This window comes from Streptomyces sp. bgisy159, from assembly GCF_965341775.1.
In the GTDB taxonomy this organism is placed as follows: Bacteria; Actinomycetota; Actinomycetes; order Streptomycetales; family Streptomycetaceae; genus Streptomyces.
In genome coordinates this window covers 1-57,671 of the sequence record NZ_CBDQZH010000020.1, presented here as the reverse complement: position 1 = coordinate 57,671, position 57,671 = coordinate 1, and the positions used below count along the sequence as shown (strand labels likewise).

At 71.8% G+C, this 57,671-nt stretch carries 48 protein-coding genes and 2 pseudogenes (1 of these 50 running past the window's edge); 26 read left to right on the top strand and 24 right to left on the bottom strand.

Annotated features, from left to right (window positions below; all coding sequences use genetic code 11):
* On the top strand, positions 1-46 hold the 3' end of the coding sequence (gene whiG, locus ACSLTV_RS20290) for an RNA polymerase sigma factor WhiG (protein ID WP_432137922.1). The gene continues 797 nt to the left of window position 1, outside the view; the window shows 46 of its 843 coding nt (coding positions 798-843); its start codon lies off the left edge, out of view; its stop codon occupies positions 44-46.
* An 80-nt stretch (positions 47-126) separates the two neighbouring features.
* Positions 127-684, top strand: coding sequence for a TetR/AcrR family transcriptional regulator (locus ACSLTV_RS20285; RefSeq protein WP_432137994.1), 558 nt, complete (start codon positions 127-129; stop codon positions 682-684).
* A 329-nt stretch (positions 685-1,013) separates the two neighbouring features.
* Here ACSLTV_RS20285 and ACSLTV_RS20280 read toward each other — a convergent pair whose 3' ends face one another.
* Positions 1,014-1,712 carry a murein hydrolase activator EnvC family protein gene (locus ACSLTV_RS20280; RefSeq protein WP_435612608.1) on the bottom strand — a complete coding sequence of 233 codons (699 nt, stop codon included), beginning with the start codon at positions 1,710-1,712 and terminating at the stop codon, positions 1,014-1,016.
* Positions 1,713-1,986: 274 nt separating this feature from the next.
* Between ACSLTV_RS20280 and rpsB the strand changes: the two genes are divergently transcribed.
* From rpsB to ACSLTV_RS20215, 13 genes are all read left to right on the top strand, one after another.
* Positions 1,987-2,895: a 30S ribosomal protein S2 gene (gene rpsB / locus ACSLTV_RS20275; protein ID WP_435612607.1), complete on the top strand. Its 909-nt coding sequence runs from the start codon at positions 1,987-1,989 to the stop codon at positions 2,893-2,895.
* Between the two features lie 158 nt (positions 2,896-3,053).
* Positions 3,054-3,890 carry a translation elongation factor Ts gene (gene tsf / locus ACSLTV_RS20270; protein ID WP_432137925.1) on the top strand — a complete coding sequence of 279 codons (837 nt, stop codon included), beginning with the start codon at positions 3,054-3,056 and terminating at the stop codon, positions 3,888-3,890.
* Between the two features lie 189 nt (positions 3,891-4,079).
* A complete protein-coding gene (pyrH, locus tag ACSLTV_RS20265; RefSeq protein WP_432137926.1) occupies positions 4,080-4,838 on the top strand; it encodes a UMP kinase in 759 nt (252 codons plus the stop codon).
* A 130-nt stretch (positions 4,839-4,968) separates the two neighbouring features.
* Positions 4,969-5,526: a ribosome recycling factor gene (frr, locus tag ACSLTV_RS20260; RefSeq protein ID WP_432137927.1), complete on the top strand. Its 558-nt coding sequence runs from the start codon at positions 4,969-4,971 to the stop codon at positions 5,524-5,526.
* Complete coding sequence (locus ACSLTV_RS20255) at positions 5,526-6,716, top strand: phosphatidate cytidylyltransferase (protein ID WP_432137928.1); 1,191 nt, start codon at positions 5,526-5,528, stop codon at positions 6,714-6,716. Before frr ends, ACSLTV_RS20255 begins: the two co-directional genes overlap by 1 nt.
* Positions 6,717-6,926: 210 nt before the next feature.
* Positions 6,927-7,376 (top strand): SRPBCC family protein, encoded by a 450-nt coding sequence (locus ACSLTV_RS20250; RefSeq protein ID WP_432137995.1) that lies wholly within the window; start codon positions 6,927-6,929, stop codon positions 7,374-7,376.
* 206 nt (positions 7,377-7,582) lie between these two features.
* Positions 7,583-7,918 (top strand): effector-associated constant component EACC1, encoded by a 336-nt coding sequence (locus ACSLTV_RS20245; protein ID WP_432137929.1) that lies wholly within the window; start codon positions 7,583-7,585, stop codon positions 7,916-7,918.
* Positions 7,919-7,982: 64 nt separating this feature from the next.
* On the top strand, positions 7,983-9,434 hold the full coding sequence (locus ACSLTV_RS20240) for a hypothetical protein (RefSeq protein WP_435612606.1): 1,452 nt from the start codon (positions 7,983-7,985) through the stop codon (positions 9,432-9,434).
* A gap of 179 nt (positions 9,435-9,613) precedes the next feature.
* Positions 9,614-10,720, top strand: coding sequence for a 23S rRNA (adenine(2503)-C(2))-methyltransferase RlmN (gene rlmN, locus ACSLTV_RS20235; RefSeq protein ID WP_432137931.1), 1,107 nt, complete (start codon positions 9,614-9,616; stop codon positions 10,718-10,720).
* A 213-nt stretch (positions 10,721-10,933) separates the two neighbouring features.
* Positions 10,934-12,049, top strand: a complete 1,116-nt coding sequence (locus ACSLTV_RS20230) for a thiamine ABC transporter substrate-binding protein (protein ID WP_432155581.1) — start codon at positions 10,934-10,936, stop codon at positions 12,047-12,049.
* Complete coding sequence (locus ACSLTV_RS20225; protein ID WP_432137933.1) at positions 12,025-13,713, top strand: ABC transporter permease; 1,689 nt, start codon at positions 12,025-12,027, stop codon at positions 13,711-13,713. The genes ACSLTV_RS20230 and ACSLTV_RS20225 overlap by 25 nt, the downstream gene beginning before the upstream one ends.
* Positions 13,713-14,732: an ABC transporter ATP-binding protein gene (locus ACSLTV_RS20220; protein WP_432137934.1), complete on the top strand. Its 1,020-nt coding sequence runs from the start codon at positions 13,713-13,715 to the stop codon at positions 14,730-14,732. The genes ACSLTV_RS20225 and ACSLTV_RS20220 overlap by 1 nt, the downstream gene beginning before the upstream one ends.
* A gap of 25 nt (positions 14,733-14,757) precedes the next feature.
* Complete coding sequence (locus ACSLTV_RS20215; protein WP_432137935.1) at positions 14,758-15,531, top strand: maleylpyruvate isomerase family mycothiol-dependent enzyme; 774 nt, start codon at positions 14,758-14,760, stop codon at positions 15,529-15,531.
* Positions 15,532-15,728: 197 nt separating this feature from the next.
* On the opposite strand, the gene ACSLTV_RS20210 is transcribed toward ACSLTV_RS20215, so the two are convergent.
* From ACSLTV_RS20210 to ACSLTV_RS20175, 8 genes and pseudogenes are all read right to left on the bottom strand, one after another.
* Positions 15,729-16,400, bottom strand: coding sequence for an LAETG motif-containing sortase-dependent surface protein (locus ACSLTV_RS20210; protein WP_435612625.1), 672 nt, complete (start codon positions 16,398-16,400; stop codon positions 15,729-15,731).
* 199 nt (positions 16,401-16,599) lie between these two features.
* Entirely contained in the window at positions 16,600-17,754 is a 1,155-nt protein-coding gene (locus ACSLTV_RS20205) for an LOG family protein (protein ID WP_432137996.1), read from the bottom strand.
* Between the two features lie 42 nt (positions 17,755-17,796).
* Complete coding sequence (locus ACSLTV_RS20200; protein ID WP_432137937.1) at positions 17,797-18,204, bottom strand: VOC family protein; 408 nt, start codon at positions 18,202-18,204, stop codon at positions 17,797-17,799.
* 156 nt (positions 18,205-18,360) lie between these two features.
* Positions 18,361-18,975: pseudogene (locus tag ACSLTV_RS20195) on the bottom strand (hypothetical protein); the annotation flags it as partial.
* A 253-nt stretch (positions 18,976-19,228) separates the two neighbouring features.
* Positions 19,229-20,014 (bottom strand): pentapeptide repeat-containing protein, encoded by a 786-nt coding sequence (locus ACSLTV_RS20190; protein ID WP_435612624.1) that lies wholly within the window; start codon positions 20,012-20,014, stop codon positions 19,229-19,231.
* Between the two features lie 145 nt (positions 20,015-20,159).
* A complete protein-coding gene (locus tag ACSLTV_RS20185; RefSeq protein WP_435612605.1) occupies positions 20,160-20,993 on the bottom strand; it encodes an ABC transporter ATP-binding protein in 834 nt (277 codons plus the stop codon).
* Positions 20,994-21,185: 192 nt separating this feature from the next.
* Positions 21,186-22,550, bottom strand: a complete 1,365-nt coding sequence (locus ACSLTV_RS20180) for an aspartate aminotransferase family protein (RefSeq protein WP_432137940.1) — start codon at positions 22,548-22,550, stop codon at positions 21,186-21,188.
* 20 nt (positions 22,551-22,570) lie between these two features.
* Positions 22,571-23,098, bottom strand: coding sequence for an Lrp/AsnC family transcriptional regulator (locus tag ACSLTV_RS20175; protein ID WP_432137941.1), 528 nt, complete (start codon positions 23,096-23,098; stop codon positions 22,571-22,573).
* A gap of 164 nt (positions 23,099-23,262) precedes the next feature.
* Between ACSLTV_RS20175 and ACSLTV_RS20170 the strand changes: the two genes are divergently transcribed.
* Both ACSLTV_RS20170 and ACSLTV_RS20165 read left to right on the top strand, forming a co-directional pair.
* Positions 23,263-24,702 carry a gamma-aminobutyraldehyde dehydrogenase gene (locus ACSLTV_RS20170; RefSeq protein WP_432137942.1) on the top strand — a complete coding sequence of 480 codons (1,440 nt, stop codon included), beginning with the start codon at positions 23,263-23,265 and terminating at the stop codon, positions 24,700-24,702.
* Between the two features lie 118 nt (positions 24,703-24,820).
* Entirely contained in the window at positions 24,821-25,351 is a 531-nt protein-coding gene (locus ACSLTV_RS20165) for a hypothetical protein (RefSeq protein ID WP_432137943.1), read from the top strand.
* Between the two features lie 20 nt (positions 25,352-25,371).
* On the opposite strand, the gene ACSLTV_RS20160 is transcribed toward ACSLTV_RS20165, so the two are convergent.
* From ACSLTV_RS20160 to ACSLTV_RS20140, 5 genes are all read right to left on the bottom strand, one after another.
* A complete protein-coding gene (locus tag ACSLTV_RS20160) occupies positions 25,372-26,040 on the bottom strand; it encodes a class I SAM-dependent methyltransferase (protein WP_435612604.1) in 669 nt (222 codons plus the stop codon).
* A 350-nt stretch (positions 26,041-26,390) separates the two neighbouring features.
* Complete coding sequence (locus tag ACSLTV_RS20155) at positions 26,391-27,344, bottom strand: alpha/beta fold hydrolase (protein ID WP_432155585.1); 954 nt, start codon at positions 27,342-27,344, stop codon at positions 26,391-26,393.
* Between the two features lie 292 nt (positions 27,345-27,636).
* Positions 27,637-29,289 (bottom strand): LuxR C-terminal-related transcriptional regulator, encoded by a 1,653-nt coding sequence (locus tag ACSLTV_RS20150; RefSeq protein WP_435612603.1) that lies wholly within the window; start codon positions 29,287-29,289, stop codon positions 27,637-27,639.
* A gap of 80 nt (positions 29,290-29,369) precedes the next feature.
* Positions 29,370-30,074, bottom strand: a complete 705-nt coding sequence (locus tag ACSLTV_RS20145) for a glycerophosphodiester phosphodiesterase (RefSeq protein WP_432137947.1) — start codon at positions 30,072-30,074, stop codon at positions 29,370-29,372.
* A gap of 37 nt (positions 30,075-30,111) precedes the next feature.
* Complete coding sequence (locus ACSLTV_RS20140; RefSeq protein WP_432137997.1) at positions 30,112-31,287, bottom strand: adenosine deaminase; 1,176 nt, start codon at positions 31,285-31,287, stop codon at positions 30,112-30,114.
* A 100-nt stretch (positions 31,288-31,387) separates the two neighbouring features.
* Between ACSLTV_RS20140 and ACSLTV_RS20135 the strand changes: the two genes are divergently transcribed.
* Positions 31,388-32,665: a DUF4190 domain-containing protein gene (locus tag ACSLTV_RS20135; RefSeq protein WP_435612602.1), complete on the top strand. Its 1,278-nt coding sequence runs from the start codon at positions 31,388-31,390 to the stop codon at positions 32,663-32,665.
* Here the strand turns inward: ACSLTV_RS20135 and ACSLTV_RS20130 are convergent.
* Positions 32,655-33,266, bottom strand: coding sequence for an NADAR family protein (locus ACSLTV_RS20130; protein ID WP_432137949.1), 612 nt, complete (start codon positions 33,264-33,266; stop codon positions 32,655-32,657). The genes ACSLTV_RS20135 and ACSLTV_RS20130 overlap by 11 nt on opposite strands.
* 177 nt (positions 33,267-33,443) lie before the next feature.
* On the opposite strand from ACSLTV_RS20130, the gene ACSLTV_RS20125 reads away from it, so the two are divergent.
* The 7 genes from ACSLTV_RS20125 (at position 33,444) to ACSLTV_RS20095 (ending at position 41,237) form a co-directional block, all read left to right on the top strand.
* Positions 33,444-34,958 carry a gamma-aminobutyraldehyde dehydrogenase gene (locus ACSLTV_RS20125; protein ID WP_435612601.1) on the top strand — a complete coding sequence of 505 codons (1,515 nt, stop codon included), beginning with the start codon at positions 33,444-33,446 and terminating at the stop codon, positions 34,956-34,958.
* Positions 34,959-35,012: 54 nt separating this feature from the next.
* Complete coding sequence (locus tag ACSLTV_RS20120; RefSeq protein WP_432137951.1) at positions 35,013-36,263, top strand: polyamine ABC transporter substrate-binding protein; 1,251 nt, start codon at positions 35,013-35,015, stop codon at positions 36,261-36,263.
* 5 nt (positions 36,264-36,268) lie between these two features.
* On the top strand, positions 36,269-37,417 hold the full coding sequence (locus tag ACSLTV_RS20115; protein WP_432137952.1) for an ABC transporter ATP-binding protein: 1,149 nt from the start codon (positions 36,269-36,271) through the stop codon (positions 37,415-37,417).
* Positions 37,417-38,346 carry an ABC transporter permease gene (locus ACSLTV_RS20110; protein WP_432137953.1) on the top strand — a complete coding sequence of 310 codons (930 nt, stop codon included), beginning with the start codon at positions 37,417-37,419 and terminating at the stop codon, positions 38,344-38,346. Before ACSLTV_RS20115 ends, ACSLTV_RS20110 begins: the two co-directional genes overlap by 1 nt.
* Positions 38,346-39,146, top strand: coding sequence for an ABC transporter permease (locus ACSLTV_RS20105; RefSeq protein ID WP_432137954.1), 801 nt, complete (start codon positions 38,346-38,348; stop codon positions 39,144-39,146). Before ACSLTV_RS20110 ends, ACSLTV_RS20105 begins: the two co-directional genes overlap by 1 nt.
* 22 nt (positions 39,147-39,168) lie before the next feature.
* A complete protein-coding gene (locus tag ACSLTV_RS20100) occupies positions 39,169-40,620 on the top strand; it encodes an NAD(P)/FAD-dependent oxidoreductase (protein WP_435612600.1) in 1,452 nt (483 codons plus the stop codon).
* A 170-nt stretch (positions 40,621-40,790) separates the two neighbouring features.
* A complete protein-coding gene (locus ACSLTV_RS20095) occupies positions 40,791-41,237 on the top strand; it encodes a hypothetical protein (RefSeq protein WP_432137956.1) in 447 nt (148 codons plus the stop codon).
* Here the strand turns inward: ACSLTV_RS20095 and ACSLTV_RS20090 are convergent, their stop codons facing one another.
* The 5 genes from ACSLTV_RS20090 to ACSLTV_RS20070 all read right to left on the bottom strand — a co-directional run bounded on the left by ACSLTV_RS20090 (position 41,238) and on the right by ACSLTV_RS20070 (position 48,910).
* Positions 41,238-41,774: a hypothetical protein gene (locus tag ACSLTV_RS20090; RefSeq protein ID WP_435612599.1), complete on the bottom strand. Its 537-nt coding sequence runs from the start codon at positions 41,772-41,774 to the stop codon at positions 41,238-41,240.
* A 241-nt stretch (positions 41,775-42,015) separates the two neighbouring features.
* Positions 42,016-42,873, bottom strand: coding sequence for an MFS transporter (locus ACSLTV_RS20085; RefSeq protein ID WP_435612598.1), 858 nt, complete (start codon positions 42,871-42,873; stop codon positions 42,016-42,018).
* A 523-nt stretch (positions 42,874-43,396) separates the two neighbouring features.
* Entirely contained in the window at positions 43,397-44,956 is a 1,560-nt protein-coding gene (locus tag ACSLTV_RS20080) for a diguanylate cyclase domain-containing protein (protein ID WP_435612597.1), read from the bottom strand.
* Positions 44,957-45,011: 55 nt separating this feature from the next.
* Positions 45,012-47,795, bottom strand: a complete 2,784-nt coding sequence (locus ACSLTV_RS20075; protein ID WP_435612596.1) for a response regulator — start codon at positions 47,793-47,795, stop codon at positions 45,012-45,014.
* A 281-nt stretch (positions 47,796-48,076) separates the two neighbouring features.
* A complete protein-coding gene (locus ACSLTV_RS20070) occupies positions 48,077-48,910 on the bottom strand; it encodes a hypothetical protein (RefSeq protein ID WP_432155593.1) in 834 nt (277 codons plus the stop codon).
* Positions 48,911-49,045: 135 nt separating this feature from the next.
* Here ACSLTV_RS20070 and ACSLTV_RS20065 point away from each other — a divergent pair.
* Positions 49,046-49,204 (top strand): annotated as a pseudogene (locus ACSLTV_RS20065) (LuxR C-terminal-related transcriptional regulator); the annotation flags it as partial.
* Positions 49,205-49,215: 11 nt separating this feature from the next.
* Here the strand turns inward: ACSLTV_RS20065 and ACSLTV_RS20060 are convergent.
* The 4 genes from ACSLTV_RS20060 to ACSLTV_RS20045 form a co-directional block, all read right to left on the bottom strand.
* Positions 49,216-50,004, bottom strand: a complete 789-nt coding sequence (locus ACSLTV_RS20060; protein WP_432137962.1) for a leucyl/phenylalanyl-tRNA--protein transferase — start codon at positions 50,002-50,004, stop codon at positions 49,216-49,218.
* Positions 50,001-53,282, bottom strand: a complete 3,282-nt coding sequence (locus ACSLTV_RS20055) for an amino acid adenylation domain-containing protein (protein WP_432137963.1) — start codon at positions 53,280-53,282, stop codon at positions 50,001-50,003. Before ACSLTV_RS20055 ends, ACSLTV_RS20060 begins: the two co-directional genes overlap by 4 nt.
* A 69-nt stretch (positions 53,283-53,351) precedes the next feature.
* Positions 53,352-56,522, bottom strand: coding sequence for an EAL domain-containing protein (locus ACSLTV_RS20050; RefSeq protein ID WP_432137964.1), 3,171 nt, complete (start codon positions 56,520-56,522; stop codon positions 53,352-53,354).
* A gap of 308 nt (positions 56,523-56,830) precedes the next feature.
* Positions 56,831-57,568, bottom strand: coding sequence for a TetR/AcrR family transcriptional regulator (locus ACSLTV_RS20045; protein ID WP_432137965.1), 738 nt, complete (start codon positions 57,566-57,568; stop codon positions 56,831-56,833).
* Positions 57,569-57,671: the final 103 nt, after the last annotated feature.

Sequence of the window (57,671 nt, the reverse complement as noted above, 5' to 3'; positions counted from 1 at the left end):
GTCCGTGCTGCAGCTGCGCGCGAAGCTGGCGAGTTTCGGCCGCTGACGCCCGGCCGACCGGGCGACTCCCGCAGCCGGGGACGGATCCGTAGAGTGGTCGACGTGCCAAGGATTCGAGCGGCCTCCGTGGCCGAGCACCGGTCGATGCAGCGAGCCGCCCTGCTGGACGCGGCTCGGTCCCTGTTGTCCGAGGGCGGTACGGAGGCGCTGACCTTCCCCGCCCTCGCCGAGCGGACGGGACTCGCGCGGTCTTCCGTCTACGAGTACTTCCGGTCACGGGCCGCCGTGGTGGAGGAGCTGTGCGCGGTCGACTTCCCCGTGTGGGCGGCGGACGTCGAGGCGGCGATGGCCGGAGCGGACGGCGCCGAGGCCAAGATCGAGGCCTATGTCCGCAAGCAGCTGGAGCTGGTGGGAGACCGGCGCCACCGTGCCGTGGTGGCCATCTCGGCCGGCGAGCTCGACGACGGGGCGCGGGAGAAGATCCGGGCCGCGCACGGCGGACTGGTGTCCATGGTCGTCGAGGCGCTCGCGGACTTGGGGCACCGGGAGCCCCGGCTGGCGGCGATGCTGGTACAGGGGGTTGTCGACGCGGCGGTGCGGCGGATCGAGCTGGGCGTCGCGGAACGCTCCGAGGTGGTCGCGGACGCGGCCGTCTCGATGGCGCTGCGAGGGGTCCGGGGCTGATCGTCCGGGGTGCGGTCGAGCCGACGTGAGCAGGGTGGCGCGCCCGAGCTGAACCGACCGACCCTGGCCCCGCCGGGCCGGGCCGGGCCGGTCGAGTCGAGCTGGACCGCACGAGCCGCCTGAGCCGGACCTGCCGGGCCGGACCTGCCGGGCCGGGCCGGGCGGGCCCCGCCGAGCGGGCGTGGCGGGGCCGCTCACCGCGCGTGCCGCCGCGCTTGCCCCTGCCGGTCCGGCCAGGTGCCGCTCCGGCCGGGCGCTCTCCCCTGCCGCCCCGGCCAGGCGCTCGCCCTGCCGTCCCGGTGACGCGCCCGCCCTCTCCGCCCCGGCGTCTACCGGACCCATCCGCTTCGGCGAGTGCTCCTGCCCCTCGCCGTCCCGGCGCCGCGCTCCCGCCCCCGCCGCCCCATCGACACCCGCCCCCACCTGCGCCGACCGACCGCAGCCGGGGACGCAGCCGACGACGCAGCCGTGTCCACGACCGGTAGGAGGACCGGCGGCCCCCTGCGCAACAGGTGCCGGGGAAGCAGCAGGAGGGGATCGAGGTAGGTGTCCGCTCTGCGGAGGCCCCAGTGGAGACAGGTCGGCGGGCAGTGCGAGCCCGTGGGCTGCACCGTGCCGAGTGGCTCGCCCGGGGCCACCTCGTCGCCCTCGCGCACCGTCGGGCGTACCGGCTCGTAGGTGGTTCGCAATGGTGGTGTGCCCGTGCCGGCCAGCTCCACGGAGATCACTCCTCGACCCGCGACCGGGCCCGCGTACGACACCCGGCCCGCCGCGACCGCCCGGACCGGAGCACCGGCCGGGGCGGTGAGATCCACGCCGCGGTGGCCCCGGCCGTACGGTGTCGGTGGTGGGGCCCAGGAGCGGATCACGGTGGGGCGCGGGCGCAGCGGCCAGGACCGGGCGACCTTCGGCACCGGTGACGGGGGTGGCGTTCCCGGCCGGGGCGGCGGATCCGCCCGCGCCGACACCGAGGCGGCCAGCAGGAACGCCAGGATCAGCAGGACCCCCACGTATCGCTTCTCTCGCATGACCACACCGTGCAGCAGTCTCCCGGAGCCGTACGGAACCTGTGGACAACCGGTCGGTTGTGGACAGCGGCGTCACCCGCTGCCCTGCCGGTCCCGTACACTTCTTCTGGCGATCCGGGTCACCGGGTCGACTTCGCACGCCCCGATACGGCACCCGGTCAAGGGTTCGTATCAGCGCCCCTCGGTCCTTCGTGGCAACGGCGCGCAGTGGGCGTCAGGCGCGGGAGCTGTCCGGCTCCCGCGGCACAACCGAGAAACTCAAGGAGAAACGGCCATGGCCGTCGTCACGATGCGGGAGCTGCTGGAGAGCGGCGTCCACTTCGGTCACCAGACCCGTCGCTGGAACCCGAAGATGAAGCGCTTCATCTTCACCGAGCGCAACGGCATCTACATCATCGACCTGCTCCAGTCGCTGTCGTACATCGACCGCGCCTACGAGTTCGTCAAGGAGACCGTCGCCCACGGCGGCACGGTCATGTTCGTCGGTACCAAGAAGCAGGCGCAGGAGGCCATCGCCGAGCAGGCCACCCGCGTCGGCATGCCCTACGTCAACCAGCGCTGGCTGGGCGGCATGCTCACCAACTTCTCGACCGTCTACAAGCGCCTGCAGCGCCTGAAGGAGCTCGAGCAGATCGACTTCGAGGACGTCGCGGCCTCCGGTCTGACCAAGAAGGAGCTTCTGGTCCTCTCCCGTGAGAAGGCCAAGCTGGAGAAGACCCTCGGCGGTATCCGCGAGATGCAGAAGGTGCCCAGCGCCGTCTGGATCGTGGACACCAAGAAGGAGCACATCGCGGTCGGTGAGGCCCGGAAGCTCAACATTCCGGTCGTCGCGATCCTCGACACCAACTGCGACCCCGACGAGGTCGACTACAAGATCCCGGGCAACGACGACGCGATCCGCTCCGTCACCCTGCTCACCCGCGTGATCGCCGACGCCGTCGCCGAGGGCCTCATCGCCCGCTCCGGCGTCGCCACCGGCGACAAGGGCGAGAAGGCGGCGGGCGAGCCGCTCGCCGAGTGGGAGCGCGACCTGCTCGAGGGCGAGAAGAAGGCTGAGGCCCCGGAGGCCGCTCCGGCCGCCGCCGAGGCTCCGGCCGCCGCGGAGGCTCCGGCTGCCGAGGCTCCGGCCGCCGCCGAGGCGCCCGCCGCCGAGGCCCCGGCCGCCGAGGGCGAGCAGGCCTGACACCGTCAGCGTCAGCGTTGACGGCGGGGGCGGTGACATGAAGTCCGCCCCCGCCGTTCACCCGTAGGTCGGCGGGACGACAGCGGCCTCCGTCCACATGGAGGCCGCACCCCCGCAGATCTCCGATCCTCCAGACTTCGAGAAAGACTCACAGACTCATGGCGAACTACACCGCCGCCGACGTCAAGAAGCTCCGCGAGCTCACCGGCGCCGGCATGATGGACTGCAAGAAGGCGCTGGACGAGGCCGAGGGCAACGTCGAGAAGGCCGTCGAGGCGCTCCGCATCAAGGGCCAGAAGGGCGTCGCCAAGCGCGAGGGCCGCTCCGCCGAGAACGGCGCCGTGGTCTCGATCCTCGCCGACGACAACTCCTCCGGTGTCCTCGTCGAGCTGAAGTGCGAGACGGACTTCGTCGCCAAGGGTGACAAGTTCCAGGCCGTCGCCACCGCGATCGCCGAGCACGTCGCCAAGACCGCGCCGGCCGACATCGAGGCGCTGCTCGCCTCCGAGATCGAGCCCGGCAAGACCGTCCAGGCGTTCGTGGACGAGGCCAACGCCAACCTCGGTGAGAAGATCGTCCTGGACCGCTTCGCGCAGTTCGCCGACGGCTTCGTGACCGCGTACATGCACCGCACGATGCCCGACCTGCCCCCGCAGATCGGTGTCCTGGTCGAGTTCGACAAGCCCAACGCCGAGGTCGCCAAGGGCATCGCCCAGCACATCGCCGCGTTCGCGCCGAAGTACCTCTCCAAGGACGAGATCCCGGCCGACGTCGTCGAGTCCGAGCGTCGCATCGCCGAGGAGACCACCCGCGCCGAGGGCAAGCCCGAGGCCGCGATCGCCAAGATCGTCGAGGGTCGCCTCAACGGCTTCTTCAAGGACGCCACGCTGCTCGGTCAGCCGTACGCCCTGGACAACAAGAAGTCGGTCCAGAAGGTCCTGGACGAGGCCGGCGTCACCCTGAAGCGCTTCGCGCGCATCAAGGTCGGCATCTGAGTCCGTACCGCGACTCACGCCCCGCCCCGATAGGGTCGGAGCAGTCGTCCGGACGCGTCGTCACCCCGGCGTGTGACGGACGACAGCAGATCTGACGAGGAGGCCATTGCCGAGCATGGGAGCGACCAGCGAACCCGGCGGCAGTGGCCTTCTTCGTATGTGCAACACGTGAAAGAGGCGGGATCTCCCATGACGACCAAGGCCCAGAAGAGCGACGACGGCAAAGTACGCGGCCGGTTCCTGCTGAAGCTGTCCGGAGAGGCCTTCTCCGGCGGCGGGGGCCTCGGCGTGGACCCCGACGTGGTGCACAAGATCGCCCGTGAGATCGCGGCCGTCGTACGGGACGGCGCGCAGATCGCGGTCGTCATCGGCGGCGGCAACTTCTTCCGCGGCGCCGAGCTCCAGGTGCGCGGCATGGACCGCGCCCGTTCGGACTACATGGGCATGCTCGGCACCGTCATGAACTGCCTCGCCCTCCAGGACTTCCTGGAGAAGGAGGGCATCGACAGCCGGGTGCAGACCGCCATCACCATGGGGCAGGTCGCCGAGCCGTACATCCCGCTGCGCGCCGTGCGCCACCTGGAGAAGGGCCGTGTGGTCATCTTCGGCGCCGGAATGGGCATGCCGTACTTCTCCACCGACACCACCGCCGCCCAGCGCGCCCTGGAGATCGACGCCGAGGCGCTGCTCATGGGGAAGAACGGCGTGGACGGGGTCTACGACTCCGACCCGAAGACCAACCCCGACGCCGTCAAGTTCGACGCCCTCGGCTACGGCGAGGTCATCACCCGCGACCTGAAGGTCGCCGACGCCACGGCCGTCACCCTGTGCCGCGACAACAAGCTCCCGATCCTCGTCTTCGAGCTTCTGGCCGAGGGCAATATCGCCCGCGCCGTCAAGGGTGAGAAGATCGGCACGCTGGTGGGCGAGCACGCCAGTCACGGCTGATGGCCCCCGTCGGGGGATGGACAATGTCCTGCCGGTCGGGAACCGTGCAGGAAGAAGACGCGACGCAGCCGGCCGCCGCCCCCCGCAAGGAACCGCAGCCGGGCCTACTCAAGACACGCAGGAGCAAGTGGTGATCGAAGAGACCCTCCTCGAAGCCGAGGAGAAGATGGAGAAGGCCGTCGTGGTCGCCAAGGAGGACTTCGCCGCGATCCGCACCGGTCGTGCGCACCCCGCGATGTTCAACAAGATCGTGGCCGACTACTACGGTGCGCCGACACCGATCAACCAGATGGCCTCGTTCTCCGTGCCGGAGCCGCGCATGGCGGTCGTGACGCCGTTCGACAAGACCGCGCTGCGCAACATCGAGCAGGCGATCCGCGACTCCGACCTGGGCGTCAACCCGAGCAACGACGGCAACATCATCCGGGTGGTGTTCCCCGAGCTCACCGAGGAGCGCCGCCGCGAGTACATCAAGGTCGCCAAGGGCAAGGGCGAGGACGCCAAGGTGTCCATCCGCTCCGTGCGCCGCAAGGCCAAGGACGCCATCGACAAGCTGATCAAGGACGGCGAGGTCGGCGAGGACGAGGGCCGCCGTGCGGAGAAGGAGCTCGACGACCTGACGGCGAAGTACGTCGCCCAGGTGGACGAGCTGCTCAAGCACAAGGAATCGGAGCTGCTCGAGGTCTGATGAACGACTCTTCCTGGGGGGCGCCGCCGCAGACCGGGCAGGCCGGGTACTGGGGGTCCACCGAGCGTGGGCCTGTCCAGGGGGCTGCCCCGGCGGGTCCCGCGTACGATGCGCCTGAGGCGCAGCAGACTCGCCCCATGCCCATCGTGCCCGACGGACCCGCCGCACCTCGGTACGGCGACGACCAGGACGACGACCGGGGGGCCGCTCGCCTGAGTGGCCCCTTGTTCCGCGACGAGACACCGCAGCAGCGGCCGTACGACAGCACGCACCACGCCCTGTACGACACACCGTCGGCACAGCCCCCTGCGGCGGTGCCTCAGAATCCGGAGCCCATGTCCGACGCCCCGCAGCCGGCGCCCCGGCCGCAGAAGAAGAGCGCGGGCCGCGACCTGAGCGCGGCCATAGGGGTCGGCGTCGGCCTCGGCGCGGTGATCGTCGCCTCGCTGTTCATCGTCAAGGCCGTGTTCGTCGGCGTCATCGCGGTCGCCGTGGTGGTCGGTCTGTGGGAGCTGACCAGCCGACTGCAGGAGCGCAAGGAGATCAAGGCCCCGCTCGTGCCGCTCGCGGTCGGTGGCGTGGCGATGGTCGTCGCGGGGTACGCCCGGGGCACCGAGGGTGCGTGGGTGGCGATGGCGCTGACCGCGCTGGCGGTGCTGGTGTGGCGGATGACGGAACCACCCGAGGGCTACCTCAAGGACGTCACGGCGGGTGTCTTCGCCGCGTTCTACGTACCGTTCCTCGCCACCTTCGTCGCACTGATGCTCGCCGCCGACGACGGATCCTGGCGGGTTCTGGTCTTCCTGCTGCTCACGGTGGTCAGTGACACCGGTGCCTACGCCGTCGGGTGGCGCTTCGGCAAGCACAAGCTCGCGCCGCGCATCAGCCCCGGCAAGACCCGGGAGGGACTGCTGGGCGCGGTGTCCTTCGCGATGGTCGTGGGTGCGCTGTGCATGCAGTTCCTGATCGACGACGGCACGTGGTGGCAGGGGTTGCTGCTGGGGCTCGCGGTCGCGTGCAGCGCCACGCTCGGCGACCTCGGCGAGTCCATGATCAAGCGGGACCTCGGCATCAAGGACATGGGCACCCTGCTGCCGGGTCACGGCGGGATCATGGACCGCCTGGACTCGCTCCTGCCGACGGCCCCGGTGGTCTGGCTGCTGCTGGTGCTGTTCGTGGGATCCGGCTGAGTCGCCGGTTCCGGTCTCCTGCGGGTGAGCCCCCGCTCCGTGCCGTCGGGCGCGGGGCGGGGGCTCGGCGTTTCGGGGTGGCTGACCGTCGTGAGTCAGGGGCCGGGCGCTCGGGCCGCGGGCGGGCACGAAATGGCCGCGGCGCCGTCCCGGTGGGACCATGTCCGGGTAAGCCCTCAGGGGTCGTCCCGAAAGGAGGGCCTCATGTACATGTCCCCCTTCCACGACGAGTTCGACGTCGACCGCCGTCCCGAGGACGTCTGGGCCTACGTCGCCGACCCGTCCCGCCTGCCGGAGTGGCAGCGCAGCGCGGTCTCGGCGGAGCGGCTCGACACCGAGCCGCTCGGGATCGGCTCACGGGTACGGGTGGTGCGGTACGTGGGCCGCCGCGAAGTCCCGATGACCATGGAGTTCACCCAGTACGACCCACCGCGGGCCTGGGCCATGCGTGGCATCGACGGGCCGGTCAGGGGCCGGTTCCACGGCGAGATCACCCCGATCGACGACGGCACCCGCTCCCACGTGACCCTGGACCTCGACTTCGAGCCCCACGGCATCGGCCGCGTCCTCGTCCCGCTCGTCGTCCGCGCCCAGGTCCGCAAGGAGATGCCCCAGAACGAACGGCTCCTCAAGGAGCGCCTGGAGCACAGCGCCGCGTAGTGCGCAGGACGGGCGCGCCGGGCCGCGGCCGGCGCGTCACCCGCCCGTTCACTTTCCCTGATCGCTCTCTCGGGGCCCCCGGGCCGCGCTAAAGTGACGACCGCTGTGACTCGGTTTGTCGGGCTGCGGTATTTCACCGGGGGCGGATACGTATGGGTGCGAGTACGGGTGAGCAGGACGGCCGGAAGCCGGACCGGAACTGCGACATGGAGATAGAAATTCAGTGCGTCGACCATGAGGCGCTGAATTTCCTGGAGGAAGAACTCGCGGATCAACCCGGCGTCAGCCTCCGCGAGGCGAACGTCTACGCCCCAGAACTCCGGTCCGACCTCGTCCACACGCTGATCGTCGGGGTGTCCTCCACCGGAATCACCTCGGCCGCCAGCGCCGTGCTCATCCAGTTCATGCGGACGCGGCGGGCGAAGATCACGATCCGGCGCACCAAGGCCGGGACCACGGTCACGTACGACGGACCCGTGAAGGACTCGCAGAAGGTGCTGGACATTGTCGGCGAAGTACCGGCTCAGAGCCTATCGGAGTGACGCGGCGTCCTTGGCGCTCCGGTCGAGCCACGGGAGCTTCAGCCCCACGGCCGCCTTCATCGACATGGGTGCCGTCCCCGCGGACCTGACCAGTACCTCGCTCGACGAACTGCTCCGCCTCAACTCGATGCTGCTCCACGAACGCCACCACTGGCTGCAGCACGTCGGAACCAGCGGCGGAATATACAATTCCCTGCTCCTCAATATCGAGGCCGGATACGTCGCAAGCATGTGCGACATGGAGCGCCTCACGGAGGACGACCTCCCGCTGATGCTGTCGCCGGCGAAGGCCCACGAGGATCTCCTTACCGTGTGGGAACACGTCGAGGCGGTGCGCAGGTCCTTCTTCGGCTGCCGGATCGGCACCTACCGCGAACTGGACCGGAGCGGATCCCTCAGCACCCGCTTCCTCACCGAGCAACTCGGCCACCACCTGGTGAAGAGCGTCCCCGGCCCGGACGGCGGCGAACTCCGGTTACCCCAGTGGCCCGACGAACTCTTCCGCGACAGGCCGCAGTACCTGGTCCTGCAGCACCGCGGCTGGGCGTTCGGCGCCCGGCACCTCATGGAGTTCTCGGCCCGGGTGTGCGAGATCCTCAAGCTGGGTGTCGACCGCGCGAGGGCGAACCTCGCACCGCTCGATCTGTCCCGCTACCTCGTCGGCGTCTACCGGGTCGCCTACGACGTCTTCCTCGACGGCTGCGGGACCGAGACCCGGGGCGTCACCACGCTGGTCGCCGCCGCCGTGGTCTGCGATCTCGCGCTGAACGTCATCCACCCGCCGGTCGCCCCGGCGTTCCTCGCCAGCCCCGGGCAGCGGCTGATCGAGTTCGCGATGGCGCTCAAGGGCTTCGACTTCACGCAGGCTGTCGTCATCGACCGGCCTGACGACGTCCGGTCCTTCGTGGAAGGGATCCACCGGCACATCGAGGAGGAGATCGGCTTCTCCGTCGACTCCGTCCCGAAGGTGGTGACCGGGATATTCGGCCATCTGGAACCCACCGCCATGGCCGCGTCCTTGTTCGGCCCCGGCGACGCCGCTGAACGGCCCCCACTGCCGGACAACGCCCCGCTGCGGTGGCTCGCCTCCCTCTGGGCGGAAGCCGCGCGGATCAGGATCGACAACCCGGAGTTCTTCGCCCTGCCGTCGGCCGCCTACATGCACGACCGCCCTTACTTCCACACCCTCTTCGACCGCGTCGCCCCGCCCGTCATCAAGCGGGACGGCCTGATGCACCCGTCCCGCCAGGAGACCGCCTCAGCGCAGTGGCTCGCCTTCTCCCTGGAACTGGCCGTCCACGCCGACCTGCTCCGCGGCATCATCTACTGCCGGCCCGAGGAACTGGCGACCCTCCTGGCCCGTCACGGCAAGGCCCTGTCGCCCGACACCGAGATGAGCGACTTCCACGCCCGCCTCCTCTTCGGTGCCATCCTCGCCGCCTGCCACCACGGTCCCCTGGGCACCGCCCTCACCCGCAGGGTCGCCGCCCTCCTCGACCGTGAGCCACCCGCATGACTCCGCGCACCCCGCCCACCGGCCGACTCGCCCGCGCACTCCCGGACCAGGACCGACCCCCACGGCGCCACGGCCGACGACGCCGCCCCCACCGGCGTCCCTTGCCGGTCCACCCCACCGGTCACCGCCGATCCGCGGTGCGAGAGACGCCGCATTCGATCTGCGACACTGGTACCACCATGCCCAAGCCCGGAGAACTCACTTTCGTAGCCCCCCGCGGAGCCAAGAAGCCGCCGCGGCATCTCGCTGATCTGTCGCCCGCCGAGCGGAAGGCGGTCGTCGCCGAGGTGGGGGAGAAGCCGTTTCGTGCCAAGCAGCTGTCGCAGCACTACTTCGCGCGGTACGCGCACGACCCGGGGGAGTGGACCGACATCCCCGCCGGGGCCCGGGAGAAGCTGCGGGAGGCGCTGTTCCCGGAGCTGATGAGCGTCGTGCGGCATCTGTCGACGGACCAGGGAGCCACCCGCAAGACGCTGTGGCGGCTGTTCGACGGGACGCTCGTGGAGTCGGTGCTGATGCGGTACCCGGACCGGGTGACCATGTGCATCAGCTCGCAGGCGGGGTGCGGGATGAACTGCCCGTTCTGCGCCACCGGGCAGGCCGGGCTCGACCGGAACCTGTCCACCGCCGAGATCGTCCATCAGATCGTGGACGGGATGCGCGCGCTGCGCGACGGTGAGGTGCCGGGCGGGCCGGCGCGGCTGTCGAACATCGTGTTCATGGGGATGGGCGAGCCGCTCGCCAACTACAACCGGGTCGTCGGGGCGATCCGCGCCCTGACCGACCCGGCGCCTGACGGGCTCGGGCTGTCGCAGCGCGGGATCACCGTGTCGACGGTCGGCCTGGTGCCCGCCATCCACCGGTTCGCCGACGAGGGCCTCAAGTGCCGGCTCGCGATCTCGCTGCACGCGCCCGACGACGAGCTGCGCGACACCCTCGTCCCCGTGAACACGCGGTGGAAGGTGCGCGAGGTGCTCGACGCCGGGTTCGAGTACGTCGAGAAGAGCGGCCGGCGGCTGAGCATCGAGTACGCGCTGATCCGCGACATCAACGACCAGGCGTGGCGTGGGGACCGGCTCGGGCGGCTGCTCAAGGGCAAGCCCGTGCACGTGAACCTCATTCCGCTCAACCCGACGCCCGGCTCGAAGTGGACCGCCTCCCGGCCCGAGGACGAGAAGGCGTTCGTCGAGGCCATCGCCGCGCACGGGGTGCCGGTGACCATCCGGGACACCCGCGGCCAGGAGATCGACGGAGCCTGTGGCCAGCTCGCGGCCACCGAGCGGTAGTGTGGGCGCCGTCAGTACATCTTCATATTCCGACAGGGGAGCGCCACAGCGCTGAGAGTGCGGCAACCGGGCCGCAGACCCTCTGAACCTCGCCCAGGTCATTCTGGGTAGGAAGTTCGGTCACCGCTCAAGCTGTTGCGCCCTGCCCGGGCACCCCGCACGGGGGCCCGGGCGGGGCCGCGTCTCTTCCTGGCCCACCCCAGGAGGAATCCAGTGCACAACAGGACTGTCGTCCAGACCGTCGTCGCCGCGGCCGTCGGCCTCGGCCTGATCACCTTGTCCGCGTGCGGTTCGTCGTCGTCCGACGACACCGGCGGCTCCGGCTCCGCGTCCGGCGGCGGCTCCAGGAACAAGACCGTCACGCTGGTCAGCCACGGCTCATGGGCCGTCTCCAAGAACGTGCTCGCCGACTTCGAGAAGCAGTCCGGCTACCGGGTCAAGGTCCTCGCCGACGGCGACGCCGGGCAGGCCGTCAACAAGGCGATCCTGACCAAGGACAACCCGCAGGGCGACGTGTTCTTCGGCGTCGACAACACCCTGCTGTCCCGCGCCCTCGACAACGGCCTGTTCCAGCCGTACGAGGCCAAGGGGCTCGACCGGGTCGGCGAGCAGTACCAGCTCGACGCCGGGAAGCACCGGGTCACGCCCGTCGACTTCGGCGACATCTGCGTCAACTACGACAAGAAGTACTTCGCGGACCACGACCTGGCCCCGCCGGCCGACTTCGGCGACCTGGTCAAGCCCGAGTACAAGAACCTCCTGGTCACCGAGAACGCCGCCACCTCCTCGCCCGGCCTCGGCTTCCTGCTCGGTACCGCCGCGAAGTACGGGGACGAGGGCTGGCAGGACTACTGGAAGAAGCTCAAGGACAACGGCGTGAAGGTCGTCGACGGCTGGGAGCAGGCCTACAACGACGAGTTCTCCGGCTCCGCCGGCGGAAAGAAGGCGGGCGCCGACCGGCCGCTGGTCGTGTCGTACGCGTCCTCCCCGCCCGCCGAGGTGATCTACGGCGACCCGAAGCCCGCCACCGCGCCGACCGGCGTCGCGACCGGCACCTGCTTCCGGCAGATCGAGTTCGCCGGGCTGCTGAGCAACGCCCGCAACAGCGAGGGCGGCAAGGCGCTGATCGACTTCCTGATCGGCAAGGAGTTCCAGGAGGACATGCCGCTCAACATGTTCGTCTACCCGGTGGTCGAGGGCGCGGCCGTGCCCGCCGAGTTCACCCGGTACGGGCCGGCCGCCGAGAAGCCGCTGACCATGGCCCCCGGGAAGATCGCCGCCGACCGTGACCAGTGGGTCAAGTCGTGGACCTCGCTCGTACTGAAGTAGCGGATCACGACGGCCGTACGGCGAAGTCGTGGCGGGGGAGCGCGGCGCGGCTCGGGCTGATGGCCGTGCCCGTCGCGTTCTTCGGCGTCTTCTTCGCCTACCCGGTCGCCGCGATCGTGGCCCGCGGTCTGCACACCGACGGCACCTGGCAGGCCGGGCGGATCACGGAGGTCCTCACGGATCCCGGCATCCGGCACGTCCTGTGGTTCACCACCTGGCAGGCGCTCGCCTCCACCGCGCTCACCCTGCTGGTCGCGCTGCCGGGGGCCTATGTCTTCGCCCGGCTGGACTTCCCGGGCAAGCAGGTGTTGCGGGCCGTGGTCACCGTGCCGTTCGTGCTGCCGACGGTCGTCGTCGGTACGGCGTTCCTGGCGCTGGTCGGACGCGGCGGCCCGCTCGACCAGCTCTGGGGCGTCCGGCTGGACTCCACGGTGTGGGCCATCCTGCTCGCGCACGTCTTCTTCAACTACGCGGTGGTCGTCCGGACCGTCGGCGGGCTGTGGGCGCAGCTCGACCCGCGGCAGACGGAGGCGGCGCGGATGCTCGGCGCGTCGCCCCTGCGGGCCTGGCGCACGGTCACCCTGCCGGCGCTCGGGCCGGCCGTGGCGGCGGCCGCGCTGATGGTGTTCCTGTTCACCTTCACCTCCTTCGGTGTGGTGAAGATCCTCGGCGGGCCCACCTTCGCCACCCTGGAAGTGGAGATCTACCGGCAGACCTCCGAGATCCTCGACCTGGCCACGGCGGCCGTCCTCACCCTGGTGCAGTTCGCCGCGGTCGGCGCGGTCCTGGCCGTGCACGCCTGGACCGTACGGCGGCGCGAGGCCGCCCTGCGGCTGGTGGACGTGACGCTCACGGCGCGTCGGCCGCGCGGCGCCGGGCAGTGGGCGCTGCTGGCCGGCGTGCTGGTCACCGCCGTGGTCCTGCTGGTGCTGCCGCTCGCGGTCCTGGTGCGACGGTCGCTGGACGGGGCCGGCTTCGCCTACTACCGGGCGCTGACCTCCGAGGAGAGCACGGTCTTCCTGGTGCCGCCGATCGACGCGATCGGCAACTCGCTGCGCTACGCACTCGCCGCGACCGCCATCGCCCTGGTGATCGGCGGCCTCGCCGCCGCCGCGCTCACCCGGCGGGACGCCGGACGGCTGGTCCGGGGCTTCGACGCGCTGCTGATGCTGCCCCTCGGGGTGTCCGCGGTCACCGTGGGCTTCGGCTTCCTGATCGCCCTCGACGAGCCGCCGCTGGATCTGCGGGCCAGCTGGATCCTGGTACCGCTGGCGCAGGCACTGGTCGGCGTGCCCTTCGTCGTGCGGACGATGCTGCCCGTGCTGCGAGCGGTGGACCAGCGGCTGCGGGAGGCGGCGGCCGTGCTCGGGGCGTCGCCCTGGCGGGTGTGGCGGGAGGTCGATCTGCCGATGGTGCGCCGGGCGCTGCTGGTCGCCGCCGGGTTCGCCTTCGCGGTGTCGCTGGGCGAGTTCGGGGCGACGGTGTTCCTCGCGCGGCCCGACAACCCGACGCTGCCGGTCGCGGTGGCGCGATTGCTCGGCCGGGCGGGGGAACTCAACTACGGGCAGGCGATGGCCCTGTCGACGATTCTGATGCTGGTGTGCGCCGCCGCGTTGCTGGCCCTGGAGGGGCTGCGGGGCACGGACCGGACGGGGGAGTTCTGATGCTGCTGGGGCTGGAGCGGGCGACCGTGCGGTTCGGCGGGCGGGCCGTGCTGGACGCCGTGGACCTGGGGGTCGACGAGCACGAGGTGGTGTGCGTGCTCGGGCCGAGCGGCAGCGGCAAGTCGACGCTGCTGCGGGCCGTCGCCGGGCTGCAGCCCCTGGACGCCGGGCGGGTGCTGCTCGACGGCCGGGACCAGAGCGGCGTGCCCGCGCACCGGCGCGGGGTGGGGCTGATGTTCCAGGACCACCAGCTCTTCCCGCAGCGCGACGTCGGCGGCAACGTGGCGTTCGGGCCGCGTATGCACGGCGTGTCCAGGCGTGAACAGGAGGAGCGGGTAAGGGAGTTGCTGGACCTGGTGGGACTGCCGGGCGCGGCCCGGCGGGCCGTGGCCGCGCTGTCCGGCGGTGAGCAGCAGCGGGTCGCGCTCGCCCGGGCGCTGGCGCCCCGCCCCCGGCTGCTGATGCTGGACGAGCCGCTGGGCCAGCTGGACCGCTCGCTGCGGGAGCGGCTCGTGGTCGAACTGCGTGAGCTGTTCGGCCGGTTGGGCACCACCGTGCTGGCGGTCACCCATGATCAGGGGGAGGCGTTCGCGCTGGCCGACCGGGTGGTGGTGATGCGGGACGGCCGGATCGCCCAGTCCGGTACGCCCCTTGAGGTGTGGCAGCGGCCGGCGGACGCGTTCGTGGCGCGGTTCCTCGGCTTCGACAACGTGGTCCCGGCCACCGTCGTCGGAGAGGCCGCCGACACTCCGTGGGGCAAGGTGCCGGTGCCGGCCGGGTCCGTGCGGGGTGAGCGTACGGTGCTGGTGCGCCCGGCCGGGGTGCGGCTCTCGGACGCCGACACCGGGCTGCGCTGCACGGTGACCGCCCGCACCTTCCGGGGCACGCATGTCGCCGTCCGTCTCCAGCCGGCCGACGCGCCCCGTCTGGAGGCGGCCTGCGCGCTGCGGGAGGCGCCGGAGGTGGGCGAGGTGCTCGGGGTGACGTTCGATTCGGCCGAGATCGTTGTGCTCGACTGATAGTTCGCTGCCTAGGCTGAGGTGCATGACCACACTCACACATGACCGTTACTGCTCGGAAATCGACCACCAGGTAACGCAGTTGAGAACGGTGGTGACCTCGGGGGCGGATCTGTCGGGAACCGTGCCGACCTGCCCGGACTGGACGCTGGAGAAACTGGTCCGGCACATGGGCGGGGCGCTGCGATGGGTGAACGCGCTGGTCCGGGAGCGGGCCGAGGAGAACATCCCGTTCGAACGGATCCCGCTGATCGGCGGGCCGGAGGCACGCGCAGACGCCGGCGCGCTGGACGCCTGGCTGGCGGAGACCGGACGGCTCGTCGTCGAGGCCCTGCGGGAGGCCGGGCCGGACACGAAGGTGTGGTCCTGGATGGAGATGGCGAACACCGGGTTCTGGGCCCGCAGGATGACCCACGAGATCACCGTCCACCGCGCCGACGCCACTCTGGCCGCCGGGCTGCCGTACGAGGTGGCGCCCGAGATCGCCGCCGACGCGCTCGACGAGTGGCTGGAGATCGGGCAGTGGATGCTGCGGCGCGGCGGCGAGTCGCCGCTCGCCCCGGGGCAGAGCATCCACCTGCACGCGACGGACACCCCGGCCGAGTGGCTCGTCGAGGGCACCGAGTCCGGCGTGGCCTGGCGCCACGGGCACGAGAAGGCGACCGTCGCGCTGCGCGGGCCGGTCGCGGACGTGCTGCTCGCCTTCTATCGCCGGCTGCCGCTGGACAGCGCCGGGCTGGCGGTGTCGGGGGACCGGCGGGTACTGGAGGGCTGGCTGGAGCGCTCGTCGTTCGGGTGACCGGCGAGGGCAGCGCCCGCCTTCCCGGGCGGGGTGGCGGCTGGTGAGGGCAGCGCCCGCTTTGCCGGTGGGGCGCGGGCGCTGCCCGGTGTCAGCGACCCGTGCCGCGGCGCCGCAGGCCGAAGAAGACGGCCGCGCCGCCGACGGCCACCAGGACCGCCGCCACGGCGGCGGTGGGGCGCGGGCGCTGCCCGGTGTCAGCGACCCGTGCCGCGGCGCCGCAGGCCGAAGAAGACGGCCGCGCCGCCGACGGCCACCAGGACCGCCGCCACGGCGACGATCAGACCGGTGCTGGATCCGGCCCCGGTCTCCGCGAGGTTGGACTCGCCGGCGGGGGACGGGGCGTTGCTCGCGGTGTCCGAGCGCGGAGGGGTGGCGGTGCTCGGCGCCGGCGCCGTGGGAGTCGACGCGGACTGGTTCCGCGACGGGGCCGAGGCCGACTTCGACGCGGACGCGGACGGTGACGGCGAACCGGTCGGGGTGGCCGGGGGCTTCGGCTCGTCCTTGGTCTTGCAGGCCTCGGCCGGGGCGGTCAGGTTCGGGGAGACGTCCTCGTCGACCTGGTTGCCGGCCGTGACGTGGATCCGGTAGACCGCGCCGGGTTCCCAGTCCTCCTCGAAGGTGACGGTGGCACCCTGCTTGGTGCCCTCTACCTCCAGCTCGCCGACCTTGCGCAGGTCGGCTCCGTTGTTCTCCAGGAACACGGTGACGACGGCCGGGGTGCCCGCGGGGTTCTTGTCCGTGACGGTGATGACACCCTTGTCGCCGACGCACGAGGCCGCGGCGGAGAAGTCCTTGATGTTGCCGGCGAACGCGCCGCCGGCGGTACCGAACACGAGCGCCGCCGAGGCGGCGGTCACACCGAGCATGCGGGCCGAGCGCGCGGCGATGCGGTGGGGAAGGGACACGTTTGTCCTTTACGGAGGTGCAACTGCGGGGGGTGAACGGGGACCTGACGCCCCGGACGCTGCCGGGCCGCGGCATCCCCTGGAGGCTCACAGGTCTATAAGCGCTTCATAAGAAATGTCAATGCACAGAGCTCCCAGGCCGCTTGGCTTTGCCCGATTGTTAACCGCCGAGATGTTTCAGCGCCTGCGCCGCGTCCTCGATCCGGTCGACCAGGGCGATACGGGACGCCATGGAACGTTCCCGGGCGAGTTCCCGCAGCAACGGCCAGGCCGGCAGCCGCTCCGTCCAGTGCGCCCGGTCCACCAGGACCATCGGCGTCGGTTCCCCGCGCGACTCGTAGTAGTTGGGCGTCGCGCTGTCGAAGATCTCCTGGACGGTGCCCGCCGCGCCCGGCAGGAATATCACCCCGGCGGTGGAGCGGGCCAGCAGGCCGTCCTCGCGCAGGGCGTTGGCGAAGTACTTGGCGATGTTCTCGGCGAACGGGTTCGGCGGCTCATGGCCGTAGAACCAGGTGGGGATGCCCACCGAGGGGCCGCCGTGCGGCCAGCGGGAACGCACCTCGAAGGCGGCGGTCGCCCAGTCGGTGACCGACGGGGTGAAGCGCGGCGCCTTGGCGAGGAGTTGCAGCGCCTCGGTGAGCATGCCGTCCTCGAACGGGGCCGCGTACGCGCCGAGGTTGGCGGCCTCCATCGCGCCTGGGCCGCCGCCGGTCGCCACGGTCAGTCCGGCGCGGGCGAGTTCGCGGCCGAGGCGGGCGGCGCCCGCGTACGCCTCCGTGCCGCGGGCCATCGCGTGGCCGCCCATGACGCCCACCACCGGTCGGCCGGCGAGGAGTTCGTCCAGCGCGTCCGAGACGGAGTCGTCGTGTACGGCGCGGAGCATGGACGCGAAGATGTCGCCGTCGGCCTTCGTCCGCTGGAACCAGCCGTACGTGACGGCGTCCGGCGTCTCCTCGTAGCCCTTGTCAACGCCGGTGAAGAGCTCGTCGGGGGAGTAGAGCAGGCCCCGGTAGGGGTCGAAGGGGAGGCCGGGGACCGGCGGGAAGACCAGGGCCCCGGCGGCGCGCGTGCGGGCCGCCGCTTCCGGGGCCATCGGGCAGCCGAGGAACACGGCACCCGTGGTGTCCACGGACAGCAGGACCTCGGTGCGGGCGGTCAGGTCGACCGCCTGCACGCGGTAGTGGTTCAGGGTGCCGTGGTGGGTGACGACCTCGTCGAACTCGGCGAGCGTCTCGATCTCGCGGTCGTGGGAGCCGTCGTACGGCTGGGACGGCGGGAACTGATCCCGCGGCGGCTGTGGCTGGGCGGGTGTCATGTGCACCCGCCCATGCTGGCACAGCGGCCGGCCGCGCCGGGGTCAGCCCTCGACCGCCGCCCGGTCCATCCAGATGACTTCCCAGGTGTGGCCGTCGAGGTCGTCGAAGGAACGGCCGTACATGAAGCCCATGTCCTGGGTCTCACCGGCCGGCGTCGCGCCCAGCTCCAGCGCGCGGTCGACGAGTTCGTCGACCTTCTCGCGGCTCTCGGCGCTCAGGGCGACCAGCACCTCGCTGGTCTTCGTGGCGTCGGCGATCTCCTTCTTGGTGAACGTGGCGTAGAACGGCTTGGTGAGCAGCATCGCGACGATGGTGTCGCTGATGACGACCGAGGCCGCCTTCTCGTCACTGAACTGCGGGTTGATCGTGTAGCCCAGCTCCGTGAAGAACTTCTTCGAGGCGTCGAGGTCGTTCACGGGCAGGTTGACGAAGATCATCTGCTGGTACATGCGGGGGTCTCTCCCATTCGGTGTCGTGCCGTTCGCAGGGGTAGACCGGGCACTCGATCGGAACTCATCGGTTCGGGCGGATCTTTTTTCGTACGAGTTCCGCGAGGGCCCCGGACGGCGCCGGCCGCGCCGGGGCGTCGACCGGTCGGCCGGGGGTCAGCCGGTCAGGGGGAGGGCCGCGAGTTCGGCGACGGTCAGGGTGAGCGGGGCGAACAGGACCAGCAGGGCGCCGGCCCGCAGGGCGGCGGCGCCGCGCAGCGCGGTGGCCGGAGCGCCGAGGCGCAGCAGGGCGGCCGTGGTGTCGGCACGGCACTGCCGGGCCTCCACGGCCGCGGTGAGGAGGGTGGCGAGGGCGCACCCGGTGACCACAAGCGCGCCGAGGGCGGTGAGCGGGCCGAAGGAGCGGTCGGGGGCGGCCGGGTCGTGCAGCGAGACCAGGGCGTACGCGCCGGACAGGGCGGCGCACAGGACGCCGAGAGGGCGGCCGATACGGGTGGACTCCGCCATCAGGCAGCGGCCGGCGAGGAGACGGAGGGCGCCGGGGCGGACGGCCTGCAGCAGGCGGCCGCACAGGTGGGTGAGGCCGGGACCGGCGAGGGCGAGCCCCAGCGCGGTGAGGGTCCAGCCGACGAGGACCGAGGCGGGGCCGGTCGGCAGGCCGTCGGGCAGGGTGAGGGTGGTGCGGCCGGAGCGGCTCGCGTACGCCTCCACGGCGAGGCCGGCGGCGAGAACGGCCGCTCCCCAGGGCAGCGCGGTGGGGTTGGGGCGGGGCGGGGCCGGCGGGAAGCCGTCCGGGGATGCAGGGTGGGAGCTGTTCTGCGGGTCCCGGTGGCCGCCGGGACCATCGGCCGGTGCCTGGCGGGACGCCTCGGCGGGCGCCGACATGACACCGCCCTCGGAGGAGGGGAGGGCCGCCGAGCGGAGACCCCCGGAGGGGGCCTCCGGGGAGGCACCGCCGGACGGGACACCCGCGAGAGGGACGTCCCTGGAAGCGGCACCGTGGGAGACGGCGCCCGCGGGGGAGTCACCCCCGGAGACGACACCCGCGGAGACGACACCTGCGGAGACGACACCTGCGGAGACGACACCTGCGGAGACGGCACCTGCGGTGGAGGCTCCCTCGGCATGAACACCTCCGGAGACGGCACCCGAGGCGAAGGCCCCCTCGGCGCGGGCACCCCCGGAGGCCACGTCTCCGGTGCGTGCCCGGGCCGTGTCGGTGGTCGGTGTCGGAGGGGAGGGCCGCGTCGGCTCCGTCGGCGCCTGTGACCCGCCGGAGCCGCCGCCCGTTTCGCAGCCCCCGCCCGTTCGAGAGCCTCCGCGCGTGCCGGAGCCTTCGCGCATGTCGGACCCCGAGCGCCTGCCGAAACGGCCGTACGCCCCGAAGGTCTCCCTGGGGCCGGTGCGGGGCCGGGCGCCGAAGCGGCCGAAGGAACGGGGGGCGGGGCGGGCGGCCGGGTGGACCTCGCGAGGTCGCAGCGTGAGCGCGACGGCGAGGCAGGCGGTCAGGGGCAGCAGGGACAGCAGGGTGAGGGCGGCGGGCAGCGGGAGGTCCTGGCCGGCGGCCAGGAAGTCGGCCGCCGCGCCGTCGAACGGCATGCCGGTGAGGTCGCCCCGCAGATGGAGGAAGACCAGCAGGGCCAGCATCGAGCCGAGCACCGTGGACAGGGCCGTCGTCGTGGCCGAGACCGCCATCAGCCGGGCCGGGCCGAGCCCGATCGCCGAGAGTCCCCGGCGCGGGCGGGTGCCGGGGTCCGCACGGGCCACGGCCGTCGCGAGATGGACGGTGGCCGCCAGCGGGACCATGCACCAGGCGAGGCGGAGCAGGGAGCCGGCCGGGTCACCGGGGTGGCCGAGCGCGTGGCCCAGCGTGCACAGGAGCAGGAAGCCGGTACCGGCCGAGGCGGCCGCCACCAGCAGGCGGCGCAGCTGGACGGCCGGGTGGGCGCCGCGGGTCAGACGGAGAGCGAGCACGCGGCCCGGCCTTCCGACTCGCCCGTCGTGCCGTTCGCACCCGTGCGGCCGTTCGGGGTGTGCGTGCCCCGCGCTCCGTCGCCGCCGGCGCCCGCGGCCGCCTCGCCGGTCCCGCTCACCGGCGGCAGGTGCACCGTGTGCACCCGGCGGCCGTCGAGGAGGGACACCTTGCGGTCGGCCAGCGCGGCTGTGTCGGGGTCGTGGGTCGCCAGGACCACGGTGATGCCGTGCGAGCGGGCCGCGGTCGTCAGGGTGCGCAGGACGTGCGCGCGGTCCGCGCGGTGCAGCGGGGCCGTCGGCTCGTCCGCGAAGAGGACGGACGGCGCCGGGGCCAGCGCGCGCGTGATGCACACCCGCTGCCGCTCGGCCTGGGTGAGGTCCTCGGGGCGCTTGCGCGCCTTGTCGCCGACGTCCAGGCGTTCCAGCCACTCCAGGGCCGCCGTCTTGGCGCGGCGCCGGGCGGTGCCGCGCAGCATCAGGGGGAGGGCCGCGTTCTCCCAGACGTTCAGCTCGGGAACGAGGACGGGTGCCGGGTCGATCCAGCCGAAGCGGTCACGGCGCAGGCGCTCGCGGGCCATCGGGCCCATCGTGTGCACGGGCACGCTGTTGAACCAGACCTCGCCCCGCTGGGCGGGCACCAGGCCGGACAGGCAGCGCAGCAGGGTCGTCTTGCCGCTGCCGCGCGGGCCGCTGACGGCGAGGATCTCGCCCTCGCGCACGCCGAGCGAGACCCCGCCGAGCGCGGGGGAACCGTCGCGGTGCGTGTAGTGCAGCGAGCGTGCCCAGAGCACGTCGTTGTCCGGCGGGGCCTCCATGGCGTACACCTCGGTTCAGATCCGTAGTTCCCGTGTCCTGTCCCCCGTCCGGGGGAACGAAGGCAGGGCCGATCGGTTACCAGGCACGCTAGGGAGCCGGGGCTACCGCTCCGGACAGCACACGGCCCGGGGTGCGCGCGTCTCACTCGTACGGGCGCACCCCGGGCGTATGAACGGCGGAACCGCCTCGGGTCAGAGCTTGGTCCACGCCTCCGTCAGCGTGGCGCGCAGGATCTGCTCGATCTCGTCGAAGGTGTCCTGGTTCGAGATCAGCGGCGGGGCGAGCTGGACGACCGGGTCGCCGCGGTCGTCGGCGCGGCAGTACAGGCCGTTGTCGTACAGGGCCTTGGAGAGGAAGCCGTACAGGACGCGCTCGGTCTCCTCGTCGTCGAAGGACTCCTTGGTGGCCTTGTCCTTGACCAGTTCGATGCCGTAGAAGAAGCCGTTGCCGCGGACGTCGCCGACGATCGGCAGGTCGTGCAGCTTCTCCAGGGTGGCGCGGAAGGCGCCCTCGTTGTCCAGGACGTGCTGGTTGAGGCCCTCGCGCTCGAAGAGGTCGAGGTTGGCCAGGCCCACCGCGGCCGACACCGGGTGGCCGCCGAAGGTGTAGCCGTGCAGGAAGGTGTTGTCGCCCTTGTAGAACGGCTCGGCGAGGCGGTCCGAGACGATGCACGCGCCGATCGGGGAGTAGCCCGAGGTCATGCCCTTGGCGCAGGTGATCATGTCCGGGACGTAGCCGAACTTGTCGCAGGCGAACATCGTGCCGAGGCGGCCGAAGGCGCAGATGACCTCGTCGGAGACGAGCAGCACGTCGTACTGGTCGCAGATCTCGCGCACGCGCTGGAAGTAGCCGGGCGGCGGCGGGAAGCAGCCGCCGGCGTTCTGCACCGGCTCCAGGAAGACGGCCGCGACGGTCTCGGGGCCCTCGAAGAGGATCTGCTGCTCGATCTGGTCGGCGGCCCAGCGGCCGAAGGCCTCCGGGTCGTCGCCGAAGATCGGCGCGCGGTAGATGTTGGTGTTCGGGACCTTGTGCGCGCCCGGGACCAGCGGTTCGAAGGGGGCCTTCAGGCCCGGCAGGCCGGTGATGGACAGGGCGCCCTGCGGGGTGCCGTGGTAGGCGACCGCCCGGGATATGACCTTGTACTTGGTGGGCTTGCCGGTCAACTTGAAGTACTGCTTGGCGAGCTTCCAGGCGGTCTCGACGGCCTCGCCGCCGCCGGTGGTGAAGAAGACCTTGTTCAGGTCGCCCGGGGCGTGGTGCGCGAGGCGCTCCGCCAGCTCGACGGCCTTGGGGTGGGCGTACGACCAGACCGGGAAGAAGGCCAGCTCCTGGGCCTGCTTGAAGGCGGTCTCCGCCAGCTCCGTGCGGCCGTGACCGGCCTGCACCACGAACAGACCCGCGAGACCGTCGAGGTAGCGCTTGCCCTGGTCGTCGTAGATGTAGGTGCCCTCGCCCCGGACGATGGTGGGGACCGGGGAGTTCTCGTACGACGACATGCGGGTGAAGTGCATCCACAAGTGGTCGTACGCGCTGCGGCTGAGGTCCTTGGTGCTCACGGTTATCGGGTCCTCACGGGTTATCGGGTTCCCCACATGTAGGTCTGCTTCTTGAGCTTCAGGTAGACGAAGCTCTCGGTGGAGCGCACGCCGGGCAGGGCCCGGATGCGCTTGTTGATGACGTCCAGCAGGTGGTCGTCGTCCTCGCAGACGATCTCGGCGAGGACGTCGAACGAGCCCGCGGTCATCACCACGTACTCGACCTCCGCCATGTCGGTCAGCGCGTCCGCCACGGCCTCGACGTCGCCCTCGACGTTGATGCCGACCATCGCCTGACGGCGGAAACCCACGGTGAGCGGGTCCGTCACGGCGACGATCTGCATGACGCCCTGGTCGAGCAGCTTCTGGACGCGCTGGCGCACGGCCGCCTCGGACAGGCCCACGGCCTTGCCGATGGCGGCGTACGGCCGGCGGCCGTCCTCCTGCAGCTGCTCGATGATGGCGAGGCTGACGGCATCCAGGTGAGGGGTGCCGCCGCTCCTGGACTCGCGGGGGTCCCGGGAGTCCCTGTGCTCTGCGCTTCGACTGGCCACGACGTCACTCTGCACGACGTATCGACAGTTCCGCAAGCCACGATCGATGAAATTCGTCGTTTACCTGACTGAGATCTGCGAAATTCGTAGCCGGGGTGGGAGCGGGGGTGTTGAAAACGTGGGGTCTCCGTTTAGGCTGGTGTCTCAGCTATTGGACACACCACTCTGGAGGGCCGGCAGTGAGCACCGAGCTGCGTCGTCTGCGCAATTACATCGACGGTGAGTTCCGGGACGCCGCCGACGGACGGACCACCGAGGTGGTCAACCCGGTGACGGGCGAGGCGTACGCGACCGCGCCGCTGTCCGGGCAGGCGGACGTCGACGCCGCGATGGCGGCCGCCGCCGCGGCCTTCCCCGGCTGGCGCGACACCACGCCCGCCGAGCGTCAGAAGGCCCTGCTGAAGATCGCGGACGCGTTCGAGGAGCGCGCCGAGGAGCTGATCGCGGCCGAGGTGGAGAACACCGGCAAGCCGGTCGGGCTCACGCGGTCCGAGGAGATCCCGCCGATGGTGGACCAGATCCGCTTCTTCGCCGGCGCCGCCCGGATGCTGGAGGGGCGCAGCGCCGGCGAGTACATGGAGGGGCTGACGTCCATCGTGCGCCGTGAGCCGGTCGGCGTCTGCGCGCAGGTCGCGCCGTGGAACTACCCGATGATGATGGCCGTGTGGAAGTTCGCCCCGGCCATCGCCGCGGGCAACACGGTCGTGCTGAAGCCGTCCGACACGACGCCCGCGTCCACCGTGCTGATCGCCGACATCATCGGGTCGATCCTGCCCAAGGGTGTCTTCAACGTCATCTGCGGTGACCGCGACACCGGCCGGCTGATGGTCGAGCACGAGACCCCGGCGATGGCCTCCATCACCGGCTCGGTGCGGGCCGGCATGTCGGTCGCCGAGTCGGCGTCCAAGGACCTCAAGCGGGTCCACCTGGAGCTCGGCGGCAAGGCGCCGGTCGTCGTGTTCGAGGACACCGACATCGCCAAGGCCGTCGAGGACATCTCGGTGGCCGGCTTCTTCAACGCCGGTCAGGACTGCACCGCGGCCACCAGGGTCCTGGTGCAGGAATCCATCCACGACGAGTTCGTGGCGGAGCTGGCCAAGGCGGCCGCCGACACCAAGACCGGGCAGCCGGACGACGAGGACGTCCTGTTCGGCCCGCTGAACAACCCCAACCAGCTCAAGCAGGTCGCCGGCTTCATCGAGCGGCTGCCCGCCCACGCCAAGGTCGAGGCGGGTGGTCACCAGGTCGGCGACAAGGGCTACTTCTACGCGCCGACCGTCGTCTCCGGCCTCAAGCAGGACGACGAGATCATCCAGAAGGAGGTCTTCGGCCCGGTCATCACCGTGCAGTCCTTCACGGACGAGGAGCAGGCCGTCGAGTGGGCCAACGGCGTCGAGTACGCCCTCGCCTCCTCCGTCTGGACCAAGGACCACTCCCGCGCCATGCGGATGTCCAAGAAGCTCGACTTCGGCTGCGTGTGGATCAACACGCACATCCCGCTGGTCGCCGAGATGCCCCACGGCGGCTTCAAGAAGTCCGGCTACGGCAAGGACCTGTCCGGGTACGGCTTCGAGGACTACACGCGCATCAAGCACGTGATGACGTCGCTGGACGGCTGACGGCTGACCATGACAGCGGGCCCGGAGCCGGAAGGCTCCGGGCCCGCTGTCATGCCCGGAGGTCGATCTCGTGGGGCCGGTTTTGAACGCGTTCAAATGACCGCGTACGCTCATGTCCATGAGCGACAGAGCCGCCCTGCTCCAGGGCATCCGCGCGTGGCTGGTGTTCTTCGTCGTCTGCCTGGTGCTCAGCGGCGCCACGGCCTTCCCCCTCGTGCACGAACTGCGCTGGACCGAGGAGCTGTTGCGGTCCCTGTCGGTACCGGAGCACCTGCCCGGCCTGATGGGCTGGATCGAGCGGGTGCGCGACGGTCTCGACGCCGTGGACGCCGATCACCCCTTCGTGCTCTACGGCACCGACTGGCTGGCCTTCGCCCACCTCGTCATCGCGGTCGCCTTCTACGGCCCGTACCGCGACCCCGTCCGCAACATCTGGGTCGTGGAGTTCGGCATGATCGCCTGCGCCGGGATCGTCCCGCTCGCGCTGATCTGCGGTCCGATCCGGGGCATCCCCTTCTGGTGGACCGTCATCGACATGTCGTTCGGGGTGTTCGGCGTGATCCCGCTCTTCGTCGTACGGCGGAAGATCAAGCGGCTGGAGGCGCTCGGCGCACCGCCCGGACGAACGACCGCCACGCAGAGCGGCTGACGGCGAGCACCGGTCCGTCGTCACCCTGCGGGGTCCGGCCGATCCGGCGACGCTGCCGCAGCGCTCGCGACGGTGCCCGTGCCCACGTTCATCCCGGCGTGCAGGACGGCGCCGGGGCGGCCGCCCGAGCGCTCGCGCAGCATGCCGTCGAGGATCTGCCGGACCTCGGCCGCCTGCCGGGCGGTCAGCCCGGTGATCCACCGGGCGCCCACCGGATTGCTGCTGCGGACCGTGTCCAGCAGCTCCCCGGCCGACGCGAACGCCGTGTCCAGCACCTCCGCGCGGACACGCACCCCGGTCAGCCCGGCCGCGCGCAGCAGAGCGGCGAACCGGTCCGGGTCGGCGAGCCGGAACGGCAGCGGGGGCGGGTCCGCGGGCAGGGGTGCGGCGCCGGGTACGGCCGCCCGGATGGCCTGCACCGTCCAGGCGATGAACTCGGCTCCCTGAGGCGGGCCGAAAGCGGCGACCAGCACCGTGCCGCCGGGCCGGGTGACGCGTACCAGCTCCGCCAGGCCGCGACGCAGGTCGGGGAAGAGCGACACGCCGTTCAGCGACGCCGAGACGTCGAAGGAGTCGTCGGCCAGGTCCAGGTGCTCGCCGTCCATGACCAGCGCCCGGACCCGCTCCGAGCCCCGGGCTCGGGCGGCGAGCCGTTCCACCATCGCGGGGGAGATGTCCACGGCGACCACGTCGGCCCCCCCGGCGGGCCGCCGGCAGGGCGAGGGCGCCACTGCCCGCGGCCACGTCGAGGAAGCGGGTGCCGACGCCGACGGCGGCCCGCTCCACCAGCCGCTCCCCGAACAGCATGGTGTGCGGCGTGGTGAACCGGTCGAACTCGGCCGCGAGGGCGTCCCACTCGGCCCGGACCGCTTCCGGCGAGGGGCGGTCCGCGGAGGAACGGTCCGGGACAGAAGGGTCGGGGGCGTGAGCGTGAGCGGGGGCGCCCGGGCGCCCGAGGGGGATGGTCATGGTCGTGCTCCGTCACGGGTGGGGGTGTGGTGTCACGGGTGGGGGCGCGGTCGGACGGCCGGGGCGGGGGTCACGGTCGGGCTTCCCTTCCGGCCGGCGATCCGGGCGGCCGGCGGTCCGGGCGGGTGGGAAGGGCCGTGCCCAGGGCGGCGACCAGCGCCTGAGGGTGCTCCAGATCCGGGTCGGCGCCGCAGTCGTCGATGACGTGCAGCGGCCAGCCGTGCCGGCCCGCCGCCCGCTCGGCGAACCTCAGCCGGGTCTCGGGGTCCTGGCGGCCCCACACCAGGGTCGTCGGCACGCCGATCCGGTCCAGTTCGGCGTCCGGGAGGACCGGCAGCGCGAACTCCTTCATCAGCGTCCGGCCCGCGGCCCTGACGCTCGGCGTGCGGGCCCGGTCCAGGGCGTAGTCGGCGATGTCGTCCCAGTGGCCGCCGAGGTCACGCCGGACCGCGTCCAGGTCCGCCACGCACCGGCCGAGCATCCGGTCCCGGGTGCGCTCGGTGGCGCGCAGCTGGAACGCGGCGACCGCCAGCGCGAACCTCGGCTCCGGACGGAACGGCCCCAGCCCGAAGGCGTCGGCCAGCACCAGCCCGGCGATCAGTTCGCCGCGGCCGGCCGCGAACCGGGCGGCCACCGCCCCGCCGAGGTTGTGCCCGACGAGGACCGGCGGAGCGGGGCAGGTGGCCTCGATCAGCGCCGCCAGCCACTCCAGCACCCGGTCGGCGGCGGGCGGCTCGCCGTCCTGGACCACGGAGGCGCCCTGTCCCGGCAGGTCGGGCACGATCAGCTGGTGGTCCGTCACCAGCTCCGGCACCACCCTGACCCACGCGGTGGCGGACTGGCCGATGCCGTGCAGGAGGACGACCGGCGGTCCGTCGCCGCCCTCCAGGACGGCGGTCGACACACCGGCCAGGTCCCGCCGGTGTTCGGTGAGGGGCATCGCCGCCAGCAGGCGTTCCCTGGCCGGCTGACCGGTCAGGTGCCCTGGTTCCGGCGCCCGCGTCGCGGTGCGAGTCCTGTTCACGGTGGCCTCCTCTCCGCACGGCCGCCATGACCGGTGGTGTCCGGTGGCCGCACGCCCGCGCGGTCCCGGGAGGCCCGGGGCTCCCGCTCCCGGCTCCCGGTGCTCCACGTCGGTCGGCATCCCGTGGCGTCCTGCTCTCCACGGCCTTCACGGACAGTCTCGGCGGCACCCCCGGCGCGGGGCATCGGGCGAATCGCGCATCTGGCGGTGGCATCCCGGCATGGGGTGAATCACCCATGCCGGGATGCCACCGCGAACGCCACGCACCTGCGGACATACACCTCCGCGGCCCTCAGACCAGGCCGTGCCGGTAGGCGTACGCCGTCGCCGCGCTCCGGGTGGAGACGCTCAGCTTGGTGAACATGTTGTCGAGATGACGGGCCACGGTCTTCTCGCTGATGACCAGCGTGGCGGCGATCTCCCGGTTGGTGGCGCCGCCCGCGACCAGCCGCAGCACCTCCACCTCGCGCGGCGTCAGCCCGCCCGGCGGACGCCCGGGCACCCGGCCGGCCAGCCGGTCCACCCGGGCCAGCTGCGGGGCCGCGCCCAGCCCGGCGAACACCGTGCGGGCCGCGGCGAGCTCCAGCTTGGCGGTGTCACGATCCCCGAGCAGCAGGCACACCTCGGCCGTCAGCACCCGCACCAGCGCCGCCTCGTACGGGGCGTCCAGTTCCTGCCAGGCCGCCCGGGCCACGCCCAACGCCTCCCACGCGCCCTGCGCGTCCCCCTCCGAGAGCAGCACCGCCCCGCGCGCGCCCGCCGCGACCGCCCGCAGATACGGCGACGCGAAGCCGTCCGCCGTCCGGCCCAGCTCCTCGGCCGCCTCCCGGGCGGCCCCCGGGTCACCGGCCGCGAGCGAGACGTCGACGCACGCGGCGAGCACCCGCGCCCGCCGCACCCGGTCGCCCCCCGCCTGCGCCACCACCCGGCGCACGGCCGCCACCGCGTCGTCGGTACGGCCCTGCGCGAGCCGCAGCAGGGCGAGGCCGGGCTGCGGCGAGTGGCCCCAATGGTCGGCCTCCCGGTACGCCCCCTCCGCCTCGGACAGCGCGCCGCGCAGCCGGAGCAGTTCTCCCCGCTGGTACTGGGCCATGCCCACGGCCGGGTCGACGGTCCGTCCGGCGAGCAGGGCGCACGCCTGCTGGGCCTGGGCCAGGGCGGCGGACCACTCGCCGCGCAGCTCCATGATCTCCGAGCGGTGGACCAGGCACTGCCCCCGGTACGGCTTCAGGTCCGGCTGCGCGGCACACCAGCGGCTGAGCGCCTCCGTCCACTCGGCGGCGCGCCCCACGTCGAAGATGTCCCGGCAGGCGATGAGCACCGCGCAGTAGACGATGCCCGCCGCGATGGGCGAGACCTCGTCGGCCGTGACGGCGACCATCGCCTCGTCCAGCAGGGAGGTCCCGGCGGCGACCTCACCGGCGGCGATCAGCGCCTGGCCCTGGCCGAGCCTGCTCAGGGCCACCAGATCGGGGTCCGCGAACCGGTCCGCGATCCCGGCCACCTCCGCGAACGCGGCACGCGCCCCCGCGAAGTCGCCGCCCTCCAGCGCCCCGAACGCGCTCGGCACCAGCAGGTACCCGCACTCCACGCAGTCCTCGCCGGAGTCGGCCAGCAGCCGTGCCCCGCGGGCGAACCAGCCGCCCGCGCGGGCGTGCTGCCCGTACCGGGCGAGGGTGAGGCCGAGCCAGAACGCGCAGCGCACCGCCCGGCCGACCGCCCCGGCCTCGTGGAGCGCGCGGTGCGCGCGCTCCCAGGTCTCCACGGCCCGCTCCTCCCGGCCGTACAGATAGGCGGCCATGGCCAGGCGCTCCAGGTCCGGCGCCGCGAGCGGGGCCCGACCGTCGGCGGCCGACAGCCGCTCGTACGCCTCGGCCCAGGCACGTCGCCGGAACGCGTCGCGGCCGTCCGCCAGGGGATCGGCCGCCGCCGTGGAAGGGGCCATCGCACGCTCCTCGGCCGGACACCACCCCCGCCCTCGTCCTCACCGTACGGGCGGCCGGCCGGAGGCGCAGTGCGGGCCGGTCACCGTGCGGCGTCGCCGCCGTGGGCCGCGCGCAGGGCGGTGAGGACGTCCACCCGGTTGGTGGTGATCGAGTCGACGCCCAGGTCGATCAGGCGGCGCATGGTGCGGCGGGTGTCGGGCGTCCACACCGACAGCAGCCGGCCGTCGCGGTGGACACGGGCCGCGAGGGCGCGGTCCACCAGCGACCAGCGGAAGTTGAGCCAGCGCGGCCGGACCGCGTCGAGCAGCACGGGGCGCGGCGGCGCCACGGTCGTGCGGGTCAGGGCGATCTCGGCCGACGGGTCGGCGCCGCGCACGGCGAGCATGGCCTCCGCGCCGGCGCAGTAGTAGACGCGGTCGGCCGCGCCCGCATCCCGGACGACGTCCACCACCCGGCGGGCCGCCCGCAACTCGCGGGTGCCCGGCAGGTCGATCATCATCCGGGTGCCGTCGGTGGCCGCCAGCGCCTCCGCCAGCGTGGGCACCGCGCCGCCGGTCAGCCCCCGCACCTCGGCCGCCGAGAGCGCGCTCAGCGGCCGGTCGTGCGCCCACAGCCGTTTCAGGCCGGCGTCGTGCAGCAGCACCGGGACACCGTCCCTGGTGAGCCGTACGTCGACCTCCACCGCGTCCGCGCCCAGGCGGAGCGCGGAACGCAGCGAGTCGAGGGTGTTCTCCCGGAAGCGGTAGGGGTCGCCGCGATGGGCCACGGCCGTCAGCGTCTGCATGCGCCCATTGTGCTGGGGCCGGCGCCGCGAGGCCGGATCAGGGAGCGAGCCACTCCGCGGTGTACGCGTCGATCTCCTCGCGGATCCGGGCCTTGCCCGCCTCGTCGAGGAAGGAGGCGTCCACCGCGTTCTTCGCGAGGTCGGCGAGACCGCGCTCGTCGAGGCCGAGGAGGCGGGCGGCGACCGCGTACTCGTTGTTGAGGTCGGTGCCGAACATGGGCGGGTCGTCGGAGTTCACGGTGACCAGCACCCCGGCGTCGACGAACGTCGTGAGGGGGTGCTCGTCCAGCGAGGGCACCGCCCGGGTGGCGATGTTCGACGTCGGGCACACCTCCAGCGCGATGCGCTGCTCGGCGAGGTGGGCGAGCAGCTTCTCGTCCCGGGCGGAACTGGTGCCGTGCCCGATGCGCTCGGCGCCCAGGTGGGTCAGTGCGTCCCACACCGTCTGCGGGCCGGTCGTCTCGCCGGCGTGCGGCACCGAGCGCAGCCCGGCGGCGATCGCGCGGTCGAAGTACGGCTTGAACTGCGGCCTCGGCACGCCTATCTCCGGTCCGCCGAGCCCGAAGGAGACAAGGCCCTCCGGGCGCAGCCGGTCGTCGGTGGCCAGCCGCGTCGTCTCCTGCGCCGCCTCCAGACCGGCCTCGCCGGGGATGTCGAAGCACCAGCGCAGCACCGTGCCGAGCTCCGCCTCCGCGTCCTTGCGGGCGTCCTCGATCGCGTCCATGAAGGCCCGCGCGTCGATGCCGCGCCTGGTGGAGGAGTACGGGGTGATGGTCAGCTCCGCGTAGCGCACCTGCTGCCGGGCCAGTTCCCGGGCCACCTCGAAGGTCAGCAGGCGGACGTCCTCGGGGGTGCGGATCAGGTCCACGACGGACAGGTACACCTCGATGAAGTGCGCGAAGTCCGTGAAGCTGAAGTAGTCGGCGAGGGCCTCGGGGTCGGTGGGCACCTTGGAGTCGGGGTGCCGGGCGGCCAGCTCGGCGACGATCCTGGGGGAGGCGGAGCCCACGTGGTGGACGTGCAGCTCGGCCTTGGGCAGCCCGGCGATGAAGGCGTGCGGGGCGCGTGCGGCGCCCTCGGCGATCTCGCTGGTGGGGCCGGTCGGCACGGCGGGCGCGGTGGGGCCGGTGAGTGCGTCGCTGCGGTCGGTCAAGGGGTCCTCCCCGGGACGGCGTCCGCGCGGGCCGGCGGGCGGCGGGCGGGACGCGGTGATCGGCTGATCGGTGTCTCGGGGATCATCGTAGGCCGGGCCCTGGGCGGACGGGACCTGGCCGTAGCATGACGGCACAGCTCGACGAAGGGGGAATCCGCGCATGGCCGACGACGCGCCCGCACCCGAGGCGCCGGAGACCGCGGCGACCTCCCGTCCGGACGGCCCCGCCGCGCCGTTCCCGGCCACCGCGACGAGCCTGGAGAAGGACAAGACTGCGCCGACGGGTCTGGATGATCCGGTGCCGACGCGTCTGGACAAGGCGGTGCCGACGCGTCTGGACCGTCCGGCGGCCACGAGACTGGACAAAGCGGCGCCCACGAGTCCGGACAGGCCGGCGGCCCCGGGTCTGGACGATCCGGAGGCCACGAGTGCGGACAGGGCCGCGCCGGCCGGCATGGAGAAGTCCGCGCCCACGCCTCGGCCCGAGCCGGGGAGCACGACTGCCGACGCCGGGCCGCGGGAGGTTCGGGAGTCGCTGGACTCGCGGGGCCCGCGCGACCAGCCGGGTCAGCATGAGCCACAGCAGCCACAGCAGCCGCAGCAGCCGCAGCAGGCGCATCAGCCACAGCAGGCACAGCGGCCGCAGGAGCCGACCGCGCCGGTCCACGACCAGCACACCGTCGTACCGGTCCCCGGAGCGGCCCCGGCACCGCCCCCGGCGGGCGACGCCTTCCCGGACGACCCCTTCGCTCCGCCGGAGGCCAAGGCGGCGACGGCAGGTTGGGGCCGCTTCGCGCCCCCGCAGCCCGGGGTGCCCGGTTACGCGACTGGTGGGTCCGAGTTCCCGCAGGGCGGGATACCTGGCTCCGCCCCCGGCGGCTTCGCGCCGTCGGCCGGGGCCGGGATGCCGGGTCCCGCTCCCGCCGGGTACGCGCCCCCGCAGCCCGGGGCGCCCGGTTCCGCCCCCGGCGGCTACGGACCACCGGGCGGCGCCGCCCCGGTCGGGTTCGCGCCGTCGCCGTTCGCGGCGCCCGGAACCTCCGCGGTGCCTGGAGTCCCCGGGCCCCCGTACGGCGCGGACGGTGCCGTGCCGCCTCCGCCGATCTCGCCGGACGGGCCGGGACAGGTGCCGTACGGCTGGCCGGGCCACCCCGCGTACCCGTCCGCGGGCTACCCCGGCTGGCCGGGGATGTCGGTCGAGAGCAACGGTAGGGGCGTCGCGGCGATGGTGTGCGGCATCATCGCGGCCGCCGGCTTCTGCCTGTGGCCCCTGGCGATCGTCCTCGGCGTCCTCGCCGTGATCTTCGGTGTGATCGGCAGGGCCAAGGCGAAGCGGGGCGAGGCGTCCAACCCCGGCCACGCCGTGGCCGGGATCATCTGCGGTGCCGCCGGCGTGGTCCTGGGCATCGGGATGGCGGTCCTCCTCTTCACGGTCTGAGCCGCAGCCGCTCCCGCGCCGCCATCAGGGCGAACCCCAGCAGGTTCGGCCCCCGCCACCGCTTCGGATCGGACGCCCCCTCGTCCTGCGCGGCGAGGCCGATGCCCCACACCCGGTCCACGGGACTGGCCTCCACCAGCACCCGGTCGCCGGTGCCGAGCAGGAAGGCGCGCAGCGCGGGGTCCGAGGAGAACTTGTGGACGCTGCCCTCCACGACGATGCCGAACCGCTCCCGCGTCCAGACCTGCTCGTCGAAGCCGCGGACCAGCCGCCCCGCCTTCTTGGCCTGCGCCGGATGCTCGGCGGCCAGCGCCCGCCGCTCCGCCTCCGGGTCCCCGAACAGCCGGGCCTTGCCGGCCATCATCCAGTGCTCGGCCGTGTCGTAGGTGACCCCGTCGACGGTGAACGGCGACGGCCACCACTGACTCAGACAGCTCGGGCCGAGGCTCCCGTCGGGCCTCGGCCGGTGACCCCAGAAGTGCAGATACCTGATCCTCTCGCCCGCGTCGACCGCCCTGACCAGATCCTCCCGCGACGCGATTCCCCCGGTGTGCCCCGTGTGCGTGCTCATACGGGCGAGTGTGGCACGCGCCACTGACATTCCGTCCTTCCTTTTCCCCGCCGACTCGACACCCTGGTCGACAGATTCCGTCGCGTAACCAAAAGGCAACAACGGAATCCCTTGTTGAGGTAGCACTCCTCTGTCAGGATCGGCACTCAAATCGAGCTGGAGCTACGCCACCCCCGCACACGACGGGTGACGGCGGAGGAGAGCTACATGCACAACCGGTTCCCCGCACAGGAACGCTTCGCGGCCGGCGCGCAGTTCATCGCCGGGCGGCTGAGGCAGGGCACGTCGGGACGCACCCACGCCGTGGTCGACCCGGCCACCGGCCAGGAGGTGTTCACCTACGAGCTGGCCGCCCCCGCCGACGTGGACGCGGCGGTCGCCGCCGCCCGCGCCGCCTTCCCGGCCTGGTCCGGCGCCACCCCGGCCGAGCGCTCCGAGGCCCTGCACCGCCTCGCGGCCCTGCTTGCCGAGCGCGCTGAGGACTTCGCCCGCGCCGAGTCCCTGCAATGCGGCAAGCCGCTCAAGCTCACCCGCGAGTTCGACGTCCCGGGCACCATCGACAACACGTCCTTCTTCGCGGGCGCCGCCCGGCATCTGCAGGGGCAGTCGGCGGGCGAGTACTCCGGCGACCACACCTCCTACGTACGCCGGGAACCCATCGGCGTCGTCGGCTCCATCGCCCCCTGGAACTACCCCCTCCAGATGGCCGCCTGGAAGATCCTCCCGGCGATCGCCGCCGGGAACACCATCGTCCTGAAGCCTGCCGAGCTGACTCCGCTGACCTCGCTGATGTTCGCGCAGGCCGCCACGGACGCCGGCCTCCCCGACGGTGTGATCAACGTCGTCACGGGCACCGGCAAGGAAGCCGGCGAGCACCTCGTGGGCCACCCCGACGTCGCGATGACCTCGTTCACCGGGTCCACCGCGGTCGGCAAGCGGGTCGCCGAGATCGCCACCGCCACCGTCAAGCGCCTCCATCTGGAGCTCGGCGGCAAGGCGCCCTTCGTGGTGTTCGACGACGCCGACCTGGACGCCGCCGCACACGGCGCCGTCGCGGGCGCCCTCATCAACAGCGGGCAGGACTGCACGGCCGCCACGCGCGCGTACGTGCAGCGCTCCCGCTACGACGAGTTCGTCGAGCGGACCGCCGCCCTGATGGCGACCGTCCGCGTCGGCGACCCGTTCGCCGCCGGCACCGACCTCGGCCCGCTGATCTCGCACGTCCAGCGGGACCGCGTCGCCGGTTTCGTCGACCGGGCGCGCGCCTACGCGCGCGTGGTGACCGGCGGCGAGGCTCCGCGGGGCACTCTGAAGGTGGGGGCGTACTATCTCCCCACCCTCATCGCCGACGCGGCCCAGGACAGCGAGATCGTCCAGTCCGAGATCTTCGGTCCGGTCCTCGTGGTCCTGCCCTTCGACGGCGACGACGAGGGGATCGCCCTCGCCAACGACACCCCCTACGGACTGGCCGCCTCCGCGTGGACCCGGGACGTCTTCCGGGCCAACCGCGCGACGCGGGAGATCCAGGCCGGGTGCGTGTGGGTCAACGACCACATCCCGATCATCAGCGAGATGCCGCACGGCGGCTACAAGCAGTCCGGCTTCGGCAAGGACATGTCGCCGTACTCGTTCGAGGAGTACACCCAGATCAAGCACGTCATGTTCGACAACACCGCGGTGGCCGAGAAGGACTGGCACCGCACCGTCTTCGGGGACCGATAGCAGCCAGGCCGCCCGACCCGCGGCCGCCCACCCTCCCGAAAGGGCACCACGCGCATGGAGCAGTACGAGCCCGACGACCGCCTGACACCGGCCCAAACGGCCGCCATGCGGCGCAGCCTCAGCAACGGCCGGGCGGCCCTCACCCGCCGGTCGCTGCTGCGCGCCTCCGCCGGCGGCGCGCTGACGCTGGGCGGCCTCGGGGCGCTGAGCGCCTGCGGGATCCCCGCGGCCGGCAAGACCGAGGGCGGCACGTCCGCCGAGGACCACTCGGCGAAGGAGAAGACCGTCAGCTTCTCCAACTGGACCGAGTACATGGACGTCGACGAGGCGGGCAAACACCACCCCACTCTCGACGCGTTCACGCAACGCACCGGCATCAAGGTCAAGTACACCGAGGACATCAACGACAACAACGAGTTCTTCGGCAAGATCAAGCCGCAGCTCGCCGCCGGTCAGGAGACCGGCCGCGACCTGATGGTCCTCACCGACTGGCTCGCCGCCCGCATGATCCGCCTCGGCTGGGTGCAGAAACTGGACCCGTCCAACCTGCCGCACGCCTTCGCCAACCTGTCCGGCCAGTTCCGCAGCCCCGACTGGGACCCGGGCCGCGCCTACTCGTACCCCTGGACCGGCATCTCCACGGTCATCGCCTACAACAAGAAGGCGCTGGACGGCGTCGAGGTGAAGTCGGTCTCCGACCTGCTCGACAACCCCAGGCTCAAGGGCCGGGTCGGGTTCCTCACCGAGATGCGCGACACCGTCGGCATGACCCTGCTCGACATGGGCAAGGACCCCGGGAAGTTCGCCGACGACGACTACGACGCCGCCATCGCCCGCCTGCAGAAGGGCGTCGACAAGGGCCAGATCCGCCGCTTCACCGGCAACGACTACACCGCCGACCTCACCAAGGGCGACATGGCCGCCTGCCTCGCCTGGGCCGGCGACGTCGTGCAGCTCCAGGCGGACAACCCCGACGTCGACTTCATCATCCCGGACAGCGGTTACCTGACGTCCAGCGACAACCTGCTGATCCCCAACAAGGCGCGCCACAAGAGCAACGCCGAACGCCTGATCGACTACTACTACGAGCCGCGGGCGGCCGCCGAACTCGCCGCGTACATCAACTACGTGTGTCCCGTCGACGGCGTGAAGGAAGAGCTCGCGAAGATCGACGAGGACGCGGCGAACAACCCGCTGATCCTCCCCGACAAGGCCATGCAGGCCAAGTCGCACGCCTTCCGGTCGCTGAGCGCGGCGGAAGAGACGAAGTACGAAGAGAAGTTCGCGAAGCTCACTGGGGCGTGACGATCATGACGACGACAGACAACAGCGGCGACGTCCGCCTCTCCGGCATCAGCAAGACCTACGGCGCCTTCACCGCCGTCCACCCGCTGGACCTGACCGTCCCGCAGGGCTCCTTCTTCGCCCTGCTCGGCGCCTCCGGCTGCGGCAAGACCACCACCCTGCGCATGATCGCCGGCCTGGAGGAACCCACCGCGGGGACCGTCCACCTCGGCGACCAGGACGTCACCCACCTGCCGCCCTACAAGCGCCCGGTGAACACCGTCTTCCAGTCCTATGCCCTCTTCCCGCACCTCGACATCTTCGAGAACGTCGCCTTCGGACTGCGCCGGCGGGGTGTCAAGGGCGTCAAGAAGCAGGTCGAGGAGATGCTCGACCTGGTCCAGCTCGGCGAACAGGCCCGCAAGAAGCCGCACCAGCTCTCCGGCGGCCAGCAGCAGCGCGTCGCCGTGGCCCGCGCGCTGATCAACCACCCCAAGGTGCTGCTGCTCGACGAGCCGCTCGGCGCCCTCGACCTCAAGCTGCGCCGCCAGATGCAGCTGGAGCTCAAGCGCATCCAGACCGAGGTCGGCATCACCTTCGTGCACGTCACGCACGACCAGGAGGAGGCCATGACCATGGCCGACACGGTCGCCGTGATGAACGCCGGCCGCGTCGAGCAGCTCGGCGCCCCCGCCGACCTCTACGAGAACCCGCGCACCACCTTCGTCGCCAACTTCCTGGGCACCTCCAACCTCATCGAGGCCGAGGTCGGCACCACGAGCGGCGACGACGTCGTCCTCAAGGCGGGCGGCGGCAAGCTGGTCCTGCCCGGGGCGCGCTGCGCCGCGCCCACGGCGGCCGGCGGCAAGGTGCTGCTCGGCGTGCGCCCCGAGAAGATCTCCCTCACCCACGCCGACGACGCCGGCGAGATCCCCGACGGCCGCAACCGCCTCACCGGCAGGATCGCCGACGCCAGCTTCATCGGCGTCTCCACGCAGTACGTCGTCGACACGCCCGCCTGCCCCGACGTGGCGGTGTACGTCCAGAACGTCGAACGCGACGGCCGTCTGGTGCCCGGCGCGGACGTGGTCCTGCACTGGAGCCCGGCGCACACCTTCTGCCTGGACGCCGCTCAGGACATCGCCGCGGGCACCGAGGAAGAGGCGGTCCTGTGATGTCGACGCTGACCGAGGCGCCACCGCCGCTCGCGCCCGCCGAACCCGCGAGGAAGCCGACGCGCCGGCGGGGCCGCTGGACCCCCTACTGGTTGTTGCTGCCCGGACTGCTCTGGCTGGTCGTCTTCTTCGCGCTGCCGATGATCTACCAGGCCTCCACGTCCGTGCAGACGGGCTCCCTGGAGGAGGGCTACCGGGTCACCTGGCACTTCGCGACCTACTGGGACGCGCTCACCGACTACTGGCCGCAGTTCATGCGCTCGGTGCTCTACGCGGGCACCGCGACCTTCCTGTGCCTGCTGCTCGGCTACCCGCTCGCCTACCTGATCGCCTTCCGGGCGGGCCGCTGGCGCAACCTGATCATGATCCTGGTGATCGCGCCGTTCTTCACCAGCTTCCTGATCCGCACCCTGGCCTGGAAGACGATCCTCGCCGACGGCGGCCCGGTCGTGGGGGCGCTCAACAGCCTGCACGTCCTGGACGTCACCAGCTGGCTCGGCATGACCTCCGGCGACCGGGTGCTCGCCACCCCGCTCGCGGTGGTCTGCGGCCTCACGTACAACTTCCTGCCGTTCATGATCCTGCCGCTGTACACCTCCCTGGAGCGCATCGACGGGCGGCTGCACGAGGCGGCCGGCGATCTGTACGCCAAGCCGGTCACCACGTTCCGGAAGATCACCTTCCCGCTGTCGATGCCCGGCGTGGTCTCCGGCACACTGCTGACCTTCATCCCCGCCTCCGGCGACTACGTCAACGCCGAACTCCTCGGCTCCGCCGACACCCGCATGGTCGGCAGCGTCATCCAGACGCAGTTCCTGCGCGTCCTGGACTACCCGACGGCCGCGGCCCTCTCGTTCATCCTGATGGCCGCGATCCTCCTCATGGTCACCTTCTACATCCGCAAGGCCGGGACGGAGGATCTGGTCTGATGCCCCTCGTCAACTGGCTCAGGCGCCACCTGGTGGTCATCGCCGGGCTGTGCACGCTCGCCTACCTGCTGCTGCCCAACGTCGTCGTCACGGTGTTCTCCTTCAACAAGCCGAAGGGGCGCTTCAACTACGAGTGGCAGCGGTTCTCCACCGACGCGTGGACCGACCCGTGCGGCGTCTCCGGCCTGTGCGGCTCGCTCTCGGTCAGTCTCCAGATCGCCTTCTGGGCGACGCTCGGCGCCACCGTCCTCGGCACGATGATCGCCTTCGCCCTGGTCCGCTACCGCTTCCGCGCGCGCGGCGCCGTGAACTCGCTGATCTTCCTGCCGATGGCGATGCCCGAGGTGGTCATGGCGGCCTCGCTGCTCACCCTGTTCCTCAACATGGGCGCGCCGCTGGGCTTCTGGACCATCCTGATCGCCCACATCATGTTCTGCCTCAGCTTCGTCGTCACCGCCGTCAAGGCGCGCGTGATGTCGATGGACCCGCGGCTGGAACAGGCCGCCCAGGACCTCTACGCCGGACCGGCGCAGACCTTCCTGCGCGTCACCCTGCCCATCGCGGCCCCCGGCATCGCCGCCGGCGCGCTGCTGGCCTTCGCGCTCTCCTTCGACGACTTCATCATCACCAACTTCAACGCGGGCTCGACCGTCACCTTCCCCATGTTCGTCTGGGGTTCGGCACAGCGCGGCACGCCCGTCCAGATCAACGTCATCGGCACGGCCATGTTCCTGATCGCCGTGCTGTTCGTCCTGACCTCGATGGTCATCGGCAACCGCAGAAACAAGCAGAAGGCGTAAGCCTCTGTAGGGAGTTGAAACCATGGCCCCGAGCGCCATGCCCCTTCCCGCCGGGGGAAGCACCCCCGGACCCCTCGAGTGGACGAGGTCCCTCTCCGAGGCCCGGCCGGTCCCGTACTGGCTGGAGGACCCCGGCCGGCCCCGTCCCGAACCCGCCCTCACCGCCGCCGAGAGCTGCGACCTGCTGGTCGTCGGCGGCGGGTACAGCGGACTGTGGACCGCGCTCGTCGCCAAGGAGCGCGATCCGCAGCGGGACGTGGTCCTGCTCGAAGGCCGTGAGGTGGGCTGGGCCGCCTCCGGTCGCAACGGCGGCTTCTGCGCCGCCTCCCTCACCCACGGCCTGACCAACGGGCTCACCCGCTGGCCGGACGAGATCCACAGGCTGGAGGAGCTGGGCGCCCGCAATCTCGACGAGATCGAGAAGGCGGTCGCCCGCCACTCCCTGGACTGCGACTTCGAACGCACCGGCGAGATCGACGTCGCCACCGAGCCCTACCAGGCCCGGGAACTGCGCGACCGGCACCGCGAACTGACCGGCAGGGGCCTCGCCGACGGCATCGAGTTCCTGGACGCCGACGCGGTCCGCGAGCAGGTGGACTCCCCGACCTTCCGGGCCGGCCTGTACGACCGCCGGGGCGTCGCCCTGGTCCACCCGGCCAAACTCGTCTGGGGTCTGAAACGCGCCTGCCTGCGCCTCGGCGTCCGGGTCTACGAGCACACCCCCGCGCTCGACCTGAAGCCCTACGGCCCCGGTATGGCCGTCCGCACCCCGTACGGCCGGGTCCGCGCCCGGCAGGTCGCCCTCGGGACGAACGTCTTCCCCAACCTCCTCAGGCGGCTGCGGTCCTACACCGTGCCCGTCTACGACTACGCCCTGATGACCGAGCCCCTGACACCCCCGCAGCTCGACTCCGTCGGCTGGAAGAACCGGCAGGGGCTCGGCGACTCGGCGAACCAGTTCCACTACTTCCGGCTGTCCGCCGACAACCGGATCCTGTGGGGCGGCTACGACGCGATCTACCCGTACGGCGGGCGGGTGCGCGCCGAGTACGACGACCGGCCGGAGACCTACGCCAAGCTCGCCGGGCACTTCTTCACCTGCTTCCCGCAGCTGGAGGGCGTCCGCTTCACGCACGCGTGGGGCGGCGCGATCGACACCTGCTCGCGCTTCTCGGCGTTCTTCGGCACGGCGCACCAGGGCAAGGTCGCGTACGCGGCGGGCTACACCGGACTCGGCGTCGGTGCCACCCGGTTCGGCGCCGAGGTGATGCTCGACCTGCTCGCGGGGGAGCGGACCGAGCGCACCGAGCTGGAGATGGTCCGCCGCAAGCCGCTGCCGTTCCCGCCCGAGCCGTTCGCCTGGACCGGCATCGCCCTCACCAAGTGGTCACTGGCCCGTGCCGACGCCCACGGCGGCCGGCGCAACCTGTGGCTGCGCACGATGGACCGGCTGGGGCTGGGCTTCGACAGCTGAGGCCAGCGGCGCCTCGGACCGAGACTCCGGGAGCCCGCGACCGAGGCCGAAGCGGCCGAGACCTCACCCTTCACCCGAAAGAGTGGGGAAACCCGCGTAATGCGGGCCGCGCGCCTCCCTCTCCCTCATGGACGCGACCGCGTCCGCGAACACACGAGGGAGGTCTCGCGATGACAGGGGCGAAGACGGCGGTCGACTGGCTGGCATCCGTCGCACCGGACCCCGAGGCCTGCCGCCGGGAGTGGGAGCGCAACCCCCGGGGGGTCGCCCTGCTGCCGGCCGGCAAGGCCTGGGACGTCCTGATCCTGCCCGCCGATCTGGGCTACCCGACGCTCGACGTCCTGACCCGGGTCCTCGACCGGCCCGGGCCCGTCCTGGTCGACTTCGGGGACAACCGGACGGGATTCTTCGTGCCGGCCGGAACCGCCGCGCGCTGGCTCGGCACTGGGATCCGCACGGTCGGCGCCGGCGCCTGGGTCGTCGTGCCGTACCCGGGGCGGGGCGGCGCCGGCGGGGTGCGCTGGCTGGTGCCGCCGGACGGGTCGGGCACCCTCACGGATCCCGCGCTGCTGGAGCTGGCCATGCACGAGGCGGCCGCGGGCCCCTCCTGGCCATAGCTAATGGCTCAGGGCATTCGCGACGATGATCACCAGGCCGATGAGCATATCCAGGCCCCCTGCCCGGCACGATGACGGCCATCCCTGCCTGGCGGCGCGGGCGGCCGACGTGCCCAAGCCGAACAAGGCGACGCTGTTGACCAGCAGGGCCGCGTCCACGGCCGTGGCCTCCGCCCACCACCCGGCCACCGCGCCAAGCAGCATCCCCACCGTGGGCAGTACGGCGGCGACCAGTGGCCACTCGGCGAGCACCGACCGCAGTCTGCTCGTCGTGGCTGCCCCGTCGCCGGACGCACGCTGGGCGATGACGTGCGCGTACCCGTGGGCGGCGCTGGTCGCCAGCGCGGTGAGCAGTACCCACAGCGCGTCCGGACCGGGCTCGGCCTTCTCGCCCGTCGCATCCAGCGCGGCCACCATGGCGCTGGCCAGCACCAGCCCGTAGATGCCGCCGGACAGCCACTGCTTCGGCGGCTGGTGCCGGAGGATTCCCCTTGGCGCGAGGTCCTCGTGACGGACAGGGTCGGCGCGGTCGGGCATCGCATCGCCTCGGTAGGGATGATGACTGGGTCGGCACATGCTCACCCGCTTGGCGTCATGGTCCCTGGTGCCACGCGGGTGGACGTGATCGTTGTGCCCCAAAGGGGCGCAGGGCGCGTACGGTGACGGCCGGCGCGGCTCCTCCGTGGACGGCGGCTGTCATTCACGCGATACGGGCATGTGTCTCCTTTCCTCACACATGTCCCATCGGGTGTGGTCGAGCACGGAACCGGGGAGCCGCTCAGGGACTCGCGTGCCGCTGCGCGCAGACGCGGGTCAACCGTGGCAGGGCGAGGGCGACCGTCGAGGCGGCGAGCGCGGCCGCCGCGCACGGCACCGCGTAGCCCGTCGAGGCACCCGCGGCGTCGACCACCCACCCGGCCAGGGCGTAGCCCAGCGCCACCCCGACGGACAGGCCCGATACGGTCCAGGTGATGCACTCGGTGAGCCGGGCGGCCGGCGCCAGGTGGCTCACCAGCCCCATCGTGGTGATCAGGGTCGGCGCGAGGGACATGCCCGCCACGAACAGCGTCACCCTCAGCACCGCCAGACCCGGGGCGAACAGCAGCGGTACCGAGGTCAGCGCCATCGCGCAGACGCTGACCAGCAACCGCGTCGTGATCGCCCCCCGTGGCCCGACCGCACTCAGGGCCGCGCCAGCCAGGCCCGAGCCGAGCGCGTACCCGCCCAGCATCAGTCCGGAGAGCGCCGTGTCGTGGTGGGCACCCACGAACGCGACCGTCACGACCTCCACCGAACCGTAGGACGCGCCCACCGCTGTCTGCGACAGCACCAGCAGGCCGAGTCCGGGGACGCGGGGCGCCCAGCCCCCGGCAGGGGAGGGCCCGGTGCGCACCGGCGGTTGCGTGCGCCGCTGAGCGGCGAAGAGCAGGACGCCGACGGCGAGCAGGAGCGCGGCCGTCAGCGGCCCGGCCTCGGGGCGGATCCTGGCCGACAGCGTGATCACCAGGACCGGGCCGACGATGTAGATCACCTCGTCGAGCACCGACTCCAGCGAGTACGCGGTGTGCAGCAGGCGCGCCGAGGCGCGGTGGACCTCCGCCCAGCGGGCTCTGACGAACGCGCCCATGCTGGGCATGCAGCCCGCTGCCGCCGCCGTGAGGTACAGCGTCCAGTCCGCAGCCGCGCCCGGCACACAGGGCCAGCGCGCCGATGGCGGCGACCGTCGCGGGCATCGCCGGAAGGGCGACCGCGCGCTGACCGTGTCGGTCCGCCAGACGGGAGATCTGAGGGCCGATCGCGGAGGCCGCGAGCGCCTGCGTTGCGGAGACCGAGCCGGCGAGCCGGTACCCGGCGCCGAGCTGCGACAGCAGAGTGACGATGCCCACGCCCGTCATCGCCAGCGGAAGCCGTGCGACGAAGCCCGCAGCGCAGAAGAGCAGAGTGCCTGGAGGAGAGAAGATCCGGCGGTAGTCGGAGAGCATGGGTGCTCCATGCTCCGTCAGGAGCCTGAGGTCGCTGGACGGTCTCGAACAGGTTCGCGCGGACCTCATTCTCGTGCACGGCGCGGAATCCGGCGACCGGGCCGGGTGTACCAGGACCCGGCGCCGGCATCCGGCCGGGCATGCCGCTCCGGCCCGGTGGACAGGCGGTCGAGCGCGTCACGCGTCCGGGCCGGGCTGCGCGGATTCGAAGAACGACGCTTGGTTCTTGCCCGCGGCCTTGGCCCGGTAGAGGGCAGTGTCGGCGTCCCGCAGCGCTTCGGTGGGCGTGGTCGGCTCGGTGATCCGCCGTGCTCCGATGCTTGTCGTCACGCAGATCGACTGTCCCTGGGCGAGGGTGAACGGGTCTTTGAAGGAGTCCAGGATCCGCGCGGTGTAGTCGTGCAGCGTGCCCGCGTCCACCCCTTCCACGACGAGCGCGAACTCGTCTCCGCCGAGCCTGGCCACCATGTCCTGTTCGCGGACCCTGCTCATCAGCCGCTGTGCGACGTCGATCAGCAGTTTGTCGCCGACGGCATGCCCCAGCGTGTCGTTGACGACCTTGAAACCGTCGATGTCGAGTATCAGCAGTCCGGCGGCGAAGAGGGTGGAGCACCTGTCGAGCGCGGACTCCAGACGTTCGCTCAGGAGCGCCCGGTTGGCCAGACCCGTCAAGTGGTCGTGGGTCGCCTGATGGCTCAGCTGCTTCTGGAGTTCTGCCTGCTCACGCAGCGATGACGCGAGGCGGTGAGCATGCGCGTGCGCTTCGGCGGCCACGTTCTGGGCGTACTGGGCCAGCAGCGCGAGGCGCAGCACCAGCAGCAGCGAGAGGCCGGCCGTCATGCCGACGACGACCGCGACGTCCGTGGGATGTTCCCTGATGCCGCCGACATTGGCCAGCACGGTCGACGGCCCCATCAGAATAAGGGCGATCAGGACCGTCAGGCGACGTTTCCGCGGCCTTTCCTGGCCTTCCGCCGACCGTGTCGGCCAGGCGACGGACGGGTGCAGCGCCGACGCTCCCAGCAGCAGGGAGGAGACCATCCATGCTATTTCGGACACAGTCTGCGCGATCGCGGTCCCCTTCGTCGCCATCGTCCCGTAGTAGAGGCCGTCGGCGGCGAGCAGAAGCAGCAGCCAGCCGACGCACAGGAGGAACGAGGGTGCGCGCGTGCCGGTGGTGAGAATCAGCCGCGCGGTCAGGGACAACAGCACCAGGTCGGTCACGGGATAGGCGAGGGACACCGTGAGCGGCCACGCGGACAACTCGCTGCGCAGGTAGGGTGCGACGACGAACGCCCACGCCAGCGTGGCGAACCCCAGCGTGACGATGCTCGCGTCCAGCAGCCCCGCCCAGTGTGGCCGCCCCGTCTGATGCCGGGCCAGCGCCACCAGGCCCGCGGCGAACATCAGGTAGCTGCCCAGGTAGAGGAGGTCGGCCACGCCGGGGAACGGCACCTCTTCGCCGCGGACCTGGTAGACGCCCCAGATCGTGTCCGCCGCCGCGAACGGTGCCATGGCCGCCGCGAGGAGGTACCACGGAAGGACCGGCCGCGGCCTGTGTCTGGCTACTCCCACCGGGATCGCGAGGACGACCGAGCCGGAAATGAGTGCGGGCAGCAGATAGCGCTTCGGGGAGGAGGTGACCATGTAGGTGAGGATCACCGCGGTCCCTGCCGTCGCGTACGCCCAGACCAACGCGTGACGACGGGAGGTCAACCGGACGTGAACCTTGCCCACGGGCTCTCCTTCCCTGCGCCGGTCCGCGCTCCGCGTCGGGGGTGCGGACCGGTCCTCATCCGGGTTCGCGGCCGGGAAGGTGGGAGCGCAGCGTTTCGAGGGTGCGACAGGTACGGTCGAGTTCATCCCGGAGACGGGGGGCGGTCTCGGTCGATGAGGCCGGGTCTCCGGCCCTGGCGTGCGCCTCCAGTTCGTGGCAGCAGGCGGCGAGGCTGTGGGCCCCGATGTTGCCTGCTGCGCCTTTGATGCTGTGGGCCTGGTCCGCGATCCCCCGGGCGTCGTGGCGGTCGAGCGCGTGGAAGAGCGCACGAGCCATCTCGGGGGCGCGGGCGAGGAAGTGGTCCACCAGCCGGTCCACCAGTGCCTGCTCGGCCGGGGTCCCACCGCCGCGTAACTCGTTGAGCCGCTGTTCGACGGAGCCGCGCAGGCCCTCGTCGTCCGCCTGAGGGCGGTCGGGGTGGACCCAGCGGGCGAGGGCTTGCTCCAGCTTCCGGGCGGTGACGGGTTTGGCGATGTAGTCGTCCATGCCCGCGGCCAGGCACTGTTCCCGGTCTTCGGCGAGGGCGCCGGCGGTCATGGCGATCACCGGCAGGTGACGGTCGCCGTCCCGTTCCCGTCGGCGCAGTTCCCGGGTGGCGCTGTAGCCGTCCATTCGGGGCATCTGGCAGTCCATCAAGACGGCCTGGTAGCTGTGCTCCTCGGCCATGCCCAGGGCCTGAGAGCCGTCGACGGCGGTGTCCGCGCTGTAACCGAGCCGGGTGAGCAGGCCCTGGGCGACCATCTGGTTGACCTCGTTGTCCTCGACCAGCAGCACATGGCCGCGGTGAGCGGCCGGGGACGGGGCGGGCCCCGCTGTCGCGGGGGTGGCTGTCTGCCCTGCCGGGCCGGTGAGTCCGACCAGTGCGTCCATGAGTTCGGATCCCTGGACGGGCTTGGACAGGCTGCGGGCGATCCCGGCCGCCTGGAGTTCGGCGGCGGACGGCGGGCTGCCGGACATGAGCAACAGCAGCCGGGTGCGGGCGAGACTGTGGTCGGTGGTGATACGGCGGGCGAGTTCCAGGCCATCCATGTCTGGCATGGCCATGTCGAGGATGGCCAGCGGGAAGGGACGGCCGGCGGCCACCGCCTCGTGCAGGACCACCAGGGCCTGGGGGCCGCCGGCGATCGTGGTGGGCCGCATGCGCCATCTGCGCAGCTGGGAGTCGAGGATCAGCCGGTTGGTCTCGTTGTCGTCGACGACGAGGACCCGCTGCCCGCGCAGGACGTCGGGTTGCGGCGGGGCCGGCGGCGGCTCGGGGGTGCCGGGTGCACGCACGGGCACGGTGAGGGAGAACGTGCTGCCCTCGCCGTACCGACTGGTGACCCCGATGGAGCCGCCCATGGCCTCGGCGAGCCTGCGGCAGATGGCCAGCCCCAGACCGGTGCCTCCGTAGCGCCGGGTGGTGGAGGCGTCCGCCTGGGAGAAGGCGTCGAACACCCGCTCCTGATCGTCCTCGGCGATGCCGACGCCGGTATCGGCCACCTCGAAGTGCAGCCACGGCACATGCTCCGCGGGCGGCCGGGAGGGGGCCGGGCGGGCGCGCAGCACCACCTCGCCGGATTCGGTGAACTTCACGGCGTTGGAGGCCAGGTTCAGCAGGATCTGCCGCAGCCGGCCGGCGTCCCCCAGTACCAGGGCGGGCAGTTCCGGATGGCAGTCACCGAGGAGTTCCAGGCCATGGGCCTGCGGGGTCTGCGCCACCAGCGCGATGACCTCCTCCACCAGCGCCTGCGGGCTGAAGGCGACCTCGTCGAGTTCGAGTCGGCCCGCCTCCAGCTTGGAGAAGTCCAGGATGTCGTTGATCAGCGACAGCAGTGCCGTGCCGGCCGCCTGGATGCCCTCCGCATAGCGGCGCTGCTGCGCGTCCAGCGAGGTGCCCAGCAGAAGGTTGCTCAGTCCGATGACCCCGTTCATGGGGGTGCGGATCTCGTGGCTCACGGATGCCACGAACCGCGACTTCGCCCGGCCCGCGGCGATCGCCTGGTCGCGGGCCTCCGCCAGAGCGGACTCGGTCTGCTTGCGCTCGCTGACGTCCCGGACGAAGGCGTTGAAGCACCGCGCCTTCGCCGACTTCAGTCGCCACACCGCCAGTTCGACCGGGATCTCGTGGCCGTCGCGGTGCAGGGCGGTCAACTCGATCTGCCGGCCCAGCACGTGGGACTGCTCTCCCGCCAGCACCCGTCGCAGGCCGGCCCGGTGCGCGGCGCGGTACCGCTCGGGAATGATCGTCTCGGTCAGCGGACGGCCCATCGCCTCGTGGTGGGTGAACCCGAACAGTCGCTCGGCGCTCTGGTTCCAGTCGATGACCAGGCCGTTCTCGTCGATGGAGACGAAGGCGTCGCGTGCGGTATCGATGACCGAGCGCGCCTGTTCCTGCAACAGCCGCAGGGCTTCCGCGCGGCGCCGCTGGCCCTCCGCCTCCCGGATGAACCCCCGCACCTCCAGCGGCTCGCCCGCGGCGTCCCGCACCACCCAGGACGTCGTCTCCGTCCAGATCCAGTGCTTGCCAGCGTGGTGCAGGCGCAGGCACACCACCACGCGGCCGTCGCGCAACAGGTCCTGCTCGGCCCACTCGAACTCCTCCACGTCGCCCGGATGCACCCAGGAGCCCGCCGAAGTCCCCACGATCTGCTCGGTCGGCCGCCCGAGCAGTGTCTGCCCCGGGGCGGACACCTCCAGGTAGACGCCCTCGATCGTCCGGCGATAGACCATGTCCGCGGAGTTCTTCAGAAGGAGACGGAAGCGCTCCTCGTCGTCTGACGCGTACTGCCGTGCCGTGGCGGTGGGTTCCAGTTCCATCGTGCGCCTCCGCATGCCTGCACGACCACAGGGTGCGGCCGGGATCATCGGCGGACGCTCGTGACCAGGAGGCCGCACACCCACGCAGTGGTGCTGAAGCCGGCACACCCACGAGCCAACACTTCGGTGATGACGGAGATCGGGCGGTCTGCGAATCGGACATCTCCAGCGAAGAATGAACGACTGAAGATCGCAAATCGAGGTCCTGAGGACGGGGCCGTTTCGACTGCGGTGGCGCGCCGCCGCAGCGACACGGTCGCCCGGCGCGGCGAGAAGGCCGATCAGTCCTGCTGACCGGGGGGTTGCTCGGCGGGCGTTCGGCCCGCAAGCACGTCCTTGAGCCGTTGGGTACCGAGTGTGACCGCCTGCTCGGTGGAGTCGTGCGACGCACCCTCGAGCCCGCCGTTGGTGAGGGTGATGGCGTTGGCACCGACGCGGACGGCGGCGACGTCCAGCGTCAGCGTGGCGGGCATGCCGTCCGAGTCTCCCCTCAGCGTCACGCGCAGTCCCTGGCGGGCGTCGCCGGTGCGGGGCAGAGAGTTCTCGATGACCTCGACGGTCCGCTCGTTGCCGCCGTCGTTGTCGGTGACGGTGAAACTGTCGCAATTCACCGGCAGCGACTTCATCCAGTCCAGCGACTTGTCCAGGCTTTGCCGGTCGTAGGCGGCGACCTGATAGAACATCCGGGCCTGGCCGCCGTCGGAGAAACCGGTCATCGCGCTCGGCCCCGAGGGCTTGCCCAGCAGGTCGTCGTCGTAGAGGGCGCCGAGCAGCCGTTGGCAGTCGGCGGCGGCGGCCTTGCCGGTGAGGAAGTCGGCGACGTCCACCGTGCCGACGAGGAGTGAATCACGCCAGGTGGCCGCGTCCGCGACCTCGTTCCAGTTGCCTTCCAGATCGGTCTCGTCGACCAGTGCGGTCTTCGCCCCCGCCTCAGTCAGTGTCCCGCCCGAGGCCGTCGGGGATCCGCTGATCACGGACGAGGCCCGGACATCCGTGCCCCCGGAGCCGCCGCCCGCCCCGTCACTGGTGGCGCAGGCCGCGATGGGCAGCAGCGCGCCGACCGCCGCCATGTGGGCGAGGAGGCGGACGGGGCGGGCGACTGTGCGTGGGCTCATCGCGGATGCCTCCTGAGGGTGGGGTGCTCACCCCCAGGGCACCACCGGGGTTTCTCTCCCACCAGCGCTGCGGCCCGTACGGGTGAAGCCGCGCCGGGCGTCGCCTTCGTCCGGCCGACGAGCGCTCCGGCCCCGGTGGCCCCCCGAACGGTCAGGGGCTACCTCCGCTCGGCGATGCGGAAGCTGGGCGCCCACAGCCGGGAGGAGGCGGCGACGGCCCGCAGGACGGGCCTGCTGCCGCAGTGGCGGCACGCAGCCGTTCACCGGCCTCTCCAGGAGCACGCGGGCGGCTGACCGCTCCCGTCTCAGGCCCGTTCCGTCGGTTCGGCGAGCCGGCGGGCGGGCAGGGTGGCCGAGGGAATCGGGCGCCCGTCCTGCGCGGTGGCGTGCAACTGCCGCAGGTACTGCTCCCGGGGCACGAGAACCCCGCCCAGCGCACGTACGTGCGGGCTGTCGCGCTGTGCGTCGAGCAGCACCCCGCCGGCCCGTTCGAAGCGGGCCGCGAGATCCGCCACCGCAACCTTCGAGGCATCGGGGCGGCGGAAGAACATCGAGTCCATGCTGAACACGGACCCGATCCGTACGCCGAAGACACCGCCGACCAGCTCACCGTCCTCCCACACCTCGACGCTGTGCGCGTGACCCTGACCGTGCAGCCGTACCAGGCTCGCGATCAGTTCTTCGGTGAGCCACAGGGGGGTCCGGCCGGCGCGGCACGCACGGACGACCTCCTCGAACCGCCGGTCCAGGCTGGTCGACCACGGCAGGCGGTTACGCAACCGCCGGACGAGGCTGCGGCTGAGGTGCCTGGCCGTGACGGGTACCACCGGCCTGGGATCGGGCGACCACCAGGAGACGGCGTAGGGAGCGGACGTGCCGTCCCCCACGACCGGGATGTGGCCCTCCTCGACCTGGTCGGCGAAGGCCACCTCGTTGAGGGCGTGCGCGTATTCGTCGGACGCCGGGAACGGATAGACACCGGCTCGGTAGGCGGCCAGCAGGCTCGCGGGTGTGAGGTCGGCGGAGAAGGCCACAGGGCCGTCCGGAGCCGCCGGCAGCAGGTCCAGCGACTCCCAGCCGGGGCACCGGCTCACCACCGTGGCGCTCCCTGCCCCTGGCCGTTCGCGGGCCGTGCGAGGTCCCCCCGCTCCAGGAAGTCGAGGTGACGGTCCAACATTGTCGCGTCCACGGGGGGGATGTCGACGCCGGAGTTCCTCAGCGCCCGCTGCGCGTTGTCGCGTGCGAACTCAGGGAAGACGCCCTGGAAGTACATCTCGCTCACCGTGATGTCGGCGCGGTGGCACCGGTCGACGAAGAGCGGTACGAACGGGGTGAGCGGGTCGGTGGGATGCCCGGCCGCGTACGTCACCAGCGAGGCGACCCACTCGTCGTAGGGGATCTCCCGGACCGGGTGTCCTCGGTGGCGCAGACGCTCGGCGAGCGAGTGCAGCAGCGTGGGACGGGGATTGGTGAGATGGTAGACCTCGCCCCGGGCGGGCAGGTGGGTGGAGATGTGCCCGATGGCCTGGGCCATCTGGTCGCCCGGCAGGAAATCCAGCGGGAGCGGCACGTCGGGGCAGAGCCCGGTCCGCGCGATGAAGCCGATGAGGGCGGCCATCTCGCTGCCGGCGTTCATCACGCCCGTTCCGCTGCCGCCCGTGACGTCCATCAGGCGGTAGACGGCGACCGGCAGGCCCGCGTCGGCCGCCTTCTTCAGCAGAGCCTCCGCGACCCACTTGGTCTCCACGTATCCAACCGACAGGTAGTCGGCGTAGCGCAGCGGGGTGCTCTCCGTCACCTCGCCCACCCCGGCCGGCCCGAACCCGGCGATCACCGCCATGCTCGAGGTGAAGTGGACGGGGACACCCCGGCCGGCGGCCAGACGGATGATCTCGTAGGTGCCCTCGACATTGGCCGGGCGCAATTCGTGGTACGGGTACACGAAGTTGACCTGCCCGCCGAAGTGGTAGACGGCGTCGACGGTCGCTCCCAGTTCCTCGAACCGGCCCGGGGACAGACCCAGGCCCGGCTTGCTCAGGTCGCCGACGACCGCCTGGACGCGTTCGCTGGTCAGGGCACTGTGGACGTGGCGCTGGTGGCTCGCCCGGATCCGGTCCAGGCCGTGCTGCTCGTCGGAGGCCCTGACCAGGCAGAGGATCCGTCCCGTCGTGCGGCGCAGCAACTCGTCGATCATGTGCGCGCCGCAGAACCCGGTGGCTCCCGTGAGCAGGAGGTCACCGGGGTGGCCGGGGCCGGGAGCCGGCGCGCCGCCCGCGACCGCCGGGATCGGCCGCTCGTGCTCGGCAGCGAAGTCCGTGCCCAGCCCTTCCGCGTGGGCCAGTGTGCCGTCCCGTGCCCGGCGCACGGACTCCGCGAACGCGGCGAGCGTCGGATACCGCAACAGGGAACGCGTCAGGTCGCGGATCTGTGAGACGCCGATACCGAACATGACCCGGCTCCGGGCGAGCATCTCCATGGCCAGGAGCGAGTTGCCGCCCAGCTCGAAGAAGTCGTCGTGCGGACGGACGTGGTCCACGTCCAGGATCTGGCCCCACAACCGGGCCATCCCCAGCGACACCGGACGGTCGTCGACGGGAGCGGTCCCCGACGGGGCCCGGGTGTGCGGCACCGCTTTGCGATCGAGCTTCCCACCGGGCGTGACGGGCAGCCGCTCCACCGCGTGGAGGACCGCCGGGATCATGTACCCGGGCAGAGTCTCGGCGAGCGCCGACCGCAGCCGTGCCAGCAGTTCCGCCTCGTCGCCGGTCGGTGGCGCGGCGGGCGTGTAATACGCGACGAGGTCCCGTTCGCCGTTGTCGTGCTCCCGGGGCACGACCATGGCCTGGCCGATCTCCGGGCGGGAGACGAGCGCCGCCTCGATCTCGGCCGGGTCGACCCGGAATCCGCGGATCTTCATCTGGTCGTCGATCCGGCCGAGGATCTTCAGGTTGCCGTCCGGGCGCAGCCGGCCCAGGTCCCCGGTGCGGTACATGCGGTCGCCGGGAGCGAAGCCGTAGGGGTCCGGCAGGAACTGCTGTGCCGTCAGGGCGGCCTTCCGCCGGATGCCGCGCGCCAGCATCCGCCCGCCGATGTAGATCTCGCCGCGCTCGCCCGGGGGCACCGGATGTAGGTCGCGGTCCAGTACATGGACGAGACAGCCGTCGAGGGGTCTGCCGACCGGGGCGACGGCCGTGTCGGTCGCGGCGAGCACCTGCTCGTCCAGGTCGCACAGCGTGGAGGTGATGGTGGTCTCGGTCAGGCCGTACGCGTTGACCAGCCGCACGCCGGGGATCCGGTGCAGTATGGCCCGGCAGTCCTTCACGGTGACGATCTCGCCGCCGACGATGGCGAGCCGGAGCGAGGCGAGGTCCCGGCCGTCGCCGGCGGCGCGGACAACGCGGTGCCAGTAGGAGGGCGTCAGGTCGGCGACGGTGATCCCGTACGCGGGGAGGCGGTGCAGCAGTTCGGTGGGCGCCCAGGTCCGGGCGCCCGCTAGGACGAGTGTTGCGCCGCTGGTCAGGGGCGCGAAGATCTGTTCCAACGCGGTGTCGAAGCCGAGCGCGGCGGCGTTGAGTACCCGGTCGCCGGGCGTCAGGCGGTAGGCCCGGGCGACCGTGGTGAGGGAGTGGGCCAGCGACCGGTGGGTGACCAGCACACCCTTGGGCGGTCCGGTGGATCCGGAGGTGTAGACCACGTAGGCCAGGTCGTCCGGCCGGGGGCCGTGTTCCGGACGCCGCGTCTCCCGCGGTGTCGGGCCGGGGGCAGGCTCACCGACCTGGACGACCCGGGCCCGGCACTCACCGAACAGCGGGGTGTGCTCGCGGCTGGAGACGATGAGGCGAGATCCGGTCTCCTCGACCAGCGCGGCCATCCGCTGCCGGGGAGTCGCCGGGTCGAGGAGGAGGAACGCCCCGCCGGAGTTCAGCACCGCCAGCAGCGCCACGACCAGCTCGGGCACGCGGTCGAGACACACGGTGACGACGGCCTCCCCGACCACGCCCGACTCCCTCAGTTCGTCGGCGAACCGGTCGGCGCGGGCGGTGAGTTCGGCGTAGCTCAGGCGGCCGTCGTCCGAGAGCACCGCGAGCGCGGACGGGGCCCGCCGGGCCTGCGCCCGTACCAGCTCGGGGACGGTGTCCGGCACGGGGCCCACAGCGGGCGGCCGCTCGTCGCGCGCGCTCGCGGGTCGCATGTCGCTCCATCGGCGGTCGACCAGGTTCGCGCACCAGGCGGCGGGCGCTGGTCCGCCGATCAGCCGCCATCCGGCCGGAACCCGTCGACCGGCGGGCCAGATCGCGTACTGTTCCTCGTCGTTGCGCAGCACGAGGCGCAGTGCCGCGGACTCCCGCGACGGCAGATCACGTTGCGTCACCTTGGGTCTCCTGCCTCACGCGGCGCCCTGCGCAGCAGGGCGTGTGCCGATCGCGGGAGCGGGCCACGGTCACCGCTTCCTCTCCGCGGGCGCCTCGGACATGCCGGCCAGGCGGACGAGCGGCGGCGCGAGGACGAGCTGTCCCGCTTCCTCAGCGCTGACCGGTTCGGCGAACAGGTACCCCTGACCGAAGCGGCAGCCCATGGAGATCAGCGACTCCTGCTGCTTCACGTCCTCCACTCCTTCGGCGATCACCGTGAGACCGAGTGTGTCCGCGAGATGAGTGATGCCCTCGACCAGGGCGTACTGCTCGGGTGAGCGCCCGAGTTCGTCGACGAAGGACTTGTCGATCTTGAGTATCGAGATCGGGAACTCACGCAGATAGCTCAGCGACGAGTAACCCGTTCCGAAGTCGTCGATGGCGATCCGGACACCGAGCTCGGTGAGCGCACTCATCTCCGCCAGAATACGGTCGTCGTGATACATCAACAAACTCTCGGTCAGTTCTAGTACGAGAGACGAAGGCTTGATGTCGGAGAGGTCCAGGGCGCGCTGGACCACGTCGTAGAACTCGGTGTCGCGGAACTGGCGCGGTGACACGTTGACGCTCACATATGGTGGGTGACGGTCGGTCAGCCCTCCTCGGCTGACGGTCTCCCGCCAGCTGACGGCCTGGGCGGCGGCCTGGTCGAGCACCCAGGCACCCAGCGGGACGATCTGGCCGCTCTCCTCCGCCAGTGTGATGAACTGTTCCGGCAGTACCATGCCGCGTGTGGAGTGCGGCCAGCGCACGAGCGCCTCGAACCCGGCGATGTGACCGCTGGACAGCTCCACGATCGGCTGGAAGAGCACCATGAAGGACGTCTCGATGGAGGAGTTGTCCAGACCGTCCTGCAACGTGGCCCGCTCGGCCATGCCGCGTTGCAGCTCCGGGCGGTAGCGGCACCACTGGCGTTTGCCCGCCGTCTTCGCCGCGTACAGCGCGAGATCGGCGTGGGAGAGCAGTTCGACCGCGTCGATGCTGTCCTCCGTCGTGGCGACGCCGATGCTGGCGTACGTGCTCATGGGTCCCGAGCTGAGCCGGAACGGCTCGGCGAACACGCTCATCACGTGCTCGGTGAACCGTTCCACGCCCTCGGGCCCGACGGAGCCCTCCACCAGCAGGGCGAACTCGTCCCCGCCGATGCGCGCGGCGGTGTCGGAGGCACGGACCGTGGTCTGCAGCCGCAGCGCCAGGGCGACCAGCAGTTCGTCGCCCACACTGTGGCCGTTGATGTCGTTGACGACCTTGAAGTCGTCCACGTCGACGAAGAGCACGCCGACCACCGTGCCGTCGCGCTGGGCCTGCACCAGGGCGTGGTTGACGCGCTCCTGGAAGAGAACGCGGTTGGCCAGGCCGGTGAGCGAGTCGTGGAAGGCCCGGTGGGTGAGCTCGCGTTCCAGCTTGCGCTGTTCGGTCACGTCCCGCAGGGTGAGCACCACCCCGCCCACGGTCGCCTCCTCGCGCAGGTCGCTCCACCGCACCTCGACCTCGATGGGCGTCTGGTCGACGCGGATCATGCGCCAGTGCTCGCGGCGGGTCTGGTACTCGTGGCTGCGGATCCGGGCGAGCGTCTCGACCACCGCGCGGCTGTCCTGGGGCGGCACCAGATCGACGAGCTGTGTGCCCTCCAGGTCGGGGACGCCCAGTACCTGGTCGGCGGACGGGCTGGCATAGCGGACGCGGTCGTCGTCGAGGATCAGGATGACGTCGGAGGCGTTCTGCACCAACGTGCGGAAGTAGGCCTCGCTGTTGCGCCGGTTGACCTCCTGGGCGAGGGCGACCCGGGTCACCGAGAGCGCCGCCTGCGCGGCCAGGGTCGCCAGTGCGTCGCGAAGCACCAGCAGGTGACGTTCGTCGCCGGCCACCATCAGGGCCCCGATCACCGGACCGCCCGCGGGGTGGTTCTGCGAGGTGAGCGGGCACACCATCACGGGACCGGTGTGCGGCGGCCGGTCGTCCGGCCTCGCGAGACGGGTGGCGAGATCGGGCCCCAGGGCGTCGAGGGCCACCAGCCGGTTGTCACGGGACTCGGTGAGTTCCCGTACCGCCGTGGCGACCCGCACGGCCTCGGACCCGGCGTCGTGTACCCCGTTCACCCAGAGCGTGTCGTCCGGCATGGTGAGCAGCGCCGAGCGGGGCGGGCTGTCGGGCATCAGCTTCGTCACCGTGGAGGTGACGACGCGTGCCACGTCCCGCAGGTCGCCCGCTCCGCCCAGCTGCGACACCGCTCTGCGCAGCACCTTCTCCCGGCCGAGTGCCTGGCGGTGGGTGGCCGCCACGCCCGCCAGGCGGTAGAGCACGAGGACGAAGAGCACCGCGGAGAACACCCCGATGACACCGACGTTGTCCGTGGCGCCACGCACCGAGTCCGTGAGCAGGATGGCCGGCGCGATGAGTGAGGCCAAGGTGAGCAGGCTGAGCCTGCCCAGGCCGGTGTCGGTATGCCATTCCGTCGTCGGCTGGGTGAGCGTCCGCATGGAGGGATCCAGCGCGGCCGCGGCCCAGGAACCGTAGAGGACCGCCCAGCCGAGTTCGATCGCGCTGCCCGGGCGCCAGGTGTCGTGCAGCTGCACCAGGCCGTAGAGCACGTCGGAGGTGAGCAGGCCGACGGTTCCCACGGTGAGCAGCAACAGCGCGCGGCTCCTGCGCCCGCGGCCGGCGAGCAGCCGCAGCAGCATCGCCAGGACGAGGATGTCACCGAGCGGGTAGGCGATGGCGAACGCCTTCTGCACCCAGGTGAGCCCCGGGGTCTGGGCGAACGGCACGATGAGGATGAGCCACGACAGCAGTGCCAGCCCGGTGGTCAGCGTCAGCGCGTCCACGAGGCTCGCCCGGTCCCGCTGCCCCGTGCGCCAGCGGACGAATCCCAGCAGGGCGGCCGCATAGAGCGGGTACGCGGCGAGATAGAACCCGTCGGCGACCGACGGAAAGGGAGGCTGTTCCTGCCTGTCGAGAAGAATGATCTGGGCCGCCTCGCCCGCGGCGAAGGCGGTGTTTCCCAGGGCGAGCATCAGCCAGGGGACACGGTGCGACGGACGGTTGAGCCGGACTCCGAGGAGAATCCCGACGACACCTGTCGCGCCGATGGCCACGAAGACCATCCGCTGATCGGGATAGAGGTAGTAGAACCCGGTCAGTAGGACGATGGTCGCGCTCACGACGGTCAACGCGATGTGGCTGCGCTGTCGTGTGTCCAACCCGCCTCACCTCCTGGGAGGGCCACGTGTCGGGCGGCCGACCGAGCGGGGTAACGGCACCGGGCAACGGCGGAGAAGCCCTTGGAAGGGCGGAGAAGCCGTGGGGATGCAGGACTGGGAGAGGAGAAGCCTCGGCGGCCGGGGCCGGCCCCGGCCGTCGCGTATCAGCTCTTCGCCGAGGAGTCGACGCGTCTTCATCCAGCTTACCCGGGTGACCACTTACCGCACGTTCACGAGGACGTCGCGCCCTCCCCGGGGGAGACGGCGCTCGTGCGGCACCGAGCACGCGGAACCCGGAACCACCGGCGTCACCGCGCCGTACGGCCCTGCGCGGTGAAATGGTCGAGCAGCGCGTCCAGACCCTCGGCCAGGCCCTCGCGCCCGCCGCGTTCGGCAAGGGCCGGGGCGGCCTGGCGGAGCCGTGGGAGCTCCTGGGGCGGCATGCGGTGCAGTCCGAGGCGGAAGGCCGGGTCGGACTCCTCGGGGTTGTCCACCATGGGCTGCAACTCCACGGACACGTACCCGAGCAGCCAGGCGGTGAAGGCCCGGAAGACCGCGGAGGCGCCCTCCTCGTCGAACCCGGCCTCCGCCAGCAGGGCGAGCACGCGCTCGTGGTCCCTGAGGACAGCCGCCGGCCGGCGCGCCAGGGGAACGGCCAGCATACGGGTGGCCAGCAGCGGCACCGCCCGAGGATGGGCGAGACAGACGTCGTACGTCGTCCGCGCGATGCGGTGCAGGCCGCTGCGCCATGCGGGCGACCCGGACGCGGCGGGGTCGCCCGGTTGGGCGCCCAGCCGTTCCTCCAGTTCGAGGTAGAGCGCCTCCACCAGGCCGTCCAGAAGGGCGTCCTTGCTCGACGCGTACCGGTACAGCGCCATGGCCTCCACGCCGAGCTCACCGCCCAGGCGGCGCATGCTCAGGGCGCTCAGGCCTTCCCCGTCAACCAGTTCGAGCGCACTGGCGAGGACACGTTCGCGGTTCAGCCGGCCGTAGCGGCCGCGGTCGCTGGCGCGGCGCGCCGGTCCGGCGCCCAGTGGTTCGTCCATCGCGCTGCCTCCTCGGTGCGGGGTAAATCGACGGACCGCGGATACAACGTAAACATACGCGCATCACCGCCCCTTCGGCGCGCTCCGACGCGGAGGCGTACCC

Excerpts from the sequence above, each read along its gene's own strand:
- ACSLTV_RS20220 (WP_432137934.1), top strand. The coding sequence starts at position 13,713 with ATGCTGCTGGGGCTGGAGCGGGCGACCGTGCGGTTCGGCGGGCGGGCC.
- ACSLTV_RS20100 (WP_435612600.1), top strand. The coding sequence starts at position 39,169 with ATGGCCCCGAGCGCCATGCCCCTTCCCGCCGGGGGAAGCACCCCCGGA.
- ACSLTV_RS20215 (WP_432137935.1), top strand. The coding sequence starts at position 14,758 with ATGACCACACTCACACATGACCGTTACTGCTCGGAAATCGACCACCAG.
- ACSLTV_RS20130 (WP_432137949.1), bottom strand. The coding sequence starts at position 33,266 with ATGTCAGTGGCGCGTGCCACACTCGCCCGTATGAGCACGCACACGGGG.
- ACSLTV_RS20145 (WP_432137947.1), bottom strand. The coding sequence starts at position 30,074 with ATGCAGACGCTGACGGCCGTGGCCCATCGCGGCGACCCCTACCGCTTC.
- ACSLTV_RS20150 (WP_435612603.1), bottom strand. The coding sequence starts at position 29,289 with ATGGCCCCTTCCACGGCGGCGGCCGATCCCCTGGCGGACGGCCGCGAC.
- pyrH (WP_432137926.1), top strand. The coding sequence starts at position 4,080 with ATGACGACCAAGGCCCAGAAGAGCGACGACGGCAAAGTACGCGGCCGG.
- ACSLTV_RS20120 (WP_432137951.1), top strand. The coding sequence starts at position 35,013 with ATGGAGCAGTACGAGCCCGACGACCGCCTGACACCGGCCCAAACGGCC.
- rlmN (WP_432137931.1), top strand. The coding sequence starts at position 9,614 with ATGCCCAAGCCCGGAGAACTCACTTTCGTAGCCCCCCGCGGAGCCAAG.
- rpsB (WP_435612607.1), top strand. The coding sequence starts at position 1,987 with ATGGCCGTCGTCACGATGCGGGAGCTGCTGGAGAGCGGCGTCCACTTC.
- ACSLTV_RS20185 (WP_435612605.1), bottom strand. The coding sequence starts at position 20,993 with ATGGAGGCCCCGCCGGACAACGACGTGCTCTGGGCACGCTCGCTGCAC.
- ACSLTV_RS20045 (WP_432137965.1), bottom strand. The coding sequence starts at position 57,568 with ATGGACGAACCACTGGGCGCCGGACCGGCGCGCCGCGCCAGCGACCGC.
- ACSLTV_RS20210 (WP_435612625.1), bottom strand. The coding sequence starts at position 16,400 with ATGCTCGGTGTGACCGCCGCCTCGGCGGCGCTCGTGTTCGGTACCGCC.
- ACSLTV_RS20250 (WP_432137995.1), top strand. The coding sequence starts at position 6,927 with ATGTCCCCCTTCCACGACGAGTTCGACGTCGACCGCCGTCCCGAGGAC.
- ACSLTV_RS20125 (WP_435612601.1), top strand. The coding sequence starts at position 33,444 with ATGCACAACCGGTTCCCCGCACAGGAACGCTTCGCGGCCGGCGCGCAG.
- ACSLTV_RS20280 (WP_435612608.1), bottom strand. The coding sequence starts at position 1,712 with ATGCGAGAGAAGCGATACGTGGGGGTCCTGCTGATCCTGGCGTTCCTG.
- tsf (WP_432137925.1), top strand. The coding sequence starts at position 3,054 with ATGGCGAACTACACCGCCGCCGACGTCAAGAAGCTCCGCGAGCTCACC.
- ACSLTV_RS20240 (WP_435612606.1), top strand. The coding sequence starts at position 7,983 with ATGGGTGCCGTCCCCGCGGACCTGACCAGTACCTCGCTCGACGAACTG.
- ACSLTV_RS20090 (WP_435612599.1), bottom strand. The coding sequence starts at position 41,774 with ATGCCCGACCGCGCCGACCCTGTCCGTCACGAGGACCTCGCGCCAAGG.
- ACSLTV_RS20070 (WP_432155593.1), bottom strand. The coding sequence starts at position 48,910 with ATGAGCCCACGCACAGTCGCCCGCCCCGTCCGCCTCCTCGCCCACATG.
- ACSLTV_RS20115 (WP_432137952.1), top strand. The coding sequence starts at position 36,269 with ATGACGACGACAGACAACAGCGGCGACGTCCGCCTCTCCGGCATCAGC.
- ACSLTV_RS20255 (WP_432137928.1), top strand. The coding sequence starts at position 5,526 with ATGAACGACTCTTCCTGGGGGGCGCCGCCGCAGACCGGGCAGGCCGGG.
- ACSLTV_RS20075 (WP_435612596.1), bottom strand. The coding sequence starts at position 47,795 with ATGGAACTGGAACCCACCGCCACGGCACGGCAGTACGCGTCAGACGAC.
- ACSLTV_RS20135 (WP_435612602.1), top strand. The coding sequence starts at position 31,388 with ATGGCCGACGACGCGCCCGCACCCGAGGCGCCGGAGACCGCGGCGACC.
- ACSLTV_RS20205 (WP_432137996.1), bottom strand. The coding sequence starts at position 17,754 with ATGACACCCGCCCAGCCACAGCCGCCGCGGGATCAGTTCCCGCCGTCC.
- ACSLTV_RS20105 (WP_432137954.1), top strand. The coding sequence starts at position 38,346 with ATGCCCCTCGTCAACTGGCTCAGGCGCCACCTGGTGGTCATCGCCGGG.
- ACSLTV_RS20085 (WP_435612598.1), bottom strand. The coding sequence starts at position 42,873 with ATGCCCAGCATGGGCGCGTTCGTCAGAGCCCGCTGGGCGGAGGTCCAC.
- ACSLTV_RS20110 (WP_432137953.1), top strand. The coding sequence starts at position 37,417 with ATGTCGACGCTGACCGAGGCGCCACCGCCGCTCGCGCCCGCCGAACCC.
- ACSLTV_RS20200 (WP_432137937.1), bottom strand. The coding sequence starts at position 18,204 with ATGTACCAGCAGATGATCTTCGTCAACCTGCCCGTGAACGACCTCGAC.
- ACSLTV_RS20245 (WP_432137929.1), top strand. The coding sequence starts at position 7,583 with ATGGAGATAGAAATTCAGTGCGTCGACCATGAGGCGCTGAATTTCCTG.
- ACSLTV_RS20165 (WP_432137943.1), top strand. The coding sequence starts at position 24,821 with ATGAGCGACAGAGCCGCCCTGCTCCAGGGCATCCGCGCGTGGCTGGTG.
- ACSLTV_RS20095 (WP_432137956.1), top strand. The coding sequence starts at position 40,791 with ATGACAGGGGCGAAGACGGCGGTCGACTGGCTGGCATCCGTCGCACCG.